The organism is Streptomyces scopuliridis RB72, from assembly GCF_000718095.1.
Lineage (GTDB): Bacteria > Actinomycetota > Actinomycetes > Streptomycetales > Streptomycetaceae > Streptomyces > Streptomyces scopuliridis.
The window spans coordinates 173,015-229,290 of record NZ_JOEI01000007.1; the positions used below are offsets into that span (position 1 = coordinate 173,015).

Annotated in this window: 56 protein-coding genes (2 of these 56 running past the window's edge); 32 read left to right on the forward strand and 24 right to left on the reverse strand. The window is 70.0% G+C overall.

The annotated features are described in order from the left end of the window. On the forward strand, window positions 1–318 hold the 3' portion of the coding sequence (locus IF11_RS0109795; protein ID WP_030351102.1) for a GNAT family N-acetyltransferase. It extends 129 nt beyond the left edge of the window; 318 of the gene's 447 nt are visible here — the last part of the coding sequence; its start codon lies off the left edge, out of view; the stop codon is at window positions 316–318. A 115-nt stretch (window positions 319–433) separates the two neighbouring features. Here the strand turns inward: IF11_RS0109795 and galK are convergent, their stop codons facing one another. Genes galK through galT form a run of 3 tightly spaced genes read right to left on the reverse strand, consistent with a single transcriptional unit; the run spans window position 434 to window position 3,692 of the window. Beyond that, window positions 434–1,618, reverse strand: coding sequence for a galactokinase (gene galK, locus IF11_RS0109800; protein WP_078490611.1), 1,185 nt, complete (start codon window positions 1,616–1,618; stop codon window positions 434–436). A gap of 29 nt (window positions 1,619–1,647) precedes the next feature. Beyond that, complete coding sequence (gene galE / locus IF11_RS0109805) at window positions 1,648–2,640, reverse strand: UDP-glucose 4-epimerase GalE (RefSeq protein ID WP_030351104.1); 993 nt, start codon at window positions 2,638–2,640, stop codon at window positions 1,648–1,650. Between the two features lie 8 nt (window positions 2,641–2,648). Beyond that, entirely contained in the window at window positions 2,649–3,692 is a 1,044-nt protein-coding gene (galT, locus tag IF11_RS0109810) for a galactose-1-phosphate uridylyltransferase (protein WP_030351105.1), read from the reverse strand. A gap of 241 nt (window positions 3,693–3,933) precedes the next feature. Between galT and IF11_RS0109815 the strand changes: the two genes are divergently transcribed. Beyond that, entirely contained in the window at window positions 3,934–5,604 is a 1,671-nt protein-coding gene (locus IF11_RS0109815; protein ID WP_030351106.1) for a sodium:solute symporter family protein, read from the forward strand. Between the two features lie 53 nt (window positions 5,605–5,657). Further along, window positions 5,658–5,936 carry a hypothetical protein gene (locus IF11_RS0109820; RefSeq protein ID WP_030351107.1) on the forward strand — a complete coding sequence of 93 codons (279 nt, stop codon included), beginning with the start codon at window positions 5,658–5,660 and terminating at the stop codon, window positions 5,934–5,936. Between the two features lie 22 nt (window positions 5,937–5,958). Here IF11_RS0109820 and IF11_RS0109825 read toward each other — a convergent pair whose 3' ends face one another. The 4 genes from IF11_RS0109825 to IF11_RS0109840 all read right to left on the reverse strand — a co-directional run bounded on the left by IF11_RS0109825 (window position 5,959) and on the right by IF11_RS0109840 (window position 12,881). Continuing rightward, complete coding sequence (locus IF11_RS0109825; RefSeq protein WP_030351108.1) at window positions 5,959–6,678, reverse strand: helix-turn-helix transcriptional regulator; 720 nt, start codon at window positions 6,676–6,678, stop codon at window positions 5,959–5,961. 233 nt (window positions 6,679–6,911) lie between these two features. After that, window positions 6,912–8,813 (reverse strand): outer membrane protein assembly factor BamB family protein, encoded by a 1,902-nt coding sequence (locus tag IF11_RS0109830; RefSeq protein ID WP_030351109.1) that lies wholly within the window; start codon window positions 8,811–8,813, stop codon window positions 6,912–6,914. Between the two features lie 85 nt (window positions 8,814–8,898). Then, window positions 8,899–10,794 carry an outer membrane protein assembly factor BamB family protein gene (locus tag IF11_RS0109835; RefSeq protein ID WP_030351110.1) on the reverse strand — a complete coding sequence of 632 codons (1,896 nt, stop codon included), beginning with the start codon at window positions 10,792–10,794 and terminating at the stop codon, window positions 8,899–8,901. A 239-nt stretch (window positions 10,795–11,033) separates the two neighbouring features. Beyond that, on the reverse strand, window positions 11,034–12,881 hold the full coding sequence (locus IF11_RS0109840) for an ABC-F family ATP-binding cassette domain-containing protein (protein WP_030351111.1): 1,848 nt from the start codon (window positions 12,879–12,881) through the stop codon (window positions 11,034–11,036). Between the two features lie 190 nt (window positions 12,882–13,071). On the opposite strand from IF11_RS0109840, the gene IF11_RS0109845 reads away from it, so the two are divergent. From IF11_RS0109845 to IF11_RS0109855, 3 genes are all read left to right on the forward strand, one after another. Then, the gene (locus IF11_RS0109845; protein WP_030351112.1) at window positions 13,072–13,371 is read left to right on the forward strand and encodes a hypothetical protein; all 300 of its coding nucleotides are present in this window, start codon (window positions 13,072–13,074) and stop codon (window positions 13,369–13,371) included. 9 nt (window positions 13,372–13,380) lie between these two features. Beyond that, complete coding sequence (locus IF11_RS0109850) at window positions 13,381–14,976, forward strand: alpha/beta hydrolase (RefSeq protein ID WP_030351113.1); 1,596 nt, start codon at window positions 13,381–13,383, stop codon at window positions 14,974–14,976. 122 nt (window positions 14,977–15,098) lie between these two features. Next, window positions 15,099–15,527 carry a hypothetical protein gene (locus IF11_RS0109855; protein ID WP_240627569.1) on the forward strand — a complete coding sequence of 143 codons (429 nt, stop codon included), beginning with the start codon at window positions 15,099–15,101 and terminating at the stop codon, window positions 15,525–15,527. 388 nt (window positions 15,528–15,915) lie between these two features. On the opposite strand, the gene IF11_RS36515 is transcribed toward IF11_RS0109855, so the two are convergent. After that, window positions 15,916–16,476, reverse strand: coding sequence for an ATP-binding protein (locus IF11_RS36515; RefSeq protein WP_244888228.1), 561 nt, complete (start codon window positions 16,474–16,476; stop codon window positions 15,916–15,918). A gap of 269 nt (window positions 16,477–16,745) precedes the next feature. Here IF11_RS36515 and IF11_RS0109865 point away from each other — a divergent pair, with 269 nt between their 5' ends. Further along, window positions 16,746–17,612 carry a helix-turn-helix domain-containing protein gene (locus IF11_RS0109865; RefSeq protein ID WP_030351116.1) on the forward strand — a complete coding sequence of 289 codons (867 nt, stop codon included), beginning with the start codon at window positions 16,746–16,748 and terminating at the stop codon, window positions 17,610–17,612. After that, window positions 17,609–17,809, forward strand: a complete 201-nt coding sequence (locus IF11_RS0109870; RefSeq protein WP_030351117.1) for a DUF397 domain-containing protein — start codon at window positions 17,609–17,611, stop codon at window positions 17,807–17,809. Before IF11_RS0109865 ends, IF11_RS0109870 begins: the two co-directional genes overlap by 4 nt. 983 nt (window positions 17,810–18,792) lie before the next feature. Here the strand turns inward: IF11_RS0109870 and IF11_RS0109875 are convergent. From IF11_RS0109875 to rsmI, 6 genes are all read right to left on the reverse strand, one after another. Beyond that, complete coding sequence (locus IF11_RS0109875) at window positions 18,793–19,701, reverse strand: 4-(cytidine 5'-diphospho)-2-C-methyl-D-erythritol kinase (RefSeq protein ID WP_030351118.1); 909 nt, start codon at window positions 19,699–19,701, stop codon at window positions 18,793–18,795. Then, entirely contained in the window at window positions 19,698–20,570 is an 873-nt protein-coding gene (gene rsmA / locus IF11_RS0109880; protein ID WP_051745775.1) for a 16S rRNA (adenine(1518)-N(6)/adenine(1519)-N(6))-dimethyltransferase RsmA, read from the reverse strand. Before rsmA ends, IF11_RS0109875 begins: the two co-directional genes overlap by 4 nt. Window positions 20,571–20,635: 65 nt before the next feature. Continuing rightward, entirely contained in the window at window positions 20,636–21,877 is a 1,242-nt protein-coding gene (locus IF11_RS0109885; RefSeq protein WP_078490588.1) for a resuscitation-promoting factor, read from the reverse strand. Between the two features lie 190 nt (window positions 21,878–22,067). Next, window positions 22,068–22,937, reverse strand: coding sequence for a TatD family hydrolase (locus tag IF11_RS0109890; RefSeq protein WP_030351121.1), 870 nt, complete (start codon window positions 22,935–22,937; stop codon window positions 22,068–22,070). A gap of 66 nt (window positions 22,938–23,003) precedes the next feature. Continuing rightward, window positions 23,004–23,471, reverse strand: coding sequence for a hypothetical protein (locus tag IF11_RS0109895; protein ID WP_030351122.1), 468 nt, complete (start codon window positions 23,469–23,471; stop codon window positions 23,004–23,006). Between the two features lie 163 nt (window positions 23,472–23,634). Continuing rightward, window positions 23,635–24,501, reverse strand: a complete 867-nt coding sequence (rsmI, locus tag IF11_RS0109900) for a 16S rRNA (cytidine(1402)-2'-O)-methyltransferase (RefSeq protein WP_407706437.1) — start codon at window positions 24,499–24,501, stop codon at window positions 23,635–23,637. A 53-nt stretch (window positions 24,502–24,554) separates the two neighbouring features. Here rsmI and IF11_RS0109905 point away from each other — a divergent pair, with 53 nt between their 5' ends. The 3 genes from IF11_RS0109905 to IF11_RS0109915 all read left to right on the forward strand — a co-directional run bounded on the left by IF11_RS0109905 (window position 24,555) and on the right by IF11_RS0109915 (window position 27,538). Further along, window positions 24,555–26,273 carry a dolichyl-phosphate-mannose--protein mannosyltransferase gene (locus IF11_RS0109905; protein WP_030351124.1) on the forward strand — a complete coding sequence of 573 codons (1,719 nt, stop codon included), beginning with the start codon at window positions 24,555–24,557 and terminating at the stop codon, window positions 26,271–26,273. Window positions 26,274–26,501: 228 nt separating this feature from the next. Further along, entirely contained in the window at window positions 26,502–26,969 is a 468-nt protein-coding gene (locus IF11_RS0109910) for a GntR family transcriptional regulator (protein WP_030351125.1), read from the forward strand. After that, entirely contained in the window at window positions 26,966–27,538 is a 573-nt protein-coding gene (locus tag IF11_RS0109915; RefSeq protein ID WP_030351126.1) for an HD domain-containing protein, read from the forward strand. Before IF11_RS0109910 ends, IF11_RS0109915 begins: the two co-directional genes overlap by 4 nt. Here the strand turns inward: IF11_RS0109915 and IF11_RS0109920 are convergent. Both IF11_RS0109920 and IF11_RS0109925 read right to left on the reverse strand, forming a co-directional pair. Continuing rightward, on the reverse strand, window positions 27,526–27,999 hold the full coding sequence (locus IF11_RS0109920; protein ID WP_030351127.1) for an NUDIX domain-containing protein: 474 nt from the start codon (window positions 27,997–27,999) through the stop codon (window positions 27,526–27,528). The genes IF11_RS0109915 and IF11_RS0109920 overlap by 13 nt on opposite strands. 2 nt (window positions 28,000–28,001) lie before the next feature. Next, window positions 28,002–28,760 carry a helix-turn-helix domain-containing protein gene (locus IF11_RS0109925; RefSeq protein ID WP_030351128.1) on the reverse strand — a complete coding sequence of 253 codons (759 nt, stop codon included), beginning with the start codon at window positions 28,758–28,760 and terminating at the stop codon, window positions 28,002–28,004. A gap of 657 nt (window positions 28,761–29,417) precedes the next feature. On the opposite strand from IF11_RS0109925, the gene IF11_RS0109930 reads away from it, so the two are divergent. The 19 genes from IF11_RS0109930 (at window position 29,418) to IF11_RS0110025 (ending at window position 44,678) form a co-directional block, all read left to right on the forward strand. Further along, window positions 29,418–29,867, forward strand: coding sequence for a hypothetical protein (locus tag IF11_RS0109930; protein WP_030351129.1), 450 nt, complete (start codon window positions 29,418–29,420; stop codon window positions 29,865–29,867). A gap of 141 nt (window positions 29,868–30,008) precedes the next feature. Further along, window positions 30,009–30,284: a DUF6284 family protein gene (locus IF11_RS0109935; protein ID WP_030351130.1), complete on the forward strand. Its 276-nt coding sequence runs from the start codon at window positions 30,009–30,011 to the stop codon at window positions 30,282–30,284. After that, window positions 30,281–30,736 carry a Pycsar system effector family protein gene (locus tag IF11_RS0109940; protein ID WP_030351131.1) on the forward strand — a complete coding sequence of 152 codons (456 nt, stop codon included), beginning with the start codon at window positions 30,281–30,283 and terminating at the stop codon, window positions 30,734–30,736. The genes IF11_RS0109935 and IF11_RS0109940 overlap by 4 nt, the downstream gene beginning before the upstream one ends. Next, window positions 30,733–31,023: a DUF6303 family protein gene (locus IF11_RS0109945; RefSeq protein WP_030351132.1), complete on the forward strand. Its 291-nt coding sequence runs from the start codon at window positions 30,733–30,735 to the stop codon at window positions 31,021–31,023. Before IF11_RS0109940 ends, IF11_RS0109945 begins: the two co-directional genes overlap by 4 nt. Next, the gene (locus tag IF11_RS0109950; protein WP_276311297.1) at window positions 31,020–31,904 is read left to right on the forward strand and encodes a protein spdB; all 885 of its coding nucleotides are present in this window, start codon (window positions 31,020–31,022) and stop codon (window positions 31,902–31,904) included. The genes IF11_RS0109945 and IF11_RS0109950 overlap by 4 nt, the downstream gene beginning before the upstream one ends. Further along, window positions 31,904–32,227 carry an RRQRL motif-containing zinc-binding protein gene (locus tag IF11_RS0109955; protein ID WP_030351134.1) on the forward strand — a complete coding sequence of 108 codons (324 nt, stop codon included), beginning with the start codon at window positions 31,904–31,906 and terminating at the stop codon, window positions 32,225–32,227. The genes IF11_RS0109950 and IF11_RS0109955 overlap by 1 nt, the downstream gene beginning before the upstream one ends. Window positions 32,228–32,324: 97 nt before the next feature. Beyond that, window positions 32,325–32,699, forward strand: a complete 375-nt coding sequence (locus IF11_RS0109960) for a DUF6251 family protein (RefSeq protein WP_030351135.1) — start codon at window positions 32,325–32,327, stop codon at window positions 32,697–32,699. Between the two features lie 68 nt (window positions 32,700–32,767). Further along, window positions 32,768–33,106 (forward strand): hypothetical protein, encoded by a 339-nt coding sequence (locus IF11_RS0109965; protein ID WP_240627705.1) that lies wholly within the window; start codon window positions 32,768–32,770, stop codon window positions 33,104–33,106. Between the two features lie 92 nt (window positions 33,107–33,198). Further along, window positions 33,199–35,331, forward strand: a complete 2,133-nt coding sequence (locus tag IF11_RS0109970; protein WP_030351137.1) for a cell division protein FtsK — start codon at window positions 33,199–33,201, stop codon at window positions 35,329–35,331. 238 nt (window positions 35,332–35,569) lie between these two features. Beyond that, a complete protein-coding gene (locus tag IF11_RS0109975; protein WP_030351138.1) occupies window positions 35,570–35,755 on the forward strand; it encodes a hypothetical protein in 186 nt (61 codons plus the stop codon). Window positions 35,756–35,842: 87 nt separating this feature from the next. Continuing rightward, window positions 35,843–36,757 (forward strand): bifunctional DNA primase/polymerase, encoded by a 915-nt coding sequence (locus IF11_RS0109980; RefSeq protein ID WP_030351139.1) that lies wholly within the window; start codon window positions 35,843–35,845, stop codon window positions 36,755–36,757. Next, window positions 36,754–37,107 carry a hypothetical protein gene (locus IF11_RS0109985; protein WP_030351140.1) on the forward strand — a complete coding sequence of 118 codons (354 nt, stop codon included), beginning with the start codon at window positions 36,754–36,756 and terminating at the stop codon, window positions 37,105–37,107. The genes IF11_RS0109980 and IF11_RS0109985 overlap by 4 nt, the downstream gene beginning before the upstream one ends. Next, entirely contained in the window at window positions 37,104–38,291 is a 1,188-nt protein-coding gene (locus tag IF11_RS0109990) for a DUF3631 domain-containing protein (RefSeq protein ID WP_030351141.1), read from the forward strand. Before IF11_RS0109985 ends, IF11_RS0109990 begins: the two co-directional genes overlap by 4 nt. A gap of 182 nt (window positions 38,292–38,473) precedes the next feature. Next, window positions 38,474–38,701 carry a helix-turn-helix transcriptional regulator gene (locus IF11_RS0109995; RefSeq protein WP_030351142.1) on the forward strand — a complete coding sequence of 76 codons (228 nt, stop codon included), beginning with the start codon at window positions 38,474–38,476 and terminating at the stop codon, window positions 38,699–38,701. A gap of 78 nt (window positions 38,702–38,779) precedes the next feature. Beyond that, window positions 38,780–40,045, forward strand: a complete 1,266-nt coding sequence (locus IF11_RS0110000; protein WP_030351143.1) for a tyrosine-type recombinase/integrase — start codon at window positions 38,780–38,782, stop codon at window positions 40,043–40,045. Window positions 40,046–40,373: 328 nt separating this feature from the next. Then, window positions 40,374–42,014 carry a penicillin-binding transpeptidase domain-containing protein gene (locus tag IF11_RS0110010; RefSeq protein WP_030351144.1) on the forward strand — a complete coding sequence of 547 codons (1,641 nt, stop codon included), beginning with the start codon at window positions 40,374–40,376 and terminating at the stop codon, window positions 42,012–42,014. Beyond that, entirely contained in the window at window positions 42,011–42,862 is an 852-nt protein-coding gene (locus IF11_RS0110015; RefSeq protein ID WP_030351145.1) for a DMT family transporter, read from the forward strand. The genes IF11_RS0110010 and IF11_RS0110015 overlap by 4 nt, the downstream gene beginning before the upstream one ends. A 19-nt stretch (window positions 42,863–42,881) precedes the next feature. Then, entirely contained in the window at window positions 42,882–43,451 is a 570-nt protein-coding gene (locus tag IF11_RS0110020) for a TetR/AcrR family transcriptional regulator (RefSeq protein WP_030351146.1), read from the forward strand. A gap of 135 nt (window positions 43,452–43,586) precedes the next feature. Continuing rightward, a complete protein-coding gene (locus IF11_RS0110025; protein ID WP_078490589.1) occupies window positions 43,587–44,678 on the forward strand; it encodes a DUF1259 domain-containing protein in 1,092 nt (363 codons plus the stop codon). Window positions 44,679–44,706: 28 nt separating this feature from the next. Here IF11_RS0110025 and IF11_RS0110030 read toward each other — a convergent pair whose 3' ends face one another. The 6 genes from IF11_RS0110030 to IF11_RS0110055 all read right to left on the reverse strand — a co-directional run bounded on the left by IF11_RS0110030 (window position 44,707) and on the right by IF11_RS0110055 (window position 50,080). Further along, window positions 44,707–45,381: a class I SAM-dependent methyltransferase gene (locus IF11_RS0110030; protein WP_030351148.1), complete on the reverse strand. Its 675-nt coding sequence runs from the start codon at window positions 45,379–45,381 to the stop codon at window positions 44,707–44,709. A gap of 74 nt (window positions 45,382–45,455) precedes the next feature. Continuing rightward, the gene (locus tag IF11_RS0110035; protein ID WP_030351149.1) at window positions 45,456–46,226 is read right to left on the reverse strand and encodes an SDR family NAD(P)-dependent oxidoreductase; all 771 of its coding nucleotides are present in this window, start codon (window positions 46,224–46,226) and stop codon (window positions 45,456–45,458) included. Next, window positions 46,213–47,418: a serine hydrolase domain-containing protein gene (locus tag IF11_RS0110040; RefSeq protein WP_030351150.1), complete on the reverse strand. Its 1,206-nt coding sequence runs from the start codon at window positions 47,416–47,418 to the stop codon at window positions 46,213–46,215. The genes IF11_RS0110035 and IF11_RS0110040 overlap by 14 nt, the downstream gene beginning before the upstream one ends. A gap of 76 nt (window positions 47,419–47,494) precedes the next feature. Beyond that, complete coding sequence (locus IF11_RS0110045) at window positions 47,495–48,277, reverse strand: energy-coupling factor ABC transporter ATP-binding protein (RefSeq protein ID WP_030351151.1); 783 nt, start codon at window positions 48,275–48,277, stop codon at window positions 47,495–47,497. Further along, a complete protein-coding gene (cbiQ, locus tag IF11_RS0110050; RefSeq protein ID WP_030351152.1) occupies window positions 48,274–49,035 on the reverse strand; it encodes a cobalt ECF transporter T component CbiQ in 762 nt (253 codons plus the stop codon). The genes IF11_RS0110045 and cbiQ overlap by 4 nt, the downstream gene beginning before the upstream one ends. A gap of 1 nt (window position 49,036) precedes the next feature. Beyond that, on the reverse strand, window positions 49,037–50,080 hold the full coding sequence (locus IF11_RS0110055; protein ID WP_030351153.1) for an energy-coupling factor ABC transporter permease: 1,044 nt from the start codon (window positions 50,078–50,080) through the stop codon (window positions 49,037–49,039). A gap of 265 nt (window positions 50,081–50,345) precedes the next feature. Here IF11_RS0110055 and IF11_RS0110060 point away from each other — a divergent pair, with 265 nt between their 5' ends. Further along, on the forward strand, window positions 50,346–50,759 hold the full coding sequence (locus IF11_RS0110060) for an SsgA family sporulation/cell division regulator (protein ID WP_030351154.1): 414 nt from the start codon (window positions 50,346–50,348) through the stop codon (window positions 50,757–50,759). 136 nt (window positions 50,760–50,895) lie between these two features. Here IF11_RS0110060 and IF11_RS0110065 read toward each other — a convergent pair whose 3' ends face one another. Together IF11_RS0110065 and IF11_RS0110070 are read right to left on the reverse strand one after the other, a co-directional pair. Next, window positions 50,896–53,133 (reverse strand): MMPL family transporter, encoded by a 2,238-nt coding sequence (locus IF11_RS0110065; RefSeq protein ID WP_030351155.1) that lies wholly within the window; start codon window positions 53,131–53,133, stop codon window positions 50,896–50,898. 105 nt (window positions 53,134–53,238) lie between these two features. Next, window positions 53,239–53,811 carry a TetR/AcrR family transcriptional regulator gene (locus IF11_RS0110070; protein WP_030351156.1) on the reverse strand — a complete coding sequence of 191 codons (573 nt, stop codon included), beginning with the start codon at window positions 53,809–53,811 and terminating at the stop codon, window positions 53,239–53,241. A gap of 366 nt (window positions 53,812–54,177) precedes the next feature. Between IF11_RS0110070 and IF11_RS0110075 the strand changes: the two genes are divergently transcribed. After that, window positions 54,178–56,276, forward strand: the 5' portion of a protein-coding gene (locus IF11_RS0110075; RefSeq protein ID WP_051745743.1) for a S41 family peptidase. The gene runs 1,276 nt beyond the window's last position; only the first 2,099 of its 3,375 coding nucleotides appear in the window; its start codon is at window positions 54,178–54,180; its stop codon lies off the right edge, out of view.

Consider the following 56,276-nt stretch of genomic DNA (forward strand, 5'->3'; position numbering starts at 1 on the left):
CCGCTCCACGTCTGGCTGCTGGACGATACGACGGGCGAGCTGGCCGGCGGCCTGGCCGGCCGCACCTGGGCCCGCTGGCTCCATGTGGATCTGCTCTGGGTCGACGACCGGCACCGCGGCGCCCGCCTGGGCAGCCGGCTGCTGGCCGAAGCGGAACGCGCGGCCAGGACGGAACGCGACTGCGCGCGGGCACGCCTGGAGACCTGGGACTTCCAGGCCCCGGACTTCTACCGCAAGCAGGGCTACCAGGTCATCGGCGAGGTCATGGACTACCCGCCGGGCGTGACGGAGTACATCCTGGTCAAGACGCTCACCTGATCAGGATGCTGACCCGATCGGGATGCTGACCCGATCGGGATGCTGACCCGATCGGGATGCTGACCCGATCGGGATGCTGACCCGATCAAGACACTCGTCCGATCAGAACGCCCCCTCAGACCAGCCGGTGCGCCCCCCTCGACGGGATCGCCGGGAAGACCCGCGGGGCCGTGTGGCCCGCGGCCGCGAAGGCTTCCGTGACCGCCTTGGTCACGGCGTCCGCGTCCGGCTCCTCGACCAGGACGATCGCCGAGCCGCCGAAGCCGCCGCCCGTCATCCGGGCGCCGAGCGCGCCGGCCGCCGTGGCCGTCTCGACCACCAGGTCGAGTTCGGCGCAGGAGACCCGCAGGTCGTCGCGGAGCGAGGCGTGGCCCTCGACCAGGACCGGACCGACGGCGCGGACGTCGCCCGCGTCCAGCAGCGCGATGACCTGCTCGACACGGTGGTCGTCGCTCACGACATGGCGGACGTAGCGGCGTACGGTCTCGCTCTCGCCCGCCGCCGCCAGCCGGTCGAGCGCCCCGGGCAGGTCCTCGTACGCCACATCGCGCAGCGCGCGCACGCCGAGCGCCCGCGCGCCCGCCTCGCACCCCGCGCGCCGCTCGGCGTACGCGCCGTCGCCGAGCGCGTGCTTGACGCGGGTGTCGACGACCAGCAGCCCCAGGCCGCGGGCCGCCAGGTCGAACGGCACCTGGCGCTGCGAGAGGTCGCGGGTGTCCAGATGGAGCGCGTGTCCGTCGGTGCAGCACGCCGAGGCCATCTGGTCCATGATCCCGCACGGCACGCCGACGAAGTCGTTCTCGGCGCGCTGCGCGAGCACCGCCAGCTCGGGCGCCGACAGGCCCAGTCCGTACAGGTCGTTCAGGGCGAGCGCGGTGACGACCTCCAGCGCGGCCGAGGACGACAGGCCCGCGCCGGTCGGGACGGTCGACGCCAGATGGATGTCGGCGCCGGCGACCGGGTGCCCGGCCTCCCGCAGCGCCCAGACGACACCGGCCGGATAGGCGGCCCAGCCGGTGTCGGAGTGCGGTACGAGCGCGTCGGCGTCGAGCTGGACGACGCCCTGCGGGGCATCCGCGGAGTGCACCCGCAGGACCCGGTCCGTACGGCGGGACACCGCCGCGACCGCCTGGTGCGGCAGCGCCAGCGGCATCACGAAGCCGTCGTTGAAGTCGGTGTACTCGCCGATCAGATTGACCCGTCCGGGCGCCGCCCAGACGCCTTCCGGCGCGGCCCTGTACAGCCTCCGGAACTCCTCGGCCACCGCCGTCTCGCCGACGCCCGTCTCACCGACGTCCACACCGGCGCCCGCGCCCGTACCGCTCTCACTCACCCTTGGTTCTCCTTCCGGCGTGCGAACGCCCACGCGTCCGTGACGATCCCCGCCAGATCGGCGCGGCTCGGGGTCCAGCCGAGGCGGTCGCGTGCCGCTTCGGCGGAGGCGACCAGGACGGCGGGGTCGCCGCCCCGGCGCGGGGCCACGACCTCGGGGACGGGGTGCCCGGTGACCGCGCGTACGGTCTCGATGACCTCGCGGACCGAGAAGCCCGCGCCGTTGCCGAGGTTGCAGATCAGATGCTCGCCGCCGGTGGCCGCGTCCAGCGCGCGCAGATGGGCCCCGGCGAGGTCGGCGACATGGATGTAGTCGCGGACACAGGTGCCGTCCGGCGTCGGGTAGTCCTCGCCGAACACCGAGATCGCCTCCCGCTCGCCGAGGGCGACCTGGAGGACCAGCGGGATGAGATGCGACTCGGGGTCGTGCCGCTCACCGCAACTGCCGTACGCACCGGCCACGTTGAAGTACCGCAGCGAGACGGCCGCGAGACCGTGCGCCGTGCACTCCCCGCTGATCATGTGGTCGACGGCGAGCTTCGTGGCGCCGTACGGGCTGGTGGGCGCCGTCGGGTCGGTCTCCGTGATGGGGGTGGAGACCGGCTCCCCGTACGTCGCGGCGGTGGACGAGAAGACGAGCGTACGCACCCCTGCCGAACGCATCGCGGCGAGCAGCGCCATCGAGCCGCCGACGTTGTTGTCCCAGTACTTCTCGGGCTTGGCGACGGACTCGCCGACCTGCGAGGACGCCGCGAAGTGCAGCACCGCGTCGTACGAGGGGTCCAGCCACTTCGCCGCGTCCTGGATCCGGCCCTCGATGAAGTCGGCGCCCGCCGGGACGCCCTCGCGGAACCCGGTGGAGAGGTCGTCCAGCACGGTCACCTCGTGACCGGCCTCCAGCAGATGTGCCGCGACCACGCTGCCGACATATCCCGCACCGCCCGTGACGAAGTACTTCCGGGGTACGGGGGTCGTCCTCGGGGAAGACACAGTCTCGCTCACTCGCTCGCTACCTCTCGCAGTCGCTCGGCCGCGGCCTCCGGCGGCACGTCGTTGATGAACACACTCATGCCGGATTCGGAACCCGCGAGGAATTTCAGCTTGCCGGAAGTGCGGCGGATGGTGAAAAGCTCAAGGTGAAGCGCGAAGTCGTGTCGCCCCTCTGCCCGGAAGGGCGCCTGGTGCCAGGCCGAGATGTACGGCGTCGGCGGCTCACCTTCGCCGAAGATCCGGTCGAAGCGCTTCAAGAGTTCCAGATAGATCTGTGGGAACTCTGTGCGCGCCGCGTCGTCGAGCCCGCGGAGGTCGGGGGTCCGCCGGACGGGGTAGAGGTGCACCTCGTACGGCCAGTGCGCCGCGTACGGCACGAACGCCACCCAGTGCCGCCCTTCGAGCACCACCCGGCCGCCCTCGGTCCGCTCGCGCTCGACGAGGTCGTCGAAGAGGTTGCGGCCGGTCGCGGCGCGGTGCTCCCGTACGGAGCGGAGCATCAGCGTGGTGCGCGGGGTGACGAAGGGGTACGCGTAGATCTGCCCGTGCGGATGGCCGAGCGTCACGCCGATCTCCGCGCCGCGGTTCTCGAACGGGAAGACCTGCTCGACCTGCGGCAGCTCGGCCAGTTCGGCGGTGCGGTCGGTCCATGCCTCCAGCACCAGACCGGCCTGTTCCTCGGTGAGGTCCGCGAACGAGGAGTCGTGGTCGGAGGTGAAGCAGACGACCTCGCAGCGTCCCGAGTCCCCGGCGAGGGAGGGGAAGCGGTTCTCGAAGACGGCGACGTCGTAGTCCGGCTCGGGGATCTCGCTGAGCCGGCCGTCCCGCGAGGGGCAGAGCGGGCACTCGTCGGCGGGCGGGTGGTACGTACGGGCCTGGCGGTGCGAGGCGATGGCGACCGCGTCACCGAGCAGCGCGTCCCGGCGGATCTCCGAGGTGGTGGCGACCGGACCGAGGGGCCTGCGGTCGGGGGCGTCGCGCACGGCGTCGTCCCGCAGGTCGTAATAGACCAGCTCGCGGCCGTCGGCGAGCCTCGTCACCGTCTTCTTCATCGGTTGCCTCCACGGCCCGCACGCACACACCACGCCACCAACAGAACCGCACATAACAAATCACAAGCGAACAGCTGCGTCAACGGCGACCAAGAGGCGGTCCTCCTCGGCGCTTCCATAGCGGTTCCATAGCGCTTCCATCAAGATTAAACAAAGAAAACCAACATAAGTGTTCATTTTCTAAACATAGGAGCGTAGGTTCCGGCGGAGTCATCTTCTTGCGACGAAGCGAGTACCCCCCATGCGATACCTGGCCGAAGGGCTCCGGCTGCCCACCAACGGGCTCGACTACACCATCCTGGCGATCTACTTCGTAGTGGTCCTCGGCATCGGCTTCGCCGCCCGTGCCAGCGTGAAGACCAGCCTGGACTTCTTCCTCTCCGGGCGCTCCCTGCCCGCCTGGGTGACGGGCCTCGCGTTCGTCGCCGCCAACCTCGGCGCCACCGAGATCCTGGGCATGGCGGCCAACGGCGCCCAGTACGGCGTCTACACCGTGCACTGGTACTGGATCGGCGCCATCCCCGCCATGGTCTTCCTCGGCCTGGTGATGATGCCCTTCTACTACGGCTCGAAGGTGCGCTCCGTACCGGAGTTCCTGCTGCACCGTTTCGGCCCCTCCTCCCATCTGCTCTCGTCGGTCATCTTCGCGGTGTCGTCCGTGCTGATCGCGGGCGTCAACCTCTACGCGATGGCGATCGTGCTGGAGGCGCTGCTCGGCTGGCCCGAGTGGGTCGCGATCGTCGTGGCGGGCTTCTTCGTCCTCGCGTACATCACCATCGGCGGTCTCTCCTCGGCGATCTACAACGAGGTGCTCCAGTTCTTCGTCATCCTCGCCGCGCTGATCCCGCTGACCATCGTCGGTCTCAAGCGGGTCGGCGGCTGGAGCGGGCTGACCGACTCCCTCACCGGCTCGCACGGCGGCGCCTTCCTGAGCGCCTGGGAGGGCACCGGCGTCGGCTCGCCGAACCCGCTCGGCGCGAACTGGCTGACGATCGTGCTCGGGCTCGGCTTCGTGATGAGCTTCGGGTACTGGACCACCAACTTCGCCGAGGTGCAGCGCGCGCTGTCCGCGAAGAACCTCTCCGCCGCCAAGCGCACCCCGCTCATCGCCGCGTTCCCCAAGATCTTCATACCCATGGTCGTGATCGTCCCCGGTCTGATCGCGCTGGTCATGGAACCGACGCTGGGCAAGGCGGGCAGCGGCCTCCAGTACAACGACGCGATCCCGGTCCTCATGCGCGATCTGCTGCCGAACGGTGTGCTGGGCATCGCCGTCACCGGTCTGCTCGCCGCGTTCATGGCCGGTATGGCCGCCAACGTCTCGTCGTTCAACACCGTCTTCACCAACGACATCTGGGGCGCGTACCTCAGGAAGGACCGTGAGGACGCGTACTACCTGAAGACCGGACGGGTCGTCACGGCGGTCGGTGTGCTGATCGGCATGGGGACGGCGTTCATCGCCTCCAGCTTCAGCAACATCATGAACTACCTCCAGACGCTGTTCTCGTTCTTCAACGTCCCGCTGTTCGTGGTCTTCATCATCGGCATGTTCTGGAAGCGGACCACCCCGGCCGCCGGCTTCTGGGGGCTGCTCTCCGGCACGGTCGCCGCGATGGTCAACTACTTCTGGCTCTACAAGGGCGGGATCGTCGACATCCCGAGCGACCAGGGCGCGAACTTCGTCTCCTCCATCGTCGCGTTCGTCGTCGGCGCCCTCGTGATGGTGGTGGTCTCGTACGTGACGCGGCCCAAGCCGGCCGAGAAGCTCGCGGGGCTGGTGTACGGCACGCGCTCGCCCGACATGGACGAGCTGCCGGCCGAGGGCGACGACGCCTGGTACCGCAGGCCGGCCCTGCTGGGCTGGGGCGCGATCATCCTCGCCGCCATCTGCTACGTGCCGTTCTCCTTCTGACGTTCTGACGCCCGACGCCGAGGCGCCGACCGCGCCGAGAGGAACACATCACCATGAGCGACTACCGCAACGACGTCGAGGAGCTGGAGGCCAAGTCCGCCACCGCGGCACGGCTCTTCGACATCCGCCGCATCATCGGCGGGCTCTTCGTGGTCTACGGGATCATCGTGACCATCGCCGGGATCACCGCGTCCGACGCCGATCTGAAGAAGGCGCAGGACATCAACATCAATCTGTGGACGGGGCTGGGGATGCTGGCCCTGGGGCTGTTCTTCCTCATATGGCTGAAGCTGCGCCCCACGGCGCCGCCCACCACACCCACTGAGCAGTAACAGCCGTCACGGGGGCCGGACTTCACCCGCGCCGAGCGCGGTGGTCCGGCCCCTTGGCCGCGTCCGCGGACCCCCCGGGCGGCACGGCCCGGTCCAGCAGCCCCGTACGCGCGGCCAGCGCCGCGGCCTCCAGCCGGGAGCCCACCCCCAGCTTCATCAGCACCCGCTGCACATGCGTCCTGGCCGTGCTCGGCGCGATGCCCATCCCGGCGGCGATCAGCCGGGTGTCCTCGCCCTCCGCGACCCGTACCAGCACCTCCACCTCGCGCGGGGTGAGCATCCGCAGCAGCCGCTGACCCTCGTCGTCCGGCTGGATCACCGGATTGAGCAGCTCGGTGAACGCGCCCTGGAGCAGCTGCGGCGCCACCGCGGCCTCGCCCGCGCGCGCCTTGACCATGGCCCGCTCCACGCCCTCGATGCGCTCGTCGTGCCGTACGTAGCCGGAGGCGCCGGCCGCGAAGGCGGCGGCGATCCCGCGCGGGCTGGGCACCGGCCCGAGCACCACCACCGCCACCTGCGGGCGCTCCCGCTTGATCCGTACGATCGGGTCGAACGTCCCCGGCTCGGCGGGCACGGCCGTGCCCAGCAGACACACCTCGGGCGCCCTGCTCACCACCAGTTCGGCGACGCCCGCCGTGGGCGCCGCCGCCGCGAGCACGCGGTGCCCGCGCAGTTTCAGTGCCGAGGCGAGCGCCTCGGCGAGCAGTCTGTGATCGTCGACCACCATGATCCGCACACCCATGAGCAACCCTCCCCCCGTCCCCCGGTACCTGCCCGGCCCCCCGGCCCCCGGCCTCTAGACCCGGCAAGCTACACGCTTGTTCGACATCGCGCGCCCCCTACCGGTCAGAAGCCCCTCGGATTGCCGAATTGCCTCCCATTCGGGACTACTGACCGGCCAGTCCGGATACGAGCGGGGCCCCGGCCCGTGGTGTCACCCACGGGCCGGGGCCCCGAAATACCGTGTCCGCAGCGCTACTTGGTCGTGAAGGAGACCGCGAGATACGACCTCTCGTCCAGCGACGAATTCGACGGCTTGCTCAGCGTGGTGTCGGACATGAAGAACCGGCCGTCCTGGTAGAGCAGTTCCGCGTAGTCCGGCAGGAAGCCGGTCTCCGCGTCACGCACGGCCTCGTCGGCCGGGTTCTCCATCAGCACCGTCTGCTTGAACGTGCCGCCGTCGATGGAGACGATCTGGCCGCCCTTGTCGTACGGCGGCCTCTTGTACGCGATGATGTTGCCGCCGTCCATGCGCAGCGGCACCATCGTGTAGCGGTCGCCCGCGTCGGCGCGGTCCGGGGTGCCCTTGCCGGTGGCGAGGTCGAACGAGACGATCTCGTTGGTGTCGCCGTACTCCCCGCCGCCCTCGTGCTCCTCGGTCGGCAGATAGAGCCGGCCGTTGCCCACCGCCAGCATCTGGCAGGACTCGACCTCGGTGGAGCGGCACTTCGCCGCGTACTTGTCGGCGTCCGCCGGGATCTTGGCGATCAGCTTGCCGGTCTTCGCGTCGATGGAGAAGAAGTCCGAGATGCCGCTGCCGTCCCCGGCCGTGTCGCCGACGTCGGCGGCCACGACCAGCGGGTTGGTGGAAACGATGCTCGCGTACTCGACACCGGTCGGCATCTGGAAGGTGGAGACCGGGGCGCCGGTGACCGGGTTCAGGTTCTGGATGGAGACCTGCGGGTCGTCGTACGAGCCGCACTTGCGGGCCGCCACGAGCCCCGCGCCGCCGCCGTACCCCATGTCGTAGCAGCCCTCGGCGCTGACCTCGGGCTTCCAGCGGATCGAGCCGTCGGCCAGGTCGAAGGCCGCCCCGCCGTCGGTGCCGCCGGCCGCGATGGTCTCACCGCTGAGGGTGACCTCGCTGAACCGGACCTTCTCGTCACCCACGTTGGAGCCCTTGACGGACTTGGACCAGAGCAGCTTTCCGCCCGCCAGGTCGATCGCGCCGATCTCGGTGCACTGCTGGTAGTTCTTGTCGGCCGTCGTCTTGGCCGCCGCGAAGGCGACCGCCGTCTTGTTGTCCTTGGAGACATGCTGCGACGCCGCGCAGACCTGGCCCGGGAGCGGGATCGACCAGAGCTGGGTGCCCTTGTTCAGGTCGTAGCCGACGATCTCGTTGATGCCGGTCTTCACATACGCGGTGTCGGTGATCCAGGAGCCGTTGACGGTGGTGACGTCGGTGACCTCGGGCGTCGGCAGCTGGAAGGCGACCTTGGACCTGGTGTTGCCCGGCGCCTGCTCCTTGCCCGCGCCGTCGGCGGCCTTCCCGCCGCCGGTGCCGCCCGTACCGCCCTCGGTGGAGCCGGACGAGCCGCCCTTGGCTTCGTTGCCCTGACCGCTGTCGTCACCGGAGGAGGCGAGCAGGATGCCGCCGCCGATGATCAGTACGACGGCGACGGACGCGGCGATGATGATCTGCATCTGGCGGGTCAGCTTCTTGCCGCCACCGCCGCTGCCGCCGGCGCCCTGCGGGGGCGGCGGGTACGGGTACTGCTGCTGGGCCCCGGGCTGCATGGGCGGGGTCGGGTAGCCGTACGGAGACGGCTGCCCCGGCTGGCCGGGCTGACCCGGCTGGCCCGGATATCCGTACCCCGGCGGCTGGTTCGGGTATCCGTACCCCGGCGGCCGGCCGGGCGGCGGCATCTGCGGCGGCTGGGCCGGGGGGCCCTGCGGCGGCGACTGCGGATAGCCGTACGGAGGGTTCTGCGGGGGCGGCGTCGGACCACCGAACCCACCGGGCGGCGGGTCCTGCGGGGCACCGAAGCCGCCGGCGGGGGGCTCCTGGGGAGCGCCGAACCCGCCGGCCGGGGGCTCCTGCGGGGCGCCGAACCCTCCCTGCGGGGGCTCGTTGGGTGGCTGGGGCGGCTGCGTCATGGCGTGCGTACCTCGGGAAAGTCGTCGGGGACGAAGAGAACGGAGAGAACCGGGAGAGCGGCGAGACCGGGGAGAGAGGCCGGGGTCATTTCCCGAAGGCCATCATCGTCTTCGTCTTCAGTTCCTCTTCGTCGTTGCTCGCGCTGACCCGGCCGCTCATCACATAGAAACGGCCGTCCACATAGGCGTACTTCGGCGAGTAGAAGGAGCTCTCGATCTGCGCCGTGGACGCCGGATGCTGCAACAGCGTGGTCGGGGCGCCACCGCTCGGGGCCACGGTCGCGACCGCGCCGCCCGTGTCGTACGTGGGGTCCAGATAGACCAGGACGTTGCCGCCCTCCATGCGCAGCGGCGTCATCGTGCGGCCTTCCGGTGCCTTGGCACGCCACGTGGACTTTCCGGTGTCCAGGCTGAAGGCGACGATCTCATTGGTACGGGAAGTGCCGCTGCTGTCGGGCGCGGTCGCCATATAGAAGGTGTTCGCGTCGGCGGCGACACCGACACAGCCCTCCAGATTCTGGCCGAAGACGATGAAGCCGCCCCCGCACTTCGGTGCGAACTTGTCATTGCCGCCCTGGATCTGCGAGCGCGGGGTGCCGTTCGCGTTGAGCGCGATGATGCTCCAGGTGTCCTTCTCGTCGTTCTTCAGGGAGACGACCAGCGGGTTGATCGAGTAGACCTTGTCGGTGTCCCAGTCGGCGGCCAGCTTGTAGGTCCACTTGGCCCGGCCGGTCGTCGGGTCGAGCTCCTGGATCTGGTTCCCGCCGCCGGTGCAGCTCTCGGCGGCGATCATCTTGGGGCCGCCCGTGAGCGCGTACGGCTGGCAGTTACCGGGCAGCTTGCCGAAGAGCTCCTTGCCGTCGCTCACCCGGAAGGCGTTGACGGCGCCGGTGCGGGCGGCCGTCACCGTATCGCCGCTGATCGCGACGGTGATGTCGGAGAGCAGGTCGAAGGCGCCCGTCTCGGGTATCTCCTTCTTCCAACCGCCCTTGCCGGTGGCCAGATCGACCAGCTGGAGCTGGTTGCAGTCGGCCTTCTCGGTGGTGCCGTTCTTGATGCCGAGGACCAGCTTGCCGGTGGCCGTGGACGCGACGGGCGCCGCGCATATCTCGGTGGGCAGCGACAGCGTCCACTTCTTCTTGCCGTCGGCGGCGGAGTACCCCACGACCTGGCGGTACATGGCCTTGACGACGGTGTCGCCGGCGAACCACGGGCCGTACACGTCCGCGCCGTTGCGCGGCAGGTCCACGTCGTTGGTCTGGAGCCACTCGATCTTGGCCTCGCCGTCCTTGCGGCCGGCGTTGAGGTCGTCCGCGGCCTCACGGCCCGCGCCGCTGCCGTCGCCCTGGTCGACGGTCGGCGAACCGCTCGGCTTGGCGTCCTCGCTCTTGCTGACGTTCGGCTTGTCGCCGCTGTCGTCACCGCCGACGGCGAGCCATATCCCGCCGCCGATGACCAGCGCTCCCGCGACGGCCGCCGCGACGATGACGCCGGGCTTGCCCTTGAAGGGGTTCTTGCCGCCACCGCCACCGGGGGGCGCGGTGGGCGGGCCGGGGAACTGCTGGGGCGGATAGCCGCCGCCGTAGGGACCGGGCTGCTGACCGTAGGGCCCGGGCTGGTTGTACGGTCCTGGCTGCTGCTGACCGTACGGCCCCGGCTGGTTGTAGGGTCCTGGCTGCTGGCCGTAGGGCCCCGGCTGGCTGTACGGGCCGGGCTGCTGCTGACCGGCCGGTCCCGCCTGCGGATACCCGTAACCGGGCTGCGCGGCCTGCGGATAGCCGTAACCAGGCTCTGCGGCCGGCGGACCCGGCGGCGTCTGCGGCGGCTGTGGCATCTGCGGTGGCTGCGCGGGCGGCGGCGGACTCTGCGGTCCTCCCTGCGGACTCTGCGGTCCCCCCTGCCCCGGCGGGCCACCGTGCGGCTGGTCCTGCGGAGCTCCGAAGCCCCCCTGCGGCGGTTGCTGACTGGGCGGCTGGCTCATCAGCGCTTTCCCCCTGTTAGTACGGTCCGCGGCCCGGTCGGACTCCCCCGCGATTCCAGTGGCCGATCATTACCGGCCACCGGAATGGAGCGAATCGGGCGCGGTTTCCGCATCGTCATATCAGTCGAGCGGGGCTTCTTTCTATCACTCGGCCATCGGTACGGGACGGGCCGGTCCGCCCCTGTTCCCAAGGGAGGACCGGCCCGTGATGTGCTCGTTACGCGCTCTGCACAGCGTCTCTACGCGTCCTCCGCGAGCTCCAGCCAGCGCATTTCCAACTCGTCGCGCTCACCCACCAGTTCACGCAGCTCCGCATCCAATTTGGCCACTTTCTCAAAGTCTGTGGCGTTGTCGGCGATCTGCTGATGGAGGGTTGTCTCACGGCTGGACATCTTGTCCAGCTGCCGCTCGATCTTCTGGAGTTCCTTCTTCGCCGCGCGGCCGTCCTTGGCCGATACGGCCCCGGTACCGGCCCCCGTACCCGCCCCGGAACCCGTCCCCGCGGACCGCCCCTCGGCGGCGGCCGGCGCGGTGGCCGGAACCGCGGACTCGATCAACTGGCGGCGGCGTTCCAGATACTCGTCGATCCCGCGCGGCAGCATCCGCAGCTTCGCGTCGCCGAGCAGCGCCATCACCTTGTCGGTGGTCCGCTCGATGAAGAACCGGTCGTGCGAGATGACGACCATCGAGCCCGGCCAGCCGTCGAGCAGGTCCTCCAGCTGGTTGAGCGTCTCGATGTCGAGATCGTTGGTGGGCTCGTCGAGGAAGAGGACGTTCGGCTCGTCCATCAGCAGCCGGAGCAGCTGGAGGCGGCGCCGCTCACCGCCGGAGAGATCGCCGACCGGCGTCCACTGCTTCTCCTTGGTGAAGCCGAACTGCTCGCACAGCTGGCCCGCCGTCATCTCCCGCCCCTTACCGAGGTCGACCCGGTCCCGTACCTGCTGCACGGCTTCGAGGACCCGCAGCGACGGCTTGAGTTCGGTGACCTCCTGGGACAGATACGCCAGCTTGACGGTCCTGCCGACCACGACCTTCCCTGCCGCGGGCTGGACGTCGCCCTGCGAACGGGCGGCCTCGGCGAGCGCCCGCAGCAGCGAGGTCTTGCCCGCGCCGTTCACCCCGACCAGCCCGATCCGGTCTCCCGGACCGAGCTGCCAGGTGAGATGAGTGAGCAGCACCTTGGGGCCCGCCTGGACGGTCACGTCCTCCATGTCGAAGACGGTCCTGCCGAGCCGGGCGTTGGCGAACTTCATCAGCTCGGAGGTGTCACGGGGCGGCGGTACGTCCGCGATCAGCTCATTGGCCGCCTCGACCCGGAAGCGCGGCTTCGACGTACGCGCGGGAGCACCGCGCCGCAGCCAGGCCAGCTCCTTGCGGACGAGGTTCTGCCGCTTGGCCTCCTCGGTCGCCGCGATGCGCTCGCGCTCGGCGCGCGCGAAGACATAGTCGGAGTAGCCGCCCTCGTACTCGTGCACCGCACCGCGCTGGACGTCCCACATCCGCGTACAGACCTGGTCGAGGAACCACCGGTCGTGCGTCACACACACGAGCGCGGACCGCCGCGCCCGCAGATGCTCGGCCAGCCAGGCGATGCCCTCGACATCGAGATGGTTGGTGGGCTCGTCCAGCACGATCAGCTCGGGCTCGCCGATCAGCAGCTTGGCAAGCGCGATCCGCCGCCGCTCACCACCGGAGAGCGGCGCGATGACGGTATCGAGCCCCTGCGGAAACCCGGGCAGATCGAGCCCGCCGAAGAGCCCGGTGAGCACATCCCGGATCTTGGCGTTGCCGGCCCACTCGTGATCGGCGAGATCGCCGATGACCTCGTGTCTGACCGTGGCGGCGGGATCGAGCGAATCATGCTGCGTCAACACCCCGAGCCGCAGCCCGCCACTGTGCGTCACGCGCCCGGTATCGGCCTCCTCCAGCCTGCTGAGCAGCCGGATGAGGGTCGTCTTCCCGTCGCCATTACGCCCGACGACGCCGATCCGGTCCCCCTCGGAGACGCCGAGAGAGACACCATCGAGCAGCGCACGGGTGCCGTACACCTTGGTGACTGCCTCGACATTGACCAGATTGACGGCCATTTTTCTCCTGCTTACGGGGGACACGATCGACATCCCAGGGTAATCGCCCTGAGCGGTGCGGCGGGCGGCAGTGGACGACGGCAGTCGACCCGCCGGTATCCGGCCACTGTTTGCACGCGGGAACAGCCCACCTCAATATGATCAGCTGGTGCCGCTGAGCCGCGGCACGGCAGAACAGGGGGAGGAACGCATGGCAGGGGATCTCAACATCTCCGCAGGCGAGCTGAGAGCTTCGGCCGGGGCCGCGGACAGCCTGGTAACAGATCTACGGCCGTCACTGAAGAAGGCGGTGGAGGACCTGACCGCCGCGTCGGCTTCCTTCCGCGACTGGTCGGCCGGGCCCCGGATGGAGGAGACCGCCGACGGGTGGGGGACCGCACTCGGCACGCTGTGCGACAACCTGTCGCAGCACGCGCAGGGTATGCGACTGCTGGCGAACGGCCGCGACATCATGGAACAGGAAGTCCTCGACAGCTTCAGGGGCTGGTGAGGCGGCGACATGCCGGAGAACTTCACGCAGCTGTTCAAGCAAAGCTTCTCTGATCTCGATTCCGCGGTCTCCTCCTGGAAGAAGCTCGCCGAGGCGCTGGGAAAGACGCAGACCGGCAGCGGTAAGCGGGTGACTGGCCCGCTCCACAAGGCGGGCTGGAGCGGAGTCAGCGCCACCTACGGCTTCGAGGCGATGGAGGCCACGGAGAGCAAGCTCGGCACGGCTCAGCTCGATGCCCAGCTGATCACCACCACTCTGGACACCCTCCACACCAAAATGCAGGCGGCCCAACGTAAGCTGCGCAACGCGGTGGCCGACGCCGAAGCGGCCGGCCACAAGGTCCGGGAAGACGGATGGGTGGAACCGAAGCAGGCGGTGGACCCCAAGTACCACAACGACCCGGACTACGAGGGCCTCCAGAGGCAGGCCAACACGGGACTCGGCGGCTTCCGTGCCCGTATCGACGAGGCCCTTACCGATGCCGACACCGCCAGCTACCGAGCTGCCGAACTCCTGCACCAGATCGACCCGTTCGACCTCGACAAACGGTACGGCCGCGCGAACGCCGAGGAGGACGCCGCGAGGGTCGCCGAGTTCGCCGGGATCAACGCGAAGGACATCCCAGACGGGAAGGACCCGAATCAGGCAGCGGAGTGGTGGGGCGATCTGGACGCGGAGAAGCAGCGCTTCTACCTGGCCGCGTTCCCCGACCAGATCGGCGCGCTGGACGGCCTGCCCGCCACTACGCGGGACCAGGCCAACCGGACGGTGCTGGACATGAAACTGAATGACTACGCGCTGCGGGAAGGGGATCTGGGCTACCACGACCGGAGCAACTACCGGTCCCTGAGCTCCCTCAAGGAACGCATGGAAAAGTCAGACACTGGCCCGGCCCACAAACAGCTGTACCTGCTCGGCTTGAGTACGAACGGTGATGGTCGCGCCATCGTCGCGATGGGTAACCCGGACACGGCGAAGTACACGGCGGTCCAGGTCCCGGGTACGGATACCCAGTTGGAGAACTTCGGGGGACAGATCGACCGGGTCAATAAGTTGCAGGATGCGGCAGGCGACCGGACGGCGGGTAAGGGCAGGGATGTCTCGACCATCGCCTGGCTCGGTTACAACGCTCCCGAGTTGAACAACAGCGTCATGGGTGACGGACGAGCGAAGGACGGAGCCGAAGACCTTCGCGATTTCACACATGGTCTCCGCGCCGCGCATGAAGGCGAACGTACGCATCTGACGGTACTGGCCCATAGTTACGGCTCCACGACCGCAGGGGCCGCAGACGCCGGCGGCCAGGGGCTGGACGCGGACGACATGGTGGTCGTGGGAAGTCCCGGCCTGACGGTCGATCGCGCGGATCAACTGCACATCGACCCAAAACACCTGTGGGTGGGAGCCGCCGACAACGACAAGGTCTCCAATTTCACATCCGGCCTAACGCTCGGTGCCGACCCCAAGGAAACCGAGTTCGGCGCACAGAGGATGTATGTGGACACGAGCGGTCACAGCGGCTATTGGGACGAAGACAGCAAAAGCCTGGAGAATCAGGGCCGCATCATCGCGGGCAAGGAACCAAAAAATGAAGGCGCGGGCTGATGGATCCGAAACGGCTTGTTCTCTCACCTGCACTGCGCCGGGGCGCCACAGCCCTGGCTCTGGCCCTGCTCCTGGGAGGCTGCGGCATGTCTGATGACGGAATCAACGATCCATTGCCCCGAATGAGCAAGAAGAAGGCCGAGGAATGGGCCAAGCACTGGACTGAATCCATGGCCCGCACCGCCAAGGCCGAGATCGAACCCGAGACCGATCCGGAGCTGCCCGCAGCGAAATTCACCAACTGCATCGGCCAGAATGGCGAGTCTGCGGATGACGGCCGGTTCACACTCCGCTACAGCGTGCGCGCCAAGCTGCCCAAGGAGCAGCATGCCGAAGCCATCCGCGCGATCAGAGACACACTCAAACAGAAGGGCTTCGAGATCCAGGGGTACCGTTCGAACCCGAGCAAGGATCCCGCCAATCTGGTGGACGCCAGGCACCCAAAGGATCAGCAGTCCATCTCTGCCGAGGATCTCAACGAGGAACTCATCGTGCTGATCGTCAGCACCCCCTGCTTGCTCCCTCCCGGCACCGAGCAGAAGCACCTCTGACGCAATCCCGGCTGCCAGGCTCCGCGCGGGGCCTGGCAGCCGGATCAAGGCACCAGCCTCCGTCCCGTTGCGCGGCAGGATCGGCAGGGGATGAGCACAGCTTTGCCACGCCGCAGGGAGCGGAGCAACTGGTGGCCGTGGCAGATCCCGCACACCGCGAATCTCAGGGGCCCGTGCCGCTGGGCACGTGCTGGGAGGCGGCGTGGTGCGTGGAGTTTGGCGATGGCTTGGAGCTGACGCCTCTCCCAGTCGGTCGCGGGCCGCACGGAGCTCCAGCGTGAGGCCCAGGCGAGTCCGGTGGGGCGTTCCAGACAGACCAGTTGCCCAGCGAAGCCGGTGACCCGGCCCGGCATGTCGTACACGCGGTCGTACACGACCATCCCGATCGTCAGCCCACCCATGGGGGCCTCCCTTCTTCCCCACCGCACGACCGCTCGGCTCGGTGGTGGCGGGCGAGGGTGAGGAGGGCGTCCCATATTTCCGGCGTGGGGACGGGAACCGGTGGGGCGTGTAAGAGTGCAGGCGGAGGCGGTTCGATGCGCGGCGGTCGGCGGGACTGGCGGCGCTGTCCGAAGACGCGGCGCAGGAGGTGTCTCATGCCGACTCCCCGGTGATGGCGAAGCGCGCCCACACACTTGCCGTACTCCAGCTCCCGGCACCCCCACGCATCGGCCAGCGCCGCGACAAGCAGCAGACCCCGCCCGCCCTCTTCGCCCTCGGGGCAGCCGGCACGCAGGAGCGGATGCCTGTCCCGATCGGGGTCGGCGATCTCCAACATCAGGTCGTTTCCGGCGACTTGAACGCTGACCTCAATCTCGGCGAAGGTCACACGGCAGTGGACGACAGCGTTGGTGACGAGTTCGCAGGCCGCCAACTCGACGTCGGGCGCGAGATCGTTGAGCCCCCACTTCTCCAGGGTTTCCCTGACCCGAGCCCGTACGGCCGGCACATGTCTCCTGCGCTTCGGAATGCGGAAGGTGTCGCGGAGCGGCTCCGCCGTAAGGGCTGCGGGCATGACGTACCCCCAAGCTGACGCGTGGTGAATTTCACGCCGTGTAGCGGGATGGCAACGGCGCGTTCCATGAGGCTAGGGCGAGACCAACAACTTCCGCAACCGTCATCTGCTGCACAGGTGCACGGTTACCTCTATCGTGTGACGGAGCCCCATGCAGCCCTCATACGGGCAGACTTGGGCGCGAGCGAAGAGGGAGGCGCGAGATGCCCGCAGGTGGTAAGCCGACTGTGCGTAGTAGGCGATTCGGCCGCAGGATGCAGCGACACAGAGTCGATGCGGGGTTCGACCAGTCGCAGGCGGCGGCGTTCATTCACGGGTCGCGATCCAAGATCAGCCGTATGGAAGACGGGATCACCACGGCCAAGCCTGCGGAAGTCCTGCTGTTGCTGGATCGATATGGCATCACGGACGAGACGGAGCGCGGTCACCTGGTGTGGCTGGCAAAGAACTCCAGCCATCGCGGCTGGTGGCTCAACTTTCCCGAACTGTCGGAGGGTTACCGCAACCACATCTCTCTGGAAGATGACGCCACATTCATCCGCGAGTGGCAGACGGTACTGGTCCCTGGGCTCCTGCAAACGACCGCGTACGCCGAGCAGACCGCCGCGCTTGCACCTAATCACCTTCCGCCCGATGTAGTGGCCCAGTTCGTCAAGGTTCGAGAGGGTCGGCAGGCGAAGATCGAGGAGGGTGGCACCAGCTACGCGGCCATTGTTTGGGAGCCCGTTGTGACTCTCCCGCTTGTCCCTGACGATGTCCACAGGGAGCAGTTGGAACATCTCCTCAAGGCGGGGAAGCGAGGGAACGTCTCCCTACAAGTCCTCCCCTTGTCAGCGGGAGTAAAAGCGGGCATCACCTATCCGTTCTCTTCGTTCTCTTTCGATAGCCAGCCCACCGTTGAAGCTGTGGCTATTGACAATCTGCGGGGCGCGTCAATCCTCGAAGCAATGGACGATCTGACGGCTTACGCCAGTGCGTTCGACCGACTACGATCGGACGCACTGTCACCGGATGCGAGCGCACGGCTCATCCGGCGTGTACTGCGGAGCAGCAAGGAAGAAGCATCGTGACCCCTGAGGTTGTAGGCCCCTACCGGACGTCGTCCTACTCGGGCCATGACAACAACTGCGTCGAAGTGGCGCCGACCGCCAACGGCGGCCGGGCCGTACGGGACAGCAAGGACCGGACCCGACCGTCCCTGCACTTCACCCCCACCCAGTGGCAGAGCTTCCTGACAGGCGCCAAGGACGGCGAGTTCCGTAACTGAGACCGCCGTAACGCATATGTAAGAGGCCTCCGGCGACGCCGGGGGCCTCGCTCGCCTACACGCAGCTCGCGCCGCGCACCGCGTGGGGACCGTCCAGAGCTGGGGTAGTCGAGGTGGGCCGGAATCCGTCATGGCGGGTGGGGGCCGCCCCTCGGGCTTCAGTTTCGCGGTTGCGGGTCGGGTGTCAAGGGCGCTCCTTCGTCGCGTCGGCTGCGCCGATTCCGCTTCGCTTCACCCTTGACTCCCGCCCCTCCACCGCAAGTGCGGCTTTGAGGGGGGCGGCCCGGGGGAGGGGTCCCCGGAGGGGATCCGTGCATGGGGGCGGTTTGTTGCCGACCGCAGGTCGGTGGGTGGAGGCGCAGTCGTGGAGTGGGGCGGCCCGGCACCGGCTTAGCGGGCTGATGTAGGTGGGTAGTTGGGCTTCATGCCCCGCTGGTGGCGGTTCACTGTCGGCCACACCTGCAATCTGACCCGTATGTCCCGTTTTGAAAGGGGCTTTGGAGGGCGCTCCGGGCGGTCATGCGTCATGTGGCCAGCTAACCGGGCCCCAGGGCACATCCCCACCTCTCACCGGCCCACTCACCGCCTCACCCGTCACACCCACCCCACCACCCACACACCCCCACCAGCGGGGCATGAATCCCAGCCCCCCACGGGGGTAGGACGCCGAGCCGGAGCCGGGCCGCCCCACTCCACTGCTGCGCAGCCCCGCAGGGCCCACCGGCCAGCAGGCCGAGAACAGACCGGCCCCACAAAACAAGCCCCCCGGGGACCCCTCCCCCGGGCCGCCCCCCTCAAAGCTGCACTTGCGGTGGAGGGACGGGTGTCAAGGGTGAAGCGAAGCGGAATCGGCGCAGCCGACGCGACGAAGGAGCGCCCTTGACACCCGACCCGCAACCGCGAAACTCAAAGCTCAGGGGCGGCCCCCACCCGCCATCGAACGCACCGGGTCACCCCGACTACCCCTCGGCCTTAACCCGCACTCACCCCACCACCGTCGCCCCCCGCGCCGGGGACGTCGCCACTCGGGTTGTGCGGCAGGTGCCCGAGGTGAGCAGTGCCTGGGCTACTTCCTCCGCCGCGTCCGGGTCCTTTGTCAGGAAGGCCGTCGTCGGGCCCGAGCCCGAGACCAGGGACGCCAGGGCGCCCGCCGTCGTGCCCGCCGTGAGGGTGTCGGCGAGGGAGGGGCGGAGGGTGAGGGCCGCGGGCTGGAGGTCGTTGGAGAGGGCGCCGGCCAGGGCGGTGGCGTCGCCCGTGCGGAGGGCGTCCAGGAGAGCGGGGTCGGCGGACGGGGCGGGGACGGGCGTGCCTTCCGTCCGGCGGTCGAACTCGCGGAACACCGTCGGCGTGGACAGGCCGCCGTCGGCGACCGCGAACACCCAGTGGAAGGAGCCGCCGACCTCCAGAGGCGTGAGCTGTTCGCCCCGGCCCGTGCCCAGCGCGGCCCCGCCGATCAGGCTGAAGGGCACATCGCTGCCCAACTCCGCGCAGATGGCGAGGAGTTCGTCCCGCGACGAGCCCAGCGACCAGAGGGTGTCGCAGGCCAGCAGCGCGCCCGCGCCGTCCGCGCTGCCGCCCGCCATGCCGCCCGCGACCGGGATGTCCTTGGCGATATGGATGTGGACACGCGGGTCGATGCCGTGCCGTTCCGCCAGCGCCAGGGCCGCGCGCGCGGCCAGGTTGGTGTGGTCCAGGGGGACTTGGGCGGCATCGGGACCCGTACAGGTGATGCGCAGTTCGTCGGCCGGGGTGACCGTGATCTCGTCGTACAGGCCCACGGCCAGGAAGACGTTCGCCAGGTCGTGGAAGCCGTCGGGGCGGGCCGCGCCCACCGCCAGCTGTACGTTCACCTTCGCGGGCACCCGTACCCGTACCCCTGCGGTGACGCTCACGCGCCCGCCCCCTTCGACTCCACGATCCGAGACTCCGCGATCCGAGACTCCGCGATCCGCGCGAATTCCTCGACTGTCAGTGCCTCGCCGCGCGCCTGCGGCGAGACGCCCGCCGCGACCAGCGCCGCCTCCGCCGCCGGGGCCGAGCCCGCCCAGCCCGCCAGCGCCGCGCGCAGCGTCTTGCGGCGCTGCGCGAAGGCCGCGTCGACGACCGCGAAGACCTCGGCCCTGGAGGCCGTCGTCTTCACCGGTTCGGCCCTGCGTACCAGCGAGACCAGGCCCGAGTCCACATTGGGCGCGGGCCAGAAGACGGTACGGCCGATGGCGCCGGCCCGCTTGACGTCCGCGTACCAGTTGGCCTTCACGGACGGCACCCCGTACACCTTGCTGCCCGGCGCGGCGGCCAGCCGGTCGGCGACCTCCGCCTGGACCATCACCAGCGTCCGCTCGATCGTCGGGAAGCGCTCCAGCATGTGCAGCAGCACGGGGACGGCCACGTTGTACGGAAGGTTCGCGACCAGCGCGGTCGGCGCCGGGCCCGGCAGTTCCCGGACCCGCATCGCGTCGGAGTGCACGAGCGAGAAGCGCCCGGCGCGCGCCGGCATCCTCGCCTCGATCGTCGCGGGCAGCGCGCCCGCCAGGACATCGTCGATCTCCACGGCCGTCACCCGGTCCGCCGCCTCCAGCAGCGCCAGCGTCAGCGAGCCGAGCCCGGGGCCGATCTCCACGACGACATCGTCCGGGCGCACCTCGGCGGTGCGGACGATCCTGCGGACGGTGTTGGCGTCGATGACGAAGTTCTGTCCGCGCTGTTTGGTCGGGCGTACGCCCAGCGCCGCGGCCAGTTCGCGGATGTCCGCGGGGCCCAGAAGGGCGCCAGAGGAGTCGGGAGCGGCGTCGGGGGAGGAATCAGGACTGCCGGGATCAGTGGTGCTCACCCGGTCAGCCTACGGCCGCAGTGGGGCCAGGGGCTCGCCCCCCGCTGCACGTAGAGCTTCTTCGCGCGGTACGTCTGTTCCTCGGCCGGTGCGTCCTGCGGCCGTCCGCTGCCGCCGAGGGCGTGCCAGGTGCCGGTGTCGAACTGGTACAGCCCGCCGTAGTTCCCCGACGCGTCGACCGCCCCCGGCCGGCCGCCCGACTCGCAGGCGGCGAGCCCGGCCCAGTTGAGCCCGTCCGCGCCGGACACGGAGGCGGGCGCCGTCTTCGTACCCACCCTCACCCGCTGGGTGACCGCCCGGCGCACCACCTCTTCGTGGATCTTCCGCGGCTTCTCCTTGACGCCGTTGACCGTACGCAGGGCGTACGTGACCCGGCGGGCGCCGGGCCTGCCCTGCTGGTCGACGACCTCGGTTCCGCGGAAGAGGCCGGGGTCCTCGGTCCGTACGGTGTCGTACGGGATGGGCTTGTCGCGTACCTGCTCACCTGCGGTGATCCGCAAGACGCTGATCGTCGAGCCGTCGCGCGGGAAGGTGTCGGGCGGTACGGACGTGGTGTCCTGCCCGTCCAGCGCCAGGCCGGCCTGCGCCAGGGCCTCGGCGACGGTCGCCGCGTTGGTACGGATCGTGTGCTCGCGGCCGTCCGCCATGAACGTGACGGTGCGCTCGGTCCGTACGTCCAGCGCCAGTCCGGAACGGGAGATCGTGGCGGAGCGCGAGACGGAGAGGAACGCGCCCTGCGCGCGCACCCCGAGCTGGCGCAGCGCGCCCTCCACGGTGCGGGCCGTCGTCCACACCTGGCGCCGCTGTCCGTCGAGGGTGAGGAGGACGGGCCGCCCGTAGCGGACGACGACCTCGTCGCCGTTGGCCAGCTCCGCGCCGGGAGCCGGGGCGACGATGTCGTGCGCGCCGACCGACACGCCCTCGTGCGCGAGCAGCTCCTCCACCTCTCCGGCGAACGTGTGCAGGGTGCGCGGCTCGCCGCCGTCGACGGTGAGTTTCACGGCCTTGTCGTTGACGAGGAACGCCGAGGTGCCACCGGCGAGGAAGGCGACGACGAGCGCCTGCGGGACGAGCCGGCGCAGCGCCTCGGGGGAGGCGGTGGGCCTGGGCAGAGCGACCTTGGGCAGAGCGACCTTGGGCAGGACGGCCCGGGGCGGCGGGACGGCTCCGGGCTGGTCGGGTTTACGGCGGCCGAACCCGCCCCGTGCGGCACGGTGACTGCCCTGCGCATTGCTCACGACGCTCCACGAGATCCGGTCCGGTCCGCCGCGGCCCGGATGCCCATGACCGCGGTGCCCCCGGAGACTAGTGGAGGCGCAGTCACTCTCCAAAGCGACTCGACTACGCAGCGTGCCACCGCTACCCTGCACCGCCCCGCCGAACCGCCCCGCCAAACCGCCCCGCCAACGCCCCCCGGTCCGTTATGCGTCAGTATTCGAACGCACGCGCCGTATTGCGGGAAATCGCCTCGGCCATGGCGTCCTCGTCGATCCCCCGCACCTCGGCCATCGCACGCAGCGTCACCGGAATGAGATAAGGCGCATTGGGCCGGCCGCGGTAGGGCGCCGGCGTGAGAAAGGGCGCGTCCGTCTCGACGAGAACAAGCTCCAATGGCGCTACTGTGAGCGCGTCACGCAACGGCTGAGCGTTTTTGAATGTGACATTGCCCGCAAAAGACATGTAATAGCCGGCCGCCGCACATACCTCGGCCATTTCCGCGTCACCGGAATAGCAATGGAACACCGTGCGTTCCGGAGCGCCTTCTTCCGCGAGGATTCGCAGCACATCGGCGTGCGCCTCGCGATCGTGGATCACAAGCGCCTTGCCGTGACGTTTGGCGATCTCGATATGGGCGCGGAAGGAGCGCTCCTGGGCGGCCATGCCCTCGGGGCCCGTACGGAAGTAATCAAGGCCCGTCTCGCCGACGGCCCGTACCGGCGCCAGGGCGGCCAGCCGGTCGATCTCGGCCAGCGCGTCGTCCAACGCCGCGTCGCCGCCGCCCTCGCGGGCCCCCTGCCGCGACCAGCCGTCGGGGTCGCCGTGCACGATGCGGGGCGCTTCGTTGGGGTGCAGCGCGACCGCCGCGTGGACGTTCTCGTACGCCGCCGCCGTCTCCGCGGCCCACCGCGAGCCCTTGAGGTCGCACCCCACCTGGACCACCGTCGTCACACCGACCGAGGCAGCCTTGGCGAGACCGTCCTCGACCGTGCCGTCCTGCATGTCCAGGTGGGTGTGCGCGTCCGCGACCGGCACCCGAAGGGGCTCGGGCAGCGGTGGCGGGGCTTGTTTCGCACTCATGGGCGCGATCCTACGAGGGCCGCGCCCGGGAGATCACATGCGGTGGTACGGGCGACTCGGGCTGGCTCACGTGCGGTGGTGGTGCTGGAAGGGATGCAGGAGGTCGGAGAGGTGCCAGTGGTGCTGCCTGGCCGCCTTGCCCGCTCCGGCCGCCGCGATCGCCCCGCCCTCCCCCGACGGGGCGGCTCCGGCGGCTCCGTCGGGTATCTCCCCGCCCGCCTGCGCCGGTATCTCCTCGGCCGCCGCCGCACGCTTGGTCTTCGCCGGGTGGTGCTGCTCCGTCATGAGCGCGCGTACCGACGAGACCTGGCCGGAACGCATGATGCGGACGATGTGCCCCCCGCAGTTGACGCAGTTCGGGCTGGACAGCGGGGAAGGTACCCGCGCCCCCTCGGACTTGTAGACGACGAAATTGTGGCCCGAGCCGTCGACGTGGTGCTCTATGTCGTACGCCTGCTCCCAGCCGTGCCCACAACGCATACAACAAAAGGCATATGCCTCGTGGGCAGCGGCTGTACCCGTGATCTCACTCATGCCAGCTCCTCTCCACTGACCAAGTGGACGCCTTTCACAGCGGGAGCGCATCAGCCCTGTCGATTAATGGATTGGTCTTGGCCTTCTCATGCCCAAAAGGCCCGGCACACGGTCTGCGCTTTACATTTCACGATAGTCCTTTGCCGTTGGCAGGAAACGTGCGCTACGGGGCCGCGCGTGCCGCGTTTTTGGCCGCGACGACCGCGTCGAACACCTCGCGCTTGGGCAGCCCCGCCTCGGCGGCGACGGCGGCGATCGCCTCCTTGCGCCGCTCCCCCGCCTCCTCGCGCACCCGCACCCGGCGCACCAGCTCCTCGGGGTCGAGCTCGCCGGGCACCGGCTCCGGGGCGCCCTCCACGACCACCGTGATCTCGCCCCGTACTCCCTCGGCCGCCCAGGCCGCCAGCTCGCCGAGACCGCCGCGCCGCACCTCTTCGTACGTCTTGGTCAGTTCGCGGCAGACGGCCGCCCTGCGGTCGGCGCCGAAGACCTCGGCCATCGCGGCGAGGGTGTCGTCCAGGCGGTGCGGCGCCTCGAAGTAGACGAGCGTGCGCCGCTCGTCGGCGGCCTCCCGGAGCCGGCCGAGCCGCTCGCCCGCCTTGCGGGGCAGGAAACCCTCGAAGCAGAAACGGTCCACCGGCAGCCCGGAGAGCGCCAGGGCGGTCAGCACGGCCGACGGGCCCGGCACGGCCGTGACCTTGATGTCCCGTTCGACCGCCGCCGCCACCAGCCGGTAGCCGGGGTCGGAGACGGACGGCATGCCCGCGTCCGTGACCAGCAGCACCCGCGCCCCGCCCGTCAGCGCCTCAATCAGCTCCGGAGTCCGCGCGGACTCATTGCCCTCGAAGTACGACACGACCCGGCCGCGGGTGTGCACACCGAGCGCCTGGGTGAGCCTGCGCAGCCGCCGCGTGTCCTCCGCGGCGATCACATCGGCGGTCTCCAGCTCGGTGGCGAGCCGGGGCGGCGCGTCCGTGACATCACCGATGGGCGTCCCTGCGAGTACCAGCGTTCCAATCACATCCGCCATCCTCGCAGGGCGCGAGGCGCCCCACGCACAGCGGCGTTCCCTACGATGGCGCGGTGACCAGTACTGCGCCAGAAGCCCTCCACGGGCACGACGCCGGCGACAAGCCGCCCTCATGGCCTCAGCGGCTGCGCCGATTCGGCCATGTGCCCCGGCCGGTGACCGGGCTGCGCGAGCGGCTGGTGCCGCCGTACACCCGGCCCTCGGAGCGGCTGTGGGCCGTCCTCGGCGTGCCTCCCCGGCTCGCGGACCGGATGATCCGCTGGTCCGCGTGGGGCGGGCCGCTGCTCGTGGCGCTGGTCGCCGGGGTGCTGCGGTTCTGGAACCTGGGCAGCCCCAAGGCGGTGATATTCGATGAGACGTACTACGCGAAGGACGCCTGGGCGCTCGTCAACCAGGGGTACGAGGGCAGCTGGCCCAAGGACATCGACAAGTCGATCCTGAAGGATCCGTCCTCGGTCCCGGTGCCGACCGATCCCGGCTATGTGGTGCATCCGCCGGTGGGCAAGTGGGTCATCGGCCTCGGCGAGCACTTCTTCGGGTTCAACCCCTTCGGCTGGCGCTTCATGGTGGCCCTGCTCGGCACGCTCTCGGTGCTGATGCTGTGCCGGATCGGGCGGCGGCTGTTCCGTTCCACGTTCCTGGGGTGCCTGGCGGGCGCACTGCTCGCGGTGGACGGCCTGCACTTCGTGATGAGCCGCACTGCCCTGCTCGACCTCGTGCTGATGTTCTTCGTGCTGGCCGCCTTCGGCTGTCTGCTGATCGACCGCGACTGGGCGCGGCGGAGACTGGCGGCGGCGCTCCCGGTGGACGAGGAGGGCGTGCTGCGCCCGGACAGGGAAGTCGCGGAGAATCTGCGGCTCGGCCTGCGGCCGTGGCGGATCGCGGCCGGGCTGATGCTGGGCCTGGCCTTCGCGACGAAGTGGAACGGGCTCTACATCCTGGCCGCCTTCGGGATCATGTGTGTGGTGTGGGACCTGGGCGCGCGCCGGACGGCGGGCGGGGGGCCGTTCTGGGGGGTGTTCCGGCGGGATCTGCTGCCGGCCTTCTTCTCGACGGTCCCGGTCGCGATCCTCACGTACATCGCCTCATGGACCGGCTGGATCGTCACCGACAAGGGCTACTTCAGGAACTGGGCCGAGACGGCGGGCAAGGGCGGCAACTGGACCTGGCTGCCCGACTGGCTGCGCAGCCTCTGGCACTACGAGAACGAGGTCTACAGCTTCCACGTCAATCTGACCTCGGGCCACACCTACCAGTCGAACCCGTGGAGCTGGATCGTCCTGGGCCGCCCGGTCTCGTACTTCTACGAGGACCCGGCGGCCGGCACCGACGGCTGCCCGGCGTCCACGGCCGGCAAGTGCGCCCGCGAGGTCCTGGCGATCGGCACCCCGCTGCTCTGGTGGGCGGGGGCCTTCGCGCTCTGCTACGTCCTGTACCGCTGGTTCTTCCGCCGCGACTGGCGCGCGGGCGCGATCGCCTGCGCGGTGGCGGCGGGCTGGCTGCCCTGGTTCCTGTACCAGGAGCGGACGATCTTCCTCTTCTACGCGGTCGTCTTCGTCCCGTTCCTCTGTCTCGCGGTCGCGATGATGATCGGCGCGATCGTGGGGCCGGCGGGCTCGGACGAGAGACGCAGGACGATCGGCGCGGTCGGCGCCGGGGTGCTGGTCCTGCTGATCATCTGGAACTTCATCTACTTCTGGCCGCTGTACACGGGCACGGCGATCCCGCTGGACGCGTGGCGCAACCGGATGTGGCTCGACACCTGGGTGTAGCAGCCAAAACGACGACGCCCGCGCGGTGGGCGCGGGCGTCGTCTCGGTTGTTGGTGGTCGTCATTGGTCATCGTGGGCCGCCCTTGGACGGCCCACAGACGGCCCCACCTTCGCGCGCGTTCGCGTTGGTCAGAGGGCCTTGGTGATGGCTCTCCGACGAGTGCCATCACCGTCCAAGTCAACGTGCGAGTCTTGACCAGGATCCTGGCCGAGAGAGAGGGAGTGGGCGTGCCACAGCAGATCAGCCCCCGGGGAACCTTCCTGAAGATCGCCGACGCGGTGAAGTCTCAGATCGAAGCAGATGACGAGATGACAGAGCTCCCGTCTGTCGCCGACCTCATGAGTGACCACGGGATCTCCCGTGGGGTGGCGCTCAGGGCCTTTGGGGTGCTCAAGGAAGCAGGTATCGCGGAGCCGGTACCCGGTGGTCGCTGGCGCGTGATCAGGGGCTCCGACCGCACCGACCGCCGGCCGTTGGCTGAACGGATCGCTGAAGTCTTCATCACGGACGGCCTCAAGGTGGGTGAGCCGTTCCCGAGCGCGTCCGCGCTGAGCGACCGCTTCGGCGCATCACGCCCCACGGTGACCAAGGCACTGAGCAAGCTGGAAGCGGCGGGACTGTTGTCCGAAGCCCAGCAGGGGAAGCCGCGAACCGTACGGGCCTTGCCCGATCGAGAGGAGCGTTCCGAACCTTGAGTACTGACGGATTGACCGAGTGGGCCTATCCCCTCGCTGAGTCCCTGCTCTCCGAGGCGCTACCTCGCCGGTGGGCGCATTCGCTGGGTGTAGCCGAGAGGGCCCGGACGATCGCCCCGATTCTTGGCGCGGACGCCGATCTCATGGAGGCGGCGGCGGTGCTGCACGACATCGGGTATGCGCCTGATGTCGCCAAGACCGGCTTTCATCCCCTGGATGGTGCGCGCTACCTCCGGGAAGCTGCCCACGCGGACGAACGCGTCGTCTGCCTTGTCGCGCATCACTCATGCTCATGGATGGAGGCCGAAGCACGCGGGTTGCGGGGCGAACTTGAGACTCAGTTCCCGCGTCAGGCCGCGCATCTGAACGATGCGCTGTGCTACTGCGACATGAACACGACGCCGGACGGCACCCCGACGAACCCAGTGGACCGGGTGAACGAGATCGCCGGACGGTATGGCGCTGACAGCCTCATCGGTACGTTCATCCGGCGCGCTGAGCCGGAGATCCTGGCGAGCACGTCTCGGGTGCTCGAACGGCTCGCCAGTACCGTCCGTCAACCGATGTAGGGCGCTGTCCGGGCCCGGTCCATCGCGTGCTGGATCCGGAGTCGCATGGTGGGGTGGATGTCGAACGCCGACAGGTCCGCAGGAGGAACCCAGCGGACCTCCGTCGTTTCGTCGCTCGTACGGACCTCACCACCGACCGGCCGCGCGCGGAAGCAGATGCTGAACTGCTGGCGCACCTCGCCGTCGTCGTACTGCATCACGTGTCCGGGGTCGGTGTAGATCCCGGACATGTCGATGACCTCGGCCTTGATCCCGGTCTCTTCCCAGACCTCACGCACCACGGTGTCGCTGATGGATTCCCCGGCGTCATGGCCACCGCCGGGGAGTGCCCAACGGCCGTTGTCGGAACGCCGGATCAACAGCACCTCGTCCGCATCGTTCTGTACGAACGCCACGACGGACGGGACAACGGAGTTGGCCGGCGGCGCTTTGGGGTCGTGAAGGTAGTCGATACGTCCCATTCTCAAGCTCCCGTGATGTCGAGGTCTGTTACCGGTCGCGCGCTGCCCCAGGTCTGTTCGATGCTATTCGCGTACGTGTCGAAGAGCCCACCTCCGGGGAGTCTTCGCAGGTGAAGGACGGGCGCCATGTACGCGCCGATGCCGTAGACGTGGGTGTTGACGAGCATCTCGTCATCGGAGCGGAAGAGCGAGTTGTAGAGCGTCGCATCGTGAAGCCGGAACCCTATGTCCGGGTGGCTGGTGAAGAGCGGACGGTAGTTCACCAGAGCATTGCGAATCTTGCCGTCCATGATGCGGTGGCCCTCATCTATGCCGCGCTGCTGGACCGCCGCGCAGTCGGGGTCCCCCAACAGGATGCGGACCTGAGTGGATCCCTGCACCTTCTCTTTGAGCAGGTCGTGGAACAACGGGTCCTCCGACAACCAGAGGCCGGAGTACACCAGCACGTCAACGTGCGTCTGCGCCCGCGCGTATATCTCGCGCCATAGCCCGTTGGGCACCATGTGCCGGTGCGGGTAGACGGTGACGATCTCCGCTTTGCTCAGGTCAGACGCACTCTCGATCGCGCGGTCGTCGTTCCACAGGGTTGTCACATCAACCTTGAGCACTGACGCGGTGGCGCACTGATGTCGCCGGTACGGCACCTTGCCTTGAGTGATCCAGCGCTCAACCGTCTTTGGGTTGACCTCGATCTCTTCGGCCAGGTCGTGCACGGTCATGCCCTGGGCGAGAAGGGCCGACCGTAAGCGTTCGTTGGACATCTCTACCCCCGATGGGACGTCTAGGGACCTCTTGAAGGTAGCCAGATGAATTCAAGCTGTCCACGTACGGGGTAAACAACGCCCCTCACCTGCGGTGATCCTGATGGTGCGCCAAGAAGTTCCGGCGCAAGACCCAAGAAGTTCGTGGCTCGACTTGACGAAACCACGATGTAGGACCTGTAATAGAGGTACCGCATCGGACGGAAGCCCGCAGCGGGACGTACGCCCTGAGGGCCCCGGCAACGGGAGTGAGCCCGAAGGAAGCGGTCGTTGCTTGAGAACTGAACAGCGTGCCGCTCCAGCCACCTGCACTTGGGTGGTCGATGGGGCCGCCTCCAGTCCGGGATGTTCACGGACTCGGGAGGTCGTCTCCGGCCCTGGCAAGGGTTCGGGAGACCGCCGGAGTGATCCGGCCGCACGCCGCCGCGTCGTGGGTTACGCGGTCCGGGGCCACCAACCTCCCCGGGGCATCAAAAGGGGCGCTGTCCACCGAGTCACCCGGGGGTGGGCAGGGGTCGCACAACCTGTGCGGCCAACGATCACCCGGTCACCTCCGCAGCCTGAGTGCTGCGGCCGGTTGCCTCCGCTGCTCGTCTCGTACGAGCAGCGCTGAGGGGAGCCGGAACGTTTGTTCCATCAACCGAAGGGATTCCCAACATGGTTGCCAGTCTGATTGCGGTACTTGGCACGCTTCTTGGGTCGGTCACCGCGTACGTGCTTCAGCAGCGTGGCGCCCGTGCGGAGCGGGCGGAGAGCAGGACGGAGACGGCCCGGCGGGACCGGATCGCGGCGGTGACCGCCGTGGCGGTCGCGCTGAATGACCACCGCCGGGCGATGTGGGTCCGCGAGGATCTGCGCCTGGCCGGCGAGGACACGACGGTCTATCAGGCGGCCCGTGCGGAGAGTCACATCACCCGGTCCGCGCTCACAGCGCCGCTGGTCACAGTCGAGATCCTGGCGCCGGAGCTGGCCGAGGCCGCGCACAGCGCCGCCCGCGCCGCCTACGCCATGCGGAACGCGGCCGACGCGGACGCTCTGACGGCGCTGCGCACGGAGGCCATCGATGCCGCTGACCGGCTGGTCCGGCGGGCCGCCGCACTGGCCTGAGACTCCACCGCCCCGATGGTCGCAGGGCCGGTTCGACTCCGGCCCGGGGCACTTCCACCCAGAACGGCGCGCGGCCCCGGTGCTCGAACACCGGGGCCGCTGGTTTGGGCCGTTCGCCATCTGATGAGGAGCACACGACCCATGGAACACATCGTTACTGTTCAGGACGCCGTTACGGCGTTCGAGCCGTGGCTTGAGCCGACGGCCGCTGAGCTGGACGCGATCGAGCGGGAGATGCCGCTGATCGCGGCGGACGTCGATCTGCTGGACGCACGGATCATGACCCTGGACCGGCCGGTCACCGAGATGGACACCCGCCGTATCCGGCGGGCGCACCGCCGGGTGCTGGCCGCCCGCCGGGAGCTCTCAAACCAGACCGCCGCCGCCACGGTGACCGTGCCCGGGGGTGCCGCATGAGCGCCCTGGACGCGAGCCTGACCGCCGCTCACGCGGAAGTGAAGGCAGAGATCGCCCGGACCGACAACAAGACCGGCTTACTGCTGGCGTTCATCGGTGCGCTGCTGGCTGGTGTCTGGACGGTCGCCAAGGACGCGTCCCTTCCCGCCGTCGCGCTGGTGGTCGGCGGTATGGGGGTGGCGCTGCTGGTCGCTGCGGCCGGTCTGCTGCTGCGGGCGGTCCGCCCGAACCTGGGTGGCGACCGGCCGGTGGGCTTCCCCCGGTGGGCGACGCTCACCGCTGATCAGATCCGCACGGAGCTGGACGAGGACAAGCGGGCGCAGCACATCGCGAACCTCTCCCGGATCGCCGTCTGCAAGTTCACCAACCTCCGTCGCGCCGTTGATGTGACGTGCGTGGCCGGCGTGCTGCTCATCGTGGGCGCCGTGATCGCGGTGGGGGGTGCGCTGTGACTGCCACGTTCCAAGCGCAGATGGCGAACAACGGTGGCCGGTGGCACGCCTACGTGGTGCTGCTGCCCGGGTCGGTGTCGCTGTGGCCCGAGTACGACTGGTACCGGGACGCGCCCGTGCCCACCCTCACCGAGCGCGCACAGGTCCTCGCCGCCCTCGGGTACGAGATCGCGCCCGGTGCCGAGTGGGAGTGGACCGAGGCCAGCGACGTCTACGACGACCCGTCGTCACCGGTCCGGCTGATCGCCACCGTCACCGTCCAGGCCATGCCGGAGGTGACGGCATGAACTGGACCAAGATGATGTCGCCCGCCGCCAAGACGATGCTGCCCGCCGTCGCGATGACGGTGGTCTCGATGGTCCTCACCCTGGCCGTGGTCGTGATGTGGCTCGGGGAGTCGATGCACTGGGGTGTCGCCCTGGTCGTCGGCCTTGGCCTGGACGGCGGTTGGCTGGCCACCCTCGCGTACGACCGGCGGTTGGCCGCCCAGGGCGACCACAGCACCCCAATCACCGTGATCGGCTGGGCGTTCGGCGCTGTGGCGACCGGTGTCCTGGTGGCGCACGCGCTCGGGGAGGACTCGCCCGGCGCGTGGCTCGCGGTCTCCTGGCTCCCGATCGCGGCCAAAGCCTTGTGGCTGGTGCACGGTCTGTGGGAGCGGACCGCGCTCACCGGGGAGGCGCTGGAGGCGATCCAGGGCATCCAGCAGGAAGCACGGGACGAAGCGGCCGTGGCCCGCGCCCGGCTGCGTGCCGAGGCGGCCACGGAGGAAACGCGGTTGACGGCCGTGACGCAGGCCGGGGCACGCGTCGCACGCGTCCAGGCAGCAACCGCCGAAGCCCTCTCCGAGGCGTGGTCGACGCTGGAGACAGCACGGCAGGGCAAGGAGACCGGCAGGGCCCTGACCAGCGTGACGACCCCCGTCACGCCCGGCGTCACACCCCGCTGGGAACTCCCCGTATGGGGCCCCACAGAGCCGACCGGGCCGCTCGCGCTGGAGACCGCCCCCGCCCTCACCGATGCGGCGCTGGACGTGCTGGTCGACCAGATCCGTCACAGCGAATCCCCCGCCCTCTCCTACCGCGAGATGGCTGCCCGCTTCCGCACGGCGGGCCACTCCGCATCCGAAGTCCGCTTGAGGGCCGCATGGAAGCGCGTGGCCGCGTAATGGCCACGCTGCCGGTCTTCCGGTGGCGCATGGCCCCGGACGGCTACGCCACCCTGCGTCAACTGCGGTCCAAGGGACTGCGACCCGGCGGTCAAGGCGTGGCCGCGCAGGTCGAACGGCCGCGACGGCGGCGGCCCCCGCTGGTCGCCCACCTCTACCGGATCGATGCCGCCAAGCCCGTGCGGCCGATGACCCCGGCGAAGTGGGCGGCCCTGGCCAAGGCCAACACCGCCCGCCGCACCTGCCCCGAATGCGCACGCGACGCCGGATACGTCATCCCGACCTCACTCGGCATGTGCGTGCCCTGCGCCTACCCCTCCTGAACAGCGCATCGCCCCGGCATCTACGCCGTGAGGGCGCCGGTTCGACTCCGGCCCGGGGCACGCACCGCACCCACCCCGACACCGCTACGGAGGCACCGTGGAACAGCTCCCCGCCTCGCGCACGGTCGTCCAGCTCCCGGACGGCACGCACGCCTACATCGATCCGGCGGCCCTCCCCGCCGCCGCTCCTCAGTCGGCCGTTCCTCAGGTCGTCCATATCCACCAGGCCGCCCCCGACCGCACGACGCAGCGCGTCGCGCTGGGTGCCGGTGTCGGCGCCGGCGCGGTCGGCGCGTCCGTCTACTTCGGCCCGATGCTGGTCGCCGCCATCACGTCGATGGCCGTGTCCCTCGCCGTCGTCGCGCTTGTGGTCGTCGCGACCGCGTGGGGCTTGGTCACCGTGGTCCGCTCGGTGGGCGGCACGGACGGCAAGAACGCCGCCAAGAACCTCTCCAAGACCCGTCGGCGCTGACGGTCCCTGTGTCGCCCCCGGAGCCCCGACCGGCCCGGGGTCGGCACAGGGACCGGACAGCCCGGCCCGTGAGAGGGGAAACCGCGATGCGCTCGTACACACCGGCCGAACGCCGCCGCCGGGCCTGGCTGGTCGTCCGTGGCGTCAAGCAGTCCGCCGCCGACGCGGTCAACCCGCGTATCGAGGCGGAGATCAGCCGGATCGACGCCCGCGCCGAAGAGCGCGGATGGCGCGAGACGGACGCCATGCACGACCAGCTCGACAAGGCGAAGGACCAGGTGGCCGCCGCGCGGACCGCCGAACGCACCGCCACCCGCGACGGCAAGAACGCCGCCCGGCAGGCCCGGCGGGACGCCGAAGCGACCCTGCGCAGGACCGAACAGGCCGCCCGCCGTATCGGCCTGTGACCACGCCCCGGGGCGGCCGCACACCGGCCAAGGAAGTCCGGCCGCCCCGGGCCCAACCCGTCCGCACCAAGGCGAGACAGGAGAACACCAGCATGACCGACAACGTCGTCCACCTCTTCAAAACCCCGCCGCCCGCCGCCGATACGAACACCATTCCCTGCCCCGGACCTGAAGCCGCGGTAACCGCCCCCGCCGCTGTCGCGGGGAGGCCGGTGCCGGTGTGGAAGCGCTCCGGGCGTGCCGTGCGTACGGCGGTTGGGCATGAGCGCACCCGGGCCGCCGGGCGTCTGGCCGCCCGCCACAGCATGTACGTGGTCGGCGGCACGCGTGTTGTCGCGCGTCGGGCGTGGGACGGGCGGACCGCCGCCCGCTACGAACGGATGATGCGGGCCGCCGAAGCGGCCGGGCAGCTTGACCAGGCCATGGAGTGGGAGCAGCGCGGTACGGCGTTTCGGGCCGCGCGGCACCAGCGCCGCATGGATCTGCTGACAGCGCCTCAGCGGGCCGCGAAGAGCGCGCTGTTCGGGGCGGGTCTGGGTGCGGGTGGTCTCCTCGTGCTGGGTATCGCGATGGCGGTGGCGAGCAAGGATGTCTCGGATGTGGCGGCCCCGGCCATGGCGCTGGTCGAGCTGATCCACTGGACGGTCGTCATCGCGACGGTGGTGTGGGGTCCGCTGGTCACGGTCGGCCCCTGGCTCGCCCTGTGCGGTCTGTGGGCAGTCGGCCGGCACCAGCAGACCGCGCCCCGGTGGGCACTGCCCGCCCACCAGCGGGACACGGAAGGCGACCCCATCACGCCGTCCATCGTCGTCACCGCCATGCGGGACCTGGGGATCTCCGCGCTCCGCAAGGCCATCAAGGACATGGGGGACGCGGGCGCCGGCATGCTCAGCCCCATCGTCATCGCCGGGTGCGGCGTGGAAGTCGATGTCCTGCTGCCCTCGGGGGTGTCGACCGAGGAAGTCATGGGACGGCGCAGGAAGTTGGCCGAGAACCTGGGGCGCCATGAGCACGAGGTGTTCATCACGATCCCCCAGGCCGCCCGCACCGTCCGCCTGTGGATCGCTGACTCCGGCGCGCTGGATGAGCCGATCCCCGCCTCTCCGCTGGTCACCGACCCGGGCATGAGCGCCGACTACACCAACGGCCGCGCCCCCTGGGGCCAGGACCTGCGCGGGGACGCCGCCCTGATCAGCCTCTTCCAGAAGCACCTGTTGATCACCGGTCTGTCCAACCAGGGCAAAACCGCGAGCTTGCGGGCCCTGGCCCTGTGGCTCGCCCTGGACCCGTCCGTGGAGTTCCACATCGGTGACCTGAAGGGCGTGGGCGACTGGTCCATGTGGAAGGGCCTGGCCACCGTCCTGATCGAGGGCCCCACCGACAGCCATGTCATCGACGTGACCGACATGGTGGAAGACGGGTTCGAGGAGATGCAACGGCGTCTTCAGGCTCCCAAGGGCACCGTGCACACGCCGCTGGTCCTGATCGTGGACGAAGCGCAGGTTGCCTACGGCTCCGGCGCCATCGGCGAGGACAAACGGCCCTACGGCGGCTCCAAGGCCACGTCCCGCTACTTCCAGGCCGTCAAGGGCATCCACGACCAGGGCCGCGCGGTCAACGTCACCATCTGGGAAGGCACCCAGGACCCGACGAACGAGAACCTTCCCAAGCGCTCCCGCGAGGGCAACCACGTCCGCGCCGCGCTGGTCCTGGGCACCGAGGAACAGGCCAAGATGGCGCTCGGTGCGAAAGCCATCGACGGCGGCGCCGCCCCGCACAAGCTGCGCCAGGGCATCGACAAGGGCGTGGTCGTCGTGGCCGGTGACGGCGTCAAGCTCGCCCCCGGGCAGTCCTCCATCACCATCCGCACCCACTACATCGACGACACCGAGGCCACCGCGATCGCCGACCGGGCCAAAGCACGTCGCAACGGCGTCACCACCCTCACCGCTGTGCCGGCCGATGAGCCCATCGACCACCTCACAGACATCGCCACCGTGATGGGCGAGGCGAAGCGAATGCGCACCGATGAAGTCCGCGCCCGCCTCGCCGCGCTCAACCCGGGCGAGTACCGCGAGTGGACCGCCCCCGATCTCACCCAGGCCCTGGAAGCCGTGGGCGCGGCCCCGTACAAGACCGGCGGGATCATGCACGTCAGCCGCGCCCTCCTCGCCGAAGCGCTGGAAGAGCGCGCCGCGAACGCCGCCGAAAGTGACGCAGGGTGAAGGGAGGCGTCCGGGGAGGCAGGGAGAACTCCCTCACCGCCTCCCCAAGACTGCCTCCCTCAACTGATCTGCGGTAACCCCCGGTAGGGAGGCAGGGAGGCACACCCTCCCCCACCTCGGAAAACCCCGGAAACAGCCCCTCCCTGGGACATCCCTGCCTCCCTCCCCGCACACACAGTAACCATCGCTATCTGCGAAACAGCGACCACGCCAGCACTCCAACGAAGGGAGAGCCAACGTGGCTCTGACCATCTCGCTCCTGCTCGGCCTCGCCCTCTTCCTCATGCTCCGCGCGCACATCCGCTTCGGCTGGGGAGCCGCCACCGTCGCCGCCGGATTCGGGTTCTTCCTCGCCTCCACCGGCGCCGCCGAACCCATCAACCAACTCACCACCGCCCTCATCAACGCCATACCCGACCTGTAGGCACGACCGAGGGCGGCCCCCGCCTCGCCAAAGTCCGGGGCCGCCCTCATCCAGCACAACTCAACAGTGGAACTGGAGGCATCCAGCATGACCCATCACCCCCCGTCCGCACTGCTGGCCGCAGCACTCGCCATCGCCGAACGCGGCTGGGCCGTCTTCCCGCTCCGTCCTGGCGACAAGCGCCCCGCCCTCCACGGCGAGACCGCATGCCCTCGCATCGGAGACTGCGCGGGATTCCACCGCAAGTGGGAGGACCGCTCAACGGTCGACCCCGCCCGCATCCGCCGTGCCTGGGCCGACATCCCGTTCAACGTTGGTGTGGCCACCGGCCCTTCCGGGCTGGTCGTCATCGACCTGGACATGCCCAAGACCAAGAACAAGAGCAACAGCAGTGCGGACACGCCTTGCGGCGTGACGACCTTCAAGGCGCTCTGCGAGCGCACCGGTAACGCCGTCCCCGCCACCTACCGCACCCGGACCGCGAGCGGCGGCCAGCACCTGTACTTCACCGCGCCGCCCGGCGTCCGGCTCACCAACAGCGCGGGCAGGCTCGGCAAGCTCATCGACACCCGCGCATGGGGCGGCTACGTCGTCGCCGGAGGCAGCACCACCCCCACCGGCCGGTACACGGTCATCGACCCCACCCCGCCCGCCCTGCTCCCCGAATGGCTGTACGCCCGTCTGACGACCCGTCAGTCATCCCGGGCACTAACGGCCGTGCCGTCGTCGTCCAAGTCCTCTCGCTACGCCACAGCCGCGTTCAGGGCCGAAATCGCGACGGTCCAGGCCGCACAGGAAGGCGAGCGAGACACGACACTCCTGTCCGCCGCACGCGCCTTGGGGCGATTCGTCGCGTGGGGCGACCTCCCGTTGAACGTGGTGACCGAGGCTCTTCAGGCGGCGGGGGAGTATGCCGGCCTGTCGTCTCGCCAGTGCCGCTCGACTGTGCGGTCCGGTCTGAACTGGTCCATCGCACGCAACCAGCAGCGGAGGACCGCATGAGCACCCCTCAACGCCCCCGCCTGAAGAGCCTCCCCACAACCACCGGCCAGCCCAGCCCCGCCGAACAGGCCCCCGCCCCCACCGGCAGTGGCGCGCCGAAAGTCGTCGCCGAAGGCGTCCGCACTGCTGTTGGTTCTGACCCGCAGACCGGCGACGGCCGCCGCCCCGTGGCGTGGCTCCGCATCACCGCCCCCAAGGACGCCACCCCCACCGCCGCATCGTGGTGCGTCTGCGGGCGCGACCTGTTCGCCGCCGGCCACCGCAAGGTCCTCGCCCTGATCGAGGACCACACCGCCCACCGCGACCTGTGCACGCTCCGCACCACCCAGGAAGAGAGGAACGCCGCATGACCAGCATCGACGGCGCGTCCCTGCTTGACGAGATCGAGCGGTTCCACCGGCGCTTCAACGTCTTTCCTCGGGAAGCCGCGTACGTCGCGGTTGCCCTGTGGGACGCGCACGCGCACCTGCTCGACGCCTTCGACTCCACCCCGCGGCTCGCGTTCCTGTCTCCGGAGCCTGGTTCCGGGAAGTCTCGGGCGCTGGAAGTGGTAGAGACCCTGGTGCCGCGCCCGATGCTCGCGGTGAACGCCCGTGCCGCCGCGCTGTTCCGGTCCGTCTCCGATCCGGCCGGGCGGCCCACGATCCTCTTTGACGAGATCGACACCGTGTTCGGCCCCAAGGCGGGGGACAACGAGGAACTGCGCGGCTTCCTCAACGCCGGGCACCGCCGTTCCGGGGTCACCTACCGGTGCATCGGAGACGGCGGGAACCAGACGGTCGTGGAGTTCCCTTCCTACACCGGCGTCGCGGTGGCCGGACTCGGCTACCTGCCCGACACCATCACCACCCGGTCCGTCATCATCCGCATGCGCCGCCGTGCGCGGAACGAGGCAGTGGAGCCGTTCCGGGCTCGGCTGCACGAGGCTGAGGGCAACGAGCTGCGAGACCGCCTCGCCCAGTGGGCCGACACTGTCCGCGAGGACATCTCCGGACGGTGGCCGGAGATGCCCGAGGGCGTCACCGACCGTCCGGCGGACGTGTGGGAACCGCTGCTGTCCGTCGCGGACGCGGCTGGGGGCGACTGGCCCGAGCGGGCCCGCACCGCCTGCGTCGAACTCGTCAACGCCGCCCGCGCCGATGACAAAGGCTCCCTCGGCATCCGCCTGCTCACCGACCTCCGTGACCACGTCATGGCCGGCATCGACCGCATGCCCACCGTCGCCGTCTTGGACCGGTTGTGCGCGCTGGACGAAGCCCCGTGGGCGGACATGGGCGGTCGACCGCTCGACTCCCGAGGGCTGGCGAAGATGCTCGGGGAGTACATGACCAGCGACAACGCCCCGGTCAAGGCCCGGAACATCAAGACCGCCGGGGCCGTGCTCAAGGGCTACTACGCCCTCGATCTCCACGACGCGTGGCAGCGGTACTGCCCCCCACCCCCCTCAGGGGCCGCTACCTCCGCTACCTCCGCTACCGCGCAGGTCAGCGCCCCGGAAACGGTAGCGGACGGCATCTTCCCCGCCGCTACCTGAGCGCTACCCCGCTACCGGCCCCGCGCCCCTACCGCCGGGGCCGGTAGCGGATCCATCCGCTACCGCTACCCCTATCCGCTACCTCGATCATGCCTCTGACCTGCACGGTAGCGGAGGTAGCGGAGGTAGCGGACCTGACAGGGAGGGGCCAAGCCCGGATCCCCCGAAAGGAGAGATCCCGAATGGCGACAGCGTCCGCCACGACCACGCTCCGGGCCGGACTCCCGGACCGCTACCTCACCCCCGACGACATCGCCGCCATGTTCGGTGTCCCGTTGGAGACCGTCTATCAGTGGCGCAAGAAGCGAACCGGGCCGCCCGGATTCCGCATCGGCAAGCACGTCCGGTACGACCCCGCCGCCGTCCGCGTCTGGGTCAGCGACCGCATGAACGAGACCGAAGCAGCCTGACCCCCACCCCCAGCACCCCCGGCCGGTGGCGAGCACTCCTCGCCACCGGCCGCCGCCATTCTCAAGGAGTCGCCACACATGGCAGGCCACATCCAAGACCGTTGGTTCAAAACTGAGACCGACGCGAACGGCAAGACCCGCCGCGTCAAGACAGCCCGCTACGGCACCGGCATGCGGTACCGCGCCCGCTACATCGGCCCCGACGGCACCGAGAAGTCCAAGAGCTTCCGGGACGGACAGAAGCGCCTTGCGGAGAAGTGGCTGAGCAAGACCGAGGCCGACATGGACAGCGGCCAGTACGTGGACCCGAAGGCAGGGCGGACGACCTTCCAGCAGTACGCGGAACGCTGGGTGGCTTCGCACTCGGGTGAGGTCAACAGCGGGGAGGGAGCCGAGCGGCGCTTGCGTCTGCACGCGTATCCGGGGATCGGTAGTCGTCCGCTCGGTTCCTTCAAAGCGGAGCACGTCCGGACCTGGCTCGGGGGCCTGAAGAGGTCCGTCCCGAACGAGACGCACCGCCGTGTGATCGCCGCTACGGTCTCCGCGGTCTTCAATGCCGCCGTGGATGATGAGTTGATGGCCCGGAACCCGTTCAAGGCGCGCTCTGTACAGGTCCCGAAGCCTGGTGAGTCGGTCATCGAGCCCTGGACCGCCGCGCAGGTCTTCGGCGTCCAGCGCGCCCTCCCGGAGCGCTTCCGTGCGGCCATTGACCTGGGGGCGGGGTGCGGACTGCGTCAGGGGGAGGTGTTCGGCCTGTCCGTCGATGAGGTGGACTTCGAGAGCGGATGGCTGTCGGTGAACCATCAGCTCAAGAGGCTCCGTGGGCGGTACGTCTTCGCCCCGCCGAAGGGTGGGAAGACGCGCAAGGTTCCGCTCCCCGCCTCGGTGGCCGATGCGCTCAGGGCTCACGCCGACGCATTCCCTTCGCTCACGGTCACGCTGCCCTGGCGCACCCTGGATGGGGAGCCCCGCACCAAGCGTCTGTACTTCAGCGGCAACGGCGGTCTTCATGTGCGGGTGAGCTACTTCAACGACTCCATGTGGAAGCCCGCTCTGGCCGCCGCCGGGCGCATCCCGGAGCCCGAGGAGGGCGAACGGTACGCGTCCGCGCGGGAACACGGTATGCACGCGCTCAGGCACTTCTACGCCTCCGTCCTGCTCGATGCTGGGGAGAACATCAAGGCCCTGAGTCGCTATCTCGGTCACGCCGACGCGGGGTTCACTCTGCGGACGTACACGCACCTGATGCCGAGCAGCGAGCAGCGGACCCGAAAGGCCGTTGACGGGCTCTACGAGGGGCGCGTGAACCAAGATCACGGCCCACAGACGGCCCACGAGGATTGACGGCCCGCGCCGTACGGGCATAGTTGCTGGTCACAGCGCTACCGCCCGTACGGTGCTGAACTTCATCTACTTCTGGCCGCTGTACACGGGCACGGCGATCCCGCTGGACGCGTGGCGCAACAGGATGTGGCTCGACACCTGGGTCTGATCACGCCGGGCAGGACCACGGCCTCGGCGACGACTACGGCCACGGCAAGGGCGCGCGTCAGTCCGATAACACTCACGGGCGCTCGCCCCCTGTGACACACCGCTCCCGTAGGGTGCACATGACATCCCCTTGAACGCGTTCAGATGCTCAGGGGGGCTCCTGGGGAGGGGGACTGCACTCATGCGCAGTGGAGCCAAGATCGCCGTCATAGGCGGGGTCTTCGCCGTGTTCGCGGGCGGCGTCGGGTACGGCGCGTACAACCTGTACGGCGGGCTCACCGGCGGCACCGGGTCCCCGGGGAGCGACACCACCACGACGCGCGAGGTCAGGACCGGGCCGCTGAGCGCCGCCGAGGTCGACAAGGCCGCGAAGGACTTCCTGACGGGGTGGGCGAAGGGGGACGACGCGGCGGTCGTCGCCCAGCTCACCAACGACCCGGCCACCGCCGAGACCGTCATCGGCGGCTACCGCGACACGGCCCGTGTCACCGACGCGGTGATCACGCCGGGCCAGGCGGTCGGCGCCAGGGTCCCGTTCACCGTGAAGGCCACCGTCGCGCTCGACGGGAACACCAAGCCCTGGTCGTACGCCTCGGAACTGACCGTCGTGCGCGGGCTGAGCACCGGTCGTCCGCTGGTCGACTGGGCGCCCTCGGTGATCCATCCGAAGCTGACGAAGGACACCCACCTCGTCACCACCGAGGCTTCCGCGCCCCCGATCAAGGCCGTCGACCGCAACGGCGCGGAGCTGACGAAGGAGAAGTACCCGTCGCTCCGGCCGGTGCTGGACGAGCTGCGCAAGCGGTACGGCGACGACGCGGGCGGCTCGGCCGGTGTCGAGCTGGTGCTGCGGAGCGACACCGAGAGCGTGCCGGACGAGACGATGCTCACGCTCGCCAAGGGCTCGCCGGGCCGGCTGACGACCACGCTGGACGCGAATGTGCAGGCCGCCGCCGAGCGGGCGGTGCGGAAGTACAGCGAGGCGTCGGTCGCCGCCGTCAAGCCGAGTACGGGCGAGATCCTGGCCGTCGCCAACAACCGTAAGGACGGCTGGAACGCGGCGATGCTCGGCCGGCAGGCGCCGGGCTCCACGATGAAGATCGTGACCGCGGCGATGCTGCTGGAGAAGGGCCTCGTGGCCGCCGGCCGGCCGGCCGAGTGTCCCAAGGAAGCGATGTACCAGGGCCGTACGTTCACGAACCTGAACGGCTTCTCCATCGACGGCGGCACGTTCACCCAGAGCTTCGCCCGCTCCTGCAACACCGCCTTCATCAAGCTGATCGACGACACCAAGGACGACGCCGCGCTGAAGGCCGAGACCGAGGAGGTCTTCGGCATCGGCCTCGACAACTGGAAGACCGGCGTCGCGTCCTTCGACGGCAGCGTGCCGGCCGCGACCGGCGGCGAGGCGGCGGCGCAGTACATCGGGCAGGGCACGGTCCAGATGAACGTCCTCAACATGGCGTCCATCACGGCCACCGCCAAGAACGGTTCGTTCAAGCAGCCCGTGATCGTGCCGCGTTCGCTGGACGACCGGGAACTGGCCACCGCCGCACGCCCGTTGCCGTACAACGTGGCGCGCCAGCTGCGGGACATGATGCGGGTCACGGCCACGAGCGGTACGGGCGCGAACGCGATGTCCGGGCTCGGCGGCGACAAGGGCGCGAAGACCGGTTCCGCGGAGGTCGACGGCCAGGCCACCTCCAACAGCTGGTTCACGGGCTACCAGAACGACCTCGCCGCGGCGGCGGTCGTCCAGGCGGGCGGCCACGGCGGCGACGCGGCGGGCCCGCTGGTGGCGTCGGTGCTGGCCGCGGGGTGACGCCGCTCGTCGCCGTCGCGGTCCTCGTCGCCGCCCTCACCCACGCCAGTTGGAACGCCCTCGCGCACACGATCAAGGACCAGCTGGTCGCCTTCACCCTGATCGGCGGGGGCGCGGCGGTGATCGGCGCCGTCCTCGCCTGCTTCACGCCGCTGCCGCACCCGGCGGCCTGGCCGTATCTGGTCGTCTCCGCGCTGCTGCACATCGGCTACCAGGCGCTGCTGATGCGCTCGTTCAGCCTGGGCGACTTCGGCCAGATGTACCCGATCGCGCGCGGTACGGCGCCGCTCGTGGTGACCGTACTGGCCGCCGTCTTCGTCGGGGAGTCGCTGGACGCCCGGCAGGCGGCGGGCGTCGTCGTCGCCTCGGCGGGGCTGGTCGGCCTCGCGCTCTGGGGCATCAGGGGCTCGGGGAGCACACCCCACTGGCCGGCGCTGCTGGCCGCGCTGGCGACGGGTCTGTCGATCGCCGCGTACACGGTGGTGGACGGTGTGGGGGTACGCGACTCGGGCTCGCCGCTCGGCTATATCGCCTGGCTGATGATCCTGGAGGGCCTCATGATCCCGGCGTACGCCCTGTACGCGCGCCGGGGCCTGCTCCTCGCCCAGCTGCGGCCCCACGCGGCGCGCGGGCTGCTCGGCGCGGTCCTCTCCATGCTGGCGTACGGCCTGGTCCTGTGGGCCCAGACCCGCGCCGCGCTCGCCCCGATCGCGGCCCTCCGGGAGTCGTCGATCCTCGTGGGCGCGGCCATCGGGGCGGTCTTCTTCAAGGAGCGCTTCGGCACACCGAGAATCGCGGCGGCGGGTCTGATGGTGGTGGGCATCGGACTGATGCTGCACGCGGGTTGAGACGACCTGCTCCGGGCGCATGCCACCGGACGCCACCGCCACCAGGAGCCGCCTGCTCGAAGCGGCCACCGCCGAATTCGCCCGGTACGGGCCGGCGGGCGCCCGGGTGGACCGGATCGCCGAGCAGGCGAAGGCCAACAAGCGCCTGATCTATGTCCACTTCGGCACCAAGGAAGAACTCTTCGACCTGGTCGTCGGCCGCGCGACGGTCAGCCTCGCCGACACCGTGCCGTTCACGGCGGACGCTCTGCCGGAGTACACCGGCGCGCTCTTCGACCTTCTCCAGCGGCGCCCCGGCATCCTCCGGCTGACCACCTGGGCCCTGCTGGAACGGCCCGAGCCGATCCCGGTGCAGGTCGAGGCGTACCGCGCCAAGCCGGCGGCCATCGCCGACGCACAGGCCCGTGGCGTGGTGAACGGCGGGATCGAGCCCGTCGACCTCATGGCCACGCTCCTCGGCCTGGTCACCGCCTGGTCCGGCGCGTCCCCCGCTCTGCGGTCCCTGGCGCCCGAGCCGGCGTCGCCCGGACGCCTCGCGGCCATCCGTACGGTCATCGTCACGGCGGCGCGGGCGCTGACCACGCCCTGAGCACACATCTTCCCTCCGCGCGCGGCCCTTGGTCCGGACGGCGCCACTTTGGCAACACTCGCCCGGGTACCGCCCGACAGATCCCGTTTTCTCCGGCTGCTCATGGTCTCCTCTCGTCACGGAGGTATCAATGTGATGAGCGGACAACCGCATGAGGACACGGACAACCACGACACACATGACCGGAACCAGGACCGGGACACAGACCGGGACACGGACCCCCGGCCGGCCACACCGCGGCGTCTCCTGCTGACCACGGCCGCGCTGGCGCCGGTGCTGGCCGGTATCGGCACCGCCCCCGCCCGCGCCCAGTCCCCGGGCCCGGCCCCCGACCCGACGAAGGGCGGCGGACACCAGCACGAGCCGATTCAGCCGATGACCACCACCGCGGCCGACTGGAAACGGGTCGCGCAGGCGCTGGGCCGGCCGGGCTCCATGGCGGGCGACAAGGCGTACCACACCCGCTTTCCGCGCGGGGATCTGGATGTCGTCTCCTACGGCGTCCCGGTCTCCACCGGACTCGCCCTGGGCTCACACGTGGCCTTCGTCCGCTACGCCGACGGCAATGTGCTGGTCATGGGCGATCTCACGGTGACCGAGGGCGAGTTGCAGGAGGTGACGGACGTCCTCCAGGCGCACGGCATCGAGCAGACCGCCCTCCACAAGCATCTGCTCGCCCACTCCCCCGAGGTCTGGTGGACCCATGTCCACGCGCACGGCCGGGACCCGGTGGCCATCGCCCGCGGTCTGCGCGCGGCGCTCGACCGCACGGCGTCGCCCCCCGCCGAGCCGACGCCACGGCCGGGGCCCATCGATCTGGACACCGACGGCATCGACGCCGCGCTGGGCATGAAGGGCTCGAACGACGGCGGGGTCTACAAGGCCACCTTCGCGCGCCGTGAGGTCATCATCGAGGGAGGCATGGCGCTGCCCCGCGGCCTGGGCGCGATCTCGGCCTTCATCTTCCAGCCCCTGGGCGGCGGCAAGGCCGCGCTCAACGGCGATGTCGTGCTGGTGGCCGAGGAGGTCCAGAACGCCATCAAGATCCTGCGGGCCGGCGGAATCGGCCTGGTCGAACTGCACAACCACGGCCTCAGGGACGAGCCCCGCCTGTTCTTCATCCACCTCTGGGCCGTGGGCGACGCCGTCGAGCTGGCCAAGGCCCTGCGCAAGGCGGTGGACGCCACCAACGTCGTCGCGGTCCTGCGCGAGCGCGGGACGTCGTAGCGAGACCCGCCGCCCGCTGCCCCGCTCATCACACCGGGACAGCGGGCGGTTCCGCGATACCGACGATGAAGTTCCCGGCCACCACGGGCCGGATATGGGCCGACCACCCCATACCGGTGAGGTCGTCCGTGAGGGTCCGGGCATCGTGGAACACCTTCACGATGCGGTACTGGCTGCCGTCATCGAGCCGACGCACGGCCGCGGGGACGGGCAGATCCGCGAGGACGTCCTCCCGCGCGGCCTCGGCGGGACCGTCATCGATGAAGACCGCTCTGCCGCCCGGCGCGAGCGCGGCGGCGACGGCGTTCCAGAAGCCGGGCAACCGCGCCGGCGGGACATGCGAGAGCCAGAACGCGAAGAACACCGTGTCGTAGCGTCGTGGCGGCCGCCACTCGAACACGTCGGCCTGAACGAACCGGACGCCGGGGGATTCGGTACGCGCACGAGCGAGAGCCAGCACTTCGGCCGAGGCGTCGACAGCCGTCACCGAACGCGCCCGCGCGGCGAGCATCGGGGTCCACCGGCCCGTTCCGCAGGCCAGCTCCAGAACATCCCCGGCAATCGGCAGGTCATCGGCCGCGGCCAGCACCTCTTGCAGCTCCCGCAAGTCCTCGCGTTCCGCGTACGGCCGGTCGTACTCGGCCGCCCCGGCCCTGTAGTAGGCCATCTGTTCCGCCAGAAGAGCGTCCTCATCGCTGCCCATGGCCCCGACCATACCTACGGTCCCGCACACCCCGTGGCGAATCGGCCGCGGCCCTCTCCTCGGACCCGTCCCCGCTACTCCTCGCCCGTGAACGCCCTCCGCAGCCCCAGATTGCTCGTCAGGATCCCGCCGTCGACCGGCAGCGTCACCCCCGTGATCCAGGAGGCGTCGGCGGACGCCAGGAACGCGACCGCCGCCGCGATGTCGGCCGGCGTGCCCACCCGTCCCATCGGGTAGTGGGCCACCGCGCGGTCCAGTACCGCCTCGCGGCCCGCCCAGGCGCCGGTGTGGATCGTGCCGGGCTCCACGAGGTTGACGCGGACGCCGCGCGGGGCCGCGTGGCCCGCGAGCGTACGGGTCAGGCCGCCCAGCCCGGCCTTGGCCGCGCTGTAGGCGTGGTTGCCGAAGTCCTGTTCGCCGTTGACCGAGCCGATCGAGACGATCGCGCCCCGGCCCGAGGCCGCCAGATACGGAAGCGCCGCGCGGGCGCAGCGGAAGGCGCCGGTCAGGGTGATGTCGAGATCCAGCGCCCAGACCTCGTCCGGCTCGTCCTCGAACAGCGGGGCGTCCTGTGTGCAGGAGTACGCGTTGTTCACCAGCACGTCCAGCGAGCCGAAGGTCTCGGCCGCGTACGCCACCGCCGCCTCCACCGACGCCCGGTCGGCCACATCGCAGCCGAGCGCGACCGCGCCCGGGATGGACTCGGCGGCGGTCACCGCCCGCTTCTCGTCCAGGTCCGTCACCAGGACGCGCGCGCCCTCGTCCGCCAGCCTGCGCGCGGTCGCCTCGCCGATGCCCCGGCCCGCTCCGGTGATCAGGACTCCGTATCCGTCAAATCGCTTCATCCGGCGATGATGTCGCCGTCCGCACCGCGCGCACCAGAGCCTGTGCGCGGGGATCCGCCGTCACTCCCTTGCGCATCCCGTTCGTCACGTACCCCATCGCGATGCCCGACTCCGGGTCGGCGAAGCCCAGCGAGCCGCCGCGGCCCGGGTGTCCGAAGGAGCCGGGGCCGAACAGGGGGGCGGCCGGGCCGTGCAGCATGAAGCCCAGACCGAAGCGGGTGGCGACGACCAGCACGCGGTCCGGGCCCGCCGATTCCTCCGTACGCGCGAGCGTCAGCGTCGCGGGGGCGAAGAGGCGGTGGCCGTCGACGGGGCCGATCATCGCGGCGTAGCAGCGGGCCAGCGCGCGGGCGGTCGAGATGCCTCCGGAGGCGGGGAGTTCGGCGGCGCGGTAGGCCGGGTCGTTCTCGTCGGGCCGGGGTTCGATGACGCCGAACGCCCGCCGCGTCAGGGACTCCGCGTCGCGGTACGCCTCCGACACGGACCGCTTGGGCCGCAGCCTGAGCGCCCCGCCGACGGCCGTCGGCTCCTCGACCGGTCCGATCCGGCCGACCCGGTGGGCCTCCTCGGCGGGCAGTCCGACCCAGAAGTCCAGCCCCAGCGGCCTGGCGATCTCCTCGGCGATCCACCGGCCCACGCTGCGGCCGGTGACCCGCCTGACCAGTTCGGCGATCAGCCAGCTGTAGGTGTGCGCGTGATAGCCGTGGTCGGTGCCCGGCTCCCACTCCGGCCGCTGGGCGGCCAGGGCCCGCGCGCCCGACTCCCCGTCGATGGCCTCGGCCGGGGTGAGCGGCCGGTCGAGCACCGGCAGCCCGGCGCGGTGCGACAGGACGTGGCGTACGAGCACCCGCTCCTTGCCCGCGGACTTGAACTCCGGCCAGTACGTGCCGACCGGGGCGTCGAGGTCGATCTGCCCGCGCTGGTGCAGCAGCAGCGGTACGGCGGCGGCGACGCCCTTCGTGGCGGACCGGACGACCTGCGCCGTGTCGACGGCCCATGGCGCCGCGTCCGCGCCACCGTCCCCCGGCTCCCGCCCGGTGAGATCGCGGGTGCCCGCCCACAGATCGACGACCTTGCGCCCGTCCCGGTACACGGCGACGGCCGCGCCCCGTTCGCCCAGCCGCTCGAAGTTCCGTACGAACGCGTCCCTGACCGGCTCGAAGCCCGCCTCCACCGTGCCCTGGACGTCCACGCCCGCACTCCCGCCCCGTCGGTACCCACGCCACGTACCGCTCGTCGTCCCGCCACGCCCCGGCGGCGCGACCCCTCTATGGTGCAACGTGTCGCGGCGACACGGAACGCGGGTCGAAACCGAACGGCAGCTCCAGCCGGTGCGCGCCCATCAGCTTCTCGTCGCCGAGGAGTTGCCCCGTGGGCCCGTCCGCCACGATGACGCCCTCACTGAGGATCACCGCACGCGGACAGAGTTCGAGAGCGTACGGCAGATCGTGCGTCACCATCAGTACGGTGATGTCCAGCGCCCGCAGGATGTCGGCCAGTTCACGCCGGGACGCCGGGTCGAGATTGGACGAGGGTTCGTCGAGGACGAGGATCTCCGGCTCCATCGCCAGGACGGTCGCCACCGCGACCCGGCGGCGCTGGCCGAAGGAGAGATGGTGCGGCGGCCGGTCCGCGTACTCCGCCATCCCGACCTGGCCGAGCGCGGCGGTGACCCGGGCCTCCAGCTCGGGGCCGCGCAGCCCGGAGGCCGCCGGGCCGAACGCCACGTCCTCGCGCACCGTCGGCATGAACAACTGGTCGTCCGGGTCCTGGAAGACGATGCCGACCCGGCGGCGGATCTCGGCCAGATTCCGCTTCGCCACCGGCACCCCGGCGACCGCGACCGAACCGGCCCCGGCGGTCAGGATGCCGTTCAGATGCAGGACGAGCGTGGTCTTGCCCGCGCCATTGGGCCCCAGCAGCGCCACCCGCTCACCGCGTCCGACGGTCAGATCGACACCGAAGAGGGCCTGATGGCCGTCGGGATAGGCGTACGCGAGCCCGCTGACCTCAAGGGAGGCGGGCACGGCGGGGACGGGAGGCTCGGTCATAGGGTCCAGCCAAGCAGACAGACGGCGAGCGCCGACACGGGGAGGGCGGCGGCGTACGTCCACTGCGCCCGGGACGCGGTCACGTCATCGATGACCGGCATGGTGCCCGCGTACCCCCGGCTGACCATCGCCAGATGCACGCGTTCACCGCGCTCGTAGGAGCGGATGAAGAGCGCGCCCGCGGACTTGGCGAGGACGCCCCAGTGCCGGACGCCCCGGGCCTCGAAGCCGCGCGAGCGCCGGGCGACCGACATCCGCCGCATCTCGTCGGTGATGACATCGCCGTAACGGATCATGAAGGAGGCGATCTGCACCAGCATCGGCGGCAGCCGCAGCCTCTGGAGCCCGAGCAGCAGGGAGCGCAGTTCGGTCGTGGAGGCGAGGATCACGGACGCGGCGACGCCCAGCGTCCCCTTCGCGAGGACGTTCCAGGCGCCCCAGAGCCCCGGAACGCTCAACGACAGCCCCAGGAAGTGGACTTGATCGCCGGGGACGACGAAGGGCATGAGGAACGCGAAGGCCACGAACGGGATCTCGATCAGCAGCCGGCGCAGCAGCACGCCGGCGGGGATACGGGCCACCCGCGTGACGGCCGCGAGCAGCACGGCGTACAGCGCGAACGCCCAGACCGCCTCGCGCGGCGTCGAGACCACCACGAGCACGAAGCAGAAGACGGCGGCCAGTTTGCAGTGCGGGGGCAGCGCGTGGACCGGCGAGTGTCCGTGCCGGTAGAGCGTGTGGGCATGACCCGCGCCCATGTCAGGCGTTCCCGCCGGCCGCGGCCGTCTCGGTACGGCGCCGTCGTACCACCCAGAAGACACCGCTGCCCACGACCACCGTCGCGGCCACCCCGATCACTCCGGCGAGCCCGCCGGAGATCCGGGCGTCGTCGACGTCCTTGACGCCGTAGTCGGCGAGCGGGGAGTCGCCGGTGTGGTGCGGCTCGGTCTTCCGGTCGATGCCCTGGTCGGCGGCGACCTTCTCCAGCCCGTCGGGGCTGGCGGAGGCGTAGAAGGAGACGAATCCGGCCAGGACGAGCGCCGTGACCAGCCCGGTCGCCCAGACCTTACGGGTGGAGCGCGCGGCCACCGGCCCGGGACCTGACGCGGGCGCGGCGTCGACCAACTCCCCGCCCACCCGCAGCTTCAGCGGCGCGGACAGCCCCCGGGCGCCGTACACGAGGTCGGGCCGTACGGCGATGACGGCGCCGACCGTGAGCGCGGTGATCGCGGCCTCGCCGATGCCGATGAGCACATGCACCCCGACCATCCCGGTCAGCACCTTCCCGATCGGGATGTCGGTCGTCCCGCCGATCCAGTAGAAGAAGGTGAACGCGAGGGCCGCGGCCGGTACGGAGACCAGCGCCGCCACGAAGGACGAGACAGTCACCGAACGGCGCGTACGGGGCAGGATTTTCACCAGCGCGCGGAAGAGCGCGTACGCGACGACGGTCGTGACCACGGCCATGTCGGTGATGTTCACCCCGAGCGCGGTGAGCCCGCCGTCCGCGAAGAGGATGCCCTGCATCAGCAGGACGACGGAGATACAGAGCACCCCGGTATAGGGGCCGACGAGTATCGCCGCCAGCGCCCCGCCCAGCAGATGTCCGCTCGTCCCCGCGGCCACCGGGAAGTTGAGCATCTGTACGGCGAAGATGAACGCGGCGACGAGTCCGGCGAGCGGCGCGGTGCGCTCGTCCAACTCCCGGCGGGCGCCGCGCAGGCTGACCGCGACGGCCCCCGCGGCGACGGCACCGGTGGCGGCCGAGACGGGCAGATCGATGAATCCGTCGGGGACATGCATGGCGGGGGCTCCGCTTCCTGCTCGTACGGCGCGGTATTGAGCCGTTCGATGATAGTGCTCTCTTGCGAACAGCTCGCAAGAGCGGTTTGCATGCAGGGTGCCGGGGCGGTGTTCCGCGGATGTGCGATCGGCAAAGACTGGACAAAAGAGGGCTATTTTGTATGATTAGAAGTCAAATGTCCGGTTAGTCAAGGAGCCGCTCCCGATCCCGCCCAGCCACAGCAGCCACAAGCAGCCGGCGCAGCAGCCACCGAGGAGCAAGCCGATGCCATCCATCGTCGAGCAGCCCGCCACAGCGCGTATCATCACGGACGCCCCCGACCCCAAGACCGTCTCCGTCACCCTCCGCTATGACGGCGCCGATCCACTCGCCATACGAATCGTGTTCCCGCCCGAGGTCTCCTTCGACGGTGACGAGGTCGTCTGGGCCTTCGCCCGCGATCTCCTCGAATCCGGCCTGCGATTGCCGTCGGGCGAGGGCGACGTACAGGTATGGCCCTGCGGCCGGGCCCAGGTCGTGCTGGAGTTCCACTCGCCGGACGGGGTGGCGGTGGTCCAGTTCGACACCGCGGCGCTGCGCCGGTTCCTCGACAGCTCGTACGCGAGGGTCCCGGCCGGCCAGGAGCGGCACGACATCGAGGTCGAGACCGAGCTGAGCAAGCTCCTCCACAGAACCTGACACGCACAGCGACCCGGCCGCCACCCCTCAGGGCGTACGACCGGGCCGCGTATGACGCTCCGGCTCCCGTCCCCACGGCCGCCGGCGCGATCCGGGGCCACGCACCGCTCAAGCAGCGGCCCCGGGGCAGGTGGGGTCAGACGCGTACGAGTTCACGGTCCGCGCCGGGCCCGCCGTCCGGACCCCCCGAGGCGTCGTCCCCGAGCCGGTGGCGCAGCGCCTCGCCCTCCACGTCCACGTTGGGCAGCGCCCTGTCCAGCCAGCGCGGCAGCCACCACGCCTTCTTGCCGAGCAGCGCGAGCACCGCGGGCACGATCGCCATCCGGACCACGAACGCGTCGAAGAAGACCGCGATGGCCAGCCCGAAGCCGATCATCTTGATCATCGACTCACTGGAGCCGATGAAGCCGGCGAAGACCGCGATCATGATCACCGCGGCGGCCGAGACCACCCGCGCGCCGTGCCGGAACCCGGTGACGATCGCCTCGCCGGGCCGCTCCCCGTGGACATACGCCTCCCGCATCCGGGTGACGAGGAAGACCTCGTAGTCCATGGCGAGACCGAAGACCACGCCCACCATGAAGATCGGCATCATCGACATCACCGGACCGGTCTGCTCGACCCCGAGCAGTCCGCCGAGCCAGCCCCACTGGAAGACCGCGACGACGGCGCCGAGGGCCGCGACCACGGAGAGCAGGAAGCCGAGGGCGGCCTTGAGCGGCACGAGCACCGAGCGGAAGACGAGCATCAGCAGCAGAAAGGCGAGTCCGACGACGAGCGCGAGATAGGGCAGCAGCGCGTCGTTCATCTTCTGCGAGAAGTCGATGTTCATCGCGGTGGAGCCGGTGACCAGGACCTGGGCACCGTTGTCCGCCTTGATCTCCCCGCCGGTGTCCCGGATGGAGTGGACCAGGTCCTCGGTCTTGACCGACGAGGGGCGGTCCTCGGGGATCACCGTGATGGTCGCGGTGTCGCCCGCCTTGTTGAGGGTGGACGGAGTGACGACGGCGACGCCGTCCAGCTTCTTCACCGTGTCCGACAGCTCGGTGGCCGCCGCCTTCGCGTTGTCATTCGCCTTGCCGTCCACAACGACCATCAGCGGCCCGTTGAAGCCGGGGCCGAAGCCGTCGGAGAGCAGGTCGTACGCCTTGCGCTGGGAGGTGCTCGGCGGCTGCGAACCGTCGTCACCCAGACCCAGTTCCAGCGAGGCGGCCGGAATCGCGATGGCCCCGAGCCCCAGAACGGCCGTCACCAGAACCGCGACCGGCCGGCGCAGCACGAAGCGCGCCCAGCGGGTGCCCATGTTCGGCTTCGCGGTCTCCTCGCCGCCCGCGGCCTTGGTGTCCATGGCCTTGCGGTCCTTGCGGCCGTGCACCCGCTTGCCCACGAAGCCCAGCGCCGCCGGGATGAGGGTGAGCGCGATGAGGACGGCGATCACGACCGTACCCGCGGCCGCGAAGCCCATCTTGGTGAGCATCGGGATATTGACGACGGCCAGCCCGACGAGCGCGATCACCACGGTGAGCCCGGCGAACACCACGGCCGACCCCGCGGTGCCGACGGCCCGTCCGGCCGCCTCCTCGCGCTCCCTGCCCTCGGCCAGCTCCGCGCGGTAGCGGGAGACGATGAACAGCGCGTAGTCGATCCCGACCGCGAGACCGATCATCATCGCCAGGATGGAGGTGGTGGAGCCCAGGTCGAGGACGCCGGCCAGCGCGGTGATCGTGGAGACCCCGACACCGACCCCGATGAGCGCGGTCACCAGCGGCAGCCCCGCCGCGATCAGCGATCCGAACGTGATGACCAGCACCACCGCGGCGACGGCCACACCGATGATCTCGGTGGACCCGGTCTCGGGGGTGGCCTGGAGCGCGTCCCCGCCGACCTCCACCGTCAGCCCCTGCGCCCGCGCCTCGGCGCCGGTCTCCTCAAGCGCGGTACGGGTCGCGTCGGTCAGCTCCATCGAGGTGACCTTGTACGAGACCTGGACATACGCCGTCGAGCCGTCCTTCGAGACGGCGTTCGCGGTATACGGATCCGTCACGGAGCCGACCTGGCCGGACCCGCCCGACAGCTCGTCGACGATCTTGCCGACCTCGGCCTTGTGACCGGCGTCGGTCATCTTCTCGCCGTCCGGCGCCTTGAAGACGACCCGAGCGGTCGCACCGTCGGCACTGGCTCCTGGGAAGCGCTCTTCCAACAGGTCGAAGGCCTTCTGGGCCTCCGTTCCCGGTATTGAGAAGGAACTGGACGTGGGGGTGGACGCGGAGGCGGCTCCGACACCGGCGAGCGCGAGCAATGCCACCCACACGAGGGCGACATAGTTGCGGCGCCGGAAAGCGAACCGTCCGAGCTTGTAGAGGAACGTGGCCACGAGGGCGTACTCCCGGGTCTGTGAATGGATCTGAGGGCATGGGGAGCCGGCCCGACAGCGAGAGAGCGGCACGCGTCAGGTATTGCGGGTGCTACAAGGGGACAGTCAGACGCCGAGGGCGGGGAGGATCACGGCGTCGAAATACGAAGTGAGGAAGTCCCGGTCGGGCGACCGGTCCTCGATCAGCTGCCGGGCGACGATGGCGCCGACCAGCATGTGCGTGACGTACTTCAGCGCGGGATTGTCCGCGGCGACCTCGCCGCGGTCCACAGCGCGCTGGAGGATCTCCGCGAGCCCATTGAGCTCGGGCTCGATCAGGAGCTCGCGAAGCGCCTGAAGGAGATCGGGGCTGTCGTGGACGGCATGGAAAAGACCTCGCATCAGCGCGCTGTCCTTCTCCATCTGGCAGTCATCGGTGTGCGCCATCACGGCGTGGAAGTCACCGCGCAGGGAGCCGGTGTCCACGTCGACGAGCTTGATCGGCTTGTTGTGCCGCATCGCATGGGCGACCAGCTCGGGCTTGCTCCCCCACTGGCGGTAGAGGGTGGCCTTGCTGGACCGGGTGCGGGCGGCGATGGCGTCCATGGTGAGGGCGTCATAACCGACCTCGCGCAGCAGATCGAGCACGGCGGCGTACAGCTCTGCTTCACGCTCGGGGGTGAGCCTGCTGCGCGCCACGATCTGCTCCTGCCAAACGAAACGGTTTCGTACAGTACGAAGATAACCCTACCTCCAACGAAACGAAACCGTTTCGCTTGTGGCCTGAGCCACGTTTTTGAGGGCTCGGTTCGCGGCCGGAAAGACGGCACCCGGAACGAACAGGCACCCCGCGCGTCGGGCGGGGCGACCACCGGGGGGAGGGGGTCGGGGTCGGAGGAGGTGCGTTTCCGGACGTAAAGCGTCGCAGCTCGCGCGAAGCGCGGTGAGGAAAGCAGTCCGGACACGCACCTCCGGAGACCCCGGCACCCGGCACCACCCACCGCGACCCGCACCACAACGCACCCCGCACCCCGCCTCCGCTTCCCGCACCTTCACGACGATTCCCTGTGCTTCGCCGCCGAGGACGACCTCTGGGTCGCCCCCCTCGTCCCGGCCGGGCACCGCCCCGCCCGCGCCTGGCGGCTCACCGTCGACCGCACCAGAGTCGGCCACCCCCGCTTCTCCCCCGACGGCCGCCACATCGCCTATACGACCTGGCGCAGCCTCGACCCCGAGATCCATCTCGTCCCGGTCGCCGGAGGACCCGCCCGCCGGCTCACCTACTGGGGCGCCACCGACACCCGCGTCTGCGGCTGGACGCCGCCCGACTCGCACGGCGAGTCCCAGATCCTCGCGGTCTCCTCGCACGGCCAGCCGTTCTCGTACTTCGCCTGGGCCTACAGCCTCCCCCTCGACGGCTCCCCCGGCGGCGCGCTGCCCTGGGGCCCGGTCAACGACATCGCCGTCGCGGACATCGACGGCGGGCACCGTACGCTCCTGCTCACCGGAAAGCCGCCGCACGAGCCCGCCGCCTGGAAGCGGTACCGCGGCGGCGCGATGGGCAGGCTCTGGCTGCACGGCGAACGGCTGCTCGCGGACCTCGGGGGCCATCTGGACTGCCCGATGTTCGTCGACGGCCGGATCGCGTTCCTCTCCGACCACGAGGGCGTCGGCAACCTCTACTCCTGCCGTCCCGACGGCACCGATCTGCGCCGGCACACCGACCACGACGCCTTCTACGCCCGCCACGCCTCGTCCGACGGCCGGCGGGTCGTCTACCAGTGCGCGGGGGATGTCTGGCTGGTCGACGCGCTGACGCCCGACTCGGTGCCGCGCAAGCTTGACGTACGGCTGGGCGGACAGCGCGCGGGACGGCGCGGCTACCAGGTCCCGGCCAGCAGCCATGTCGCCGGCATCTCCGTGGACATGACGGGCCGGGCGAGCGCCGTCTCCGTACGCGGCAGCCTGTACTGGCTGACCCATCGCGACGGCCCGGCCCGCACGATCGCGGACACCCCCGGCGTCCGGGTCCGGTTCCCCGTGATGCTCGGCGACACCGGCCAGGTCGCGTACGTCACCGACGCGGAGGGCGAGGACGCGATCGAGATCGCGTATCTGCCCAGGGCGAGCGGCGAGCGGCAACCGCGACGGCTGGCCTCCGGGCAGCTGGGCCGCGTACGGGAGATGGTGGCGGACCCGGACGGGGAGCGGATCGCGATCGCCTCGCACGACGGCAGACTGCTGCTGATAGACACGGCGGAACCGGAACCCGAACCCAAACCGGAACCCGAACCGGAACCCGAACCGGAACCGACCGCAGAACCGCCGACCGACACGGAAACGACGGCCGGCACCGAAACAGCCACAGGCACCACCCCCACCCCGGAACCCACCTCAGAACCCACCCCAGCACCCGCCCCGGAACCCGTCACCGAACTCATCCGCTCCATCAACGGCGCCGTCACCGACCTCGCCTTCTCCCCCGACGGCGGCTGGCTCACCTGGTCCCACCCCGGCATCGGCCGCTCCCTCCGCCAGATCAAGCTCGCCAAGATCGCCGGCAGCTTCGCCCGGACGATCGTCGACGTCACCAACGGCCGCTTCGAGGACGAGAATCCGGTGTTCACCAGCGACGGCCGCTATCTCGCGTTCCTGTCCTGGCGCGGCTTCGACCCGGTCTACGACGTGCACACCGGCGACCTCTCCTTCCCGCTGGGCTGCCGCCCCTATCTCGTACCGCTCTCCTCCGCGACCCCGTCGCCCTTCGCGCTGTCGCCGGAGGGCCGCCCCGCCGCCGGCGGGCTCGATCCGTCCGTCGGCGAGTCCGGCGACGGTACGGTCACCGTCGAGGTCGAGGGGCTGGCCGACCGCGTCACCCCGTTCCCCGTCACCGCGTCGAAGTACTCCTCGCTGTACCCGGTCAGCGGCGGCGGTCTGGTCTGGCTGCGCTGGCCGATCTCCGGCGCGCTCGGCGAGACCTTCGCCAACCCCGCCGACCTGTCGGGCCGCCCCACCCTCGAACACTTCGACATCACGAAGGCGCGCAAGAGCGAACTCGTCGGCCATCTGGACTGGTTCGCGCCGAGCGGCGACGGCTCGCGGCTGGTCGTCGTGGACGAGGGCGAGCTGCGCGCCGTACCCGCCACCGAGCCGGGTGACGGCGA

Excerpts from the sequence above, each read along its gene's own strand:
- IF11_RS0109865 (WP_030351116.1), top strand. The coding sequence starts at position 16,746 with ATGCCCGCAGGTGGTAAGCCGACTGTGCGTAGTAGGCGATTCGGCCGC.
- IF11_RS0109950 (WP_276311297.1), top strand. The coding sequence starts at position 31,020 with ATGAACTGGACCAAGATGATGTCGCCCGCCGCCAAGACGATGCTGCCC.
- rsmI (WP_407706437.1), bottom strand. The coding sequence starts at position 24,501 with ATGGCGGATGTGATTGGAACGCTGGTACTCGCAGGGACGCCCATCGGT.
- IF11_RS0109925 (WP_030351128.1), bottom strand. The coding sequence starts at position 28,760 with ATGTCCAACGAACGCTTACGGTCGGCCCTTCTCGCCCAGGGCATGACC.
- galT (WP_030351105.1), bottom strand. The coding sequence starts at position 3,692 with ATGAAGAAGACGGTGACGAGGCTCGCCGACGGCCGCGAGCTGGTCTAT.
- IF11_RS0109935 (WP_030351130.1), top strand. The coding sequence starts at position 30,009 with ATGGAACACATCGTTACTGTTCAGGACGCCGTTACGGCGTTCGAGCCG.
- IF11_RS0109940 (WP_030351131.1), top strand. The coding sequence starts at position 30,281 with ATGAGCGCCCTGGACGCGAGCCTGACCGCCGCTCACGCGGAAGTGAAG.
- IF11_RS0110035 (WP_030351149.1), bottom strand. The coding sequence starts at position 46,226 with ATGAAGCGATTTGACGGATACGGAGTCCTGATCACCGGAGCGGGCCGG.
- IF11_RS0109845 (WP_030351112.1), top strand. The coding sequence starts at position 13,072 with ATGGCAGGGGATCTCAACATCTCCGCAGGCGAGCTGAGAGCTTCGGCC.
- IF11_RS0109930 (WP_030351129.1), top strand. The coding sequence starts at position 29,418 with ATGGTTGCCAGTCTGATTGCGGTACTTGGCACGCTTCTTGGGTCGGTC.
- IF11_RS0109955 (WP_030351134.1), top strand. The coding sequence starts at position 31,904 with ATGGCCACGCTGCCGGTCTTCCGGTGGCGCATGGCCCCGGACGGCTAC.
- IF11_RS0110060 (WP_030351154.1), top strand. The coding sequence starts at position 50,346 with ATGCCATCCATCGTCGAGCAGCCCGCCACAGCGCGTATCATCACGGAC.
- IF11_RS0109855 (WP_240627569.1), top strand. The coding sequence starts at position 15,099 with ATGAGCAAGAAGAAGGCCGAGGAATGGGCCAAGCACTGGACTGAATCC.
- IF11_RS0110045 (WP_030351151.1), bottom strand. The coding sequence starts at position 48,277 with ATGACCGAGCCTCCCGTCCCCGCCGTGCCCGCCTCCCTTGAGGTCAGC.
- IF11_RS0109850 (WP_030351113.1), top strand. The coding sequence starts at position 13,381 with ATGCCGGAGAACTTCACGCAGCTGTTCAAGCAAAGCTTCTCTGATCTC.
- IF11_RS0110000 (WP_030351143.1), top strand. The coding sequence starts at position 38,780 with ATGGCAGGCCACATCCAAGACCGTTGGTTCAAAACTGAGACCGACGCG.
- IF11_RS0109890 (WP_030351121.1), bottom strand. The coding sequence starts at position 22,937 with ATGAGTGCGAAACAAGCCCCGCCACCGCTGCCCGAGCCCCTTCGGGTG.
- IF11_RS0109820 (WP_030351107.1), top strand. The coding sequence starts at position 5,658 with ATGAGCGACTACCGCAACGACGTCGAGGAGCTGGAGGCCAAGTCCGCC.
- IF11_RS0109970 (WP_030351137.1), top strand. The coding sequence starts at position 33,199 with ATGACCGACAACGTCGTCCACCTCTTCAAAACCCCGCCGCCCGCCGCC.
- IF11_RS0109840 (WP_030351111.1), bottom strand. The coding sequence starts at position 12,881 with ATGGCCGTCAATCTGGTCAATGTCGAGGCAGTCACCAAGGTGTACGGC.
- IF11_RS0110010 (WP_030351144.1), top strand. The coding sequence starts at position 40,374 with ATGCGCAGTGGAGCCAAGATCGCCGTCATAGGCGGGGTCTTCGCCGTG.
- IF11_RS0109920 (WP_030351127.1), bottom strand. The coding sequence starts at position 27,999 with ATGGGACGTATCGACTACCTTCACGACCCCAAAGCGCCGCCGGCCAAC.
- cbiQ (WP_030351152.1), bottom strand. The coding sequence starts at position 49,035 with ATGGGCGCGGGTCATGCCCACACGCTCTACCGGCACGGACACTCGCCG.
- IF11_RS0109990 (WP_030351141.1), top strand. The coding sequence starts at position 37,104 with ATGACCAGCATCGACGGCGCGTCCCTGCTTGACGAGATCGAGCGGTTC.
- IF11_RS0109980 (WP_030351139.1), top strand. The coding sequence starts at position 35,843 with ATGACCCATCACCCCCCGTCCGCACTGCTGGCCGCAGCACTCGCCATC.
- IF11_RS0109995 (WP_030351142.1), top strand. The coding sequence starts at position 38,474 with ATGGCGACAGCGTCCGCCACGACCACGCTCCGGGCCGGACTCCCGGAC.
- IF11_RS0109895 (WP_030351122.1), bottom strand. The coding sequence starts at position 23,471 with ATGAGTGAGATCACGGGTACAGCCGCTGCCCACGAGGCATATGCCTTT.
- IF11_RS0109815 (WP_030351106.1), top strand. The coding sequence starts at position 3,934 with ATGCGATACCTGGCCGAAGGGCTCCGGCTGCCCACCAACGGGCTCGAC.
- IF11_RS0110020 (WP_030351146.1), top strand. The coding sequence starts at position 42,882 with ATGCCACCGGACGCCACCGCCACCAGGAGCCGCCTGCTCGAAGCGGCC.
- IF11_RS0110030 (WP_030351148.1), bottom strand. The coding sequence starts at position 45,381 with ATGGGCAGCGATGAGGACGCTCTTCTGGCGGAACAGATGGCCTACTAC.
- IF11_RS0109985 (WP_030351140.1), top strand. The coding sequence starts at position 36,754 with ATGAGCACCCCTCAACGCCCCCGCCTGAAGAGCCTCCCCACAACCACC.
- IF11_RS0110025 (WP_078490589.1), top strand. The coding sequence starts at position 43,587 with ATGAGCGGACAACCGCATGAGGACACGGACAACCACGACACACATGAC.
- IF11_RS0110055 (WP_030351153.1), bottom strand. The coding sequence starts at position 50,080 with ATGCATGTCCCCGACGGATTCATCGATCTGCCCGTCTCGGCCGCCACC.
- IF11_RS0109825 (WP_030351108.1), bottom strand. The coding sequence starts at position 6,678 with ATGGGTGTGCGGATCATGGTGGTCGACGATCACAGACTGCTCGCCGAG.
- IF11_RS0109830 (WP_030351109.1), bottom strand. The coding sequence starts at position 8,813 with ATGACGCAGCCGCCCCAGCCACCCAACGAGCCCCCGCAGGGAGGGTTC.
- IF11_RS0109835 (WP_030351110.1), bottom strand. The coding sequence starts at position 10,794 with ATGAGCCAGCCGCCCAGTCAGCAACCGCCGCAGGGGGGCTTCGGAGCT.